The 56951-nt window shown below is 37.0% G+C and carries 69 protein-coding genes (1 of these 69 running past the window's edge); 3 read left to right on the top strand and 66 right to left on the bottom strand.

Annotated elements, in window-relative coordinates; genetic code table 11:
- The 9 genes from G631_RS0113750 to G631_RS21655 all read right to left on the bottom strand — a co-directional run.
- Window positions 1–940 carry the 5' portion of a hypothetical protein gene (locus G631_RS0113750; protein WP_026489943.1) on the bottom strand. Its footprint begins 326 nt before the window's first position, so only the first 940 of its 1266 coding nucleotides appear in the window; the start codon lies at window positions 938–940; its stop codon lies off the left edge, out of view.
- 115 nt (window positions 941–1055) lie between these two features.
- The gene (locus tag G631_RS0113745; protein WP_026489942.1) at window positions 1056–1319 is read right to left on the bottom strand and encodes a Mor transcription activator family protein; all 264 of its coding nucleotides are present in this window, start codon (window positions 1317–1319) and stop codon (window positions 1056–1058) included.
- A 345-nt stretch (window positions 1320–1664) separates the two neighbouring features.
- Window positions 1665–2033, bottom strand: coding sequence for a DUF2085 domain-containing protein (locus G631_RS0113740; RefSeq protein ID WP_026489941.1), 369 nt, complete (start codon window positions 2031–2033; stop codon window positions 1665–1667).
- Entirely contained in the window at window positions 2033–2242 is a 210-nt protein-coding gene (locus tag G631_RS0113735) for a hypothetical protein (protein ID WP_026489940.1), read from the bottom strand. Before G631_RS0113735 ends, G631_RS0113740 begins: the two co-directional genes overlap by 1 nt.
- 64 nt (window positions 2243–2306) lie before the next feature.
- Complete coding sequence (locus tag G631_RS0113730) at window positions 2307–2732, bottom strand: YkvA family protein (RefSeq protein ID WP_026489939.1); 426 nt, start codon at window positions 2730–2732, stop codon at window positions 2307–2309.
- Between the two features lie 744 nt (window positions 2733–3476).
- Window positions 3477–3776: a hypothetical protein gene (locus G631_RS0113720; protein WP_026489938.1), complete on the bottom strand. Its 300-nt coding sequence runs from the start codon at window positions 3774–3776 to the stop codon at window positions 3477–3479.
- A gap of 126 nt (window positions 3777–3902) precedes the next feature.
- On the bottom strand, window positions 3903–4211 hold the full coding sequence (locus G631_RS0113715) for a hypothetical protein (RefSeq protein WP_026489937.1): 309 nt from the start codon (window positions 4209–4211) through the stop codon (window positions 3903–3905).
- Window positions 4212–4227: 16 nt separating this feature from the next.
- Entirely contained in the window at window positions 4228–4617 is a 390-nt protein-coding gene (locus G631_RS19320) for a hypothetical protein (RefSeq protein ID WP_051197266.1), read from the bottom strand.
- A 118-nt stretch (window positions 4618–4735) separates the two neighbouring features.
- The gene (locus G631_RS21655; protein WP_442855811.1) at window positions 4736–4816 is read right to left on the bottom strand and encodes a hypothetical protein; all 81 of its coding nucleotides are present in this window, start codon (window positions 4814–4816) and stop codon (window positions 4736–4738) included.
- On the opposite strand from G631_RS21655, the gene G631_RS21650 reads away from it, so the two are divergent.
- A complete protein-coding gene (locus G631_RS21650; protein ID WP_196803878.1) occupies window positions 4786–5271 on the top strand; it encodes a TetR-like C-terminal domain-containing protein in 486 nt (161 codons plus the stop codon). The genes G631_RS21655 and G631_RS21650 overlap by 31 nt on opposite strands.
- A 458-nt stretch (window positions 5272–5729) precedes the next feature.
- On the opposite strand, the gene G631_RS0113700 is transcribed toward G631_RS21650, so the two are convergent.
- The 8 genes from G631_RS0113700 to G631_RS0113665 all read right to left on the bottom strand — a co-directional run bounded on the left by G631_RS0113700 (window position 5730) and on the right by G631_RS0113665 (window position 11603).
- Window positions 5730–6182: a hypothetical protein gene (locus G631_RS0113700; RefSeq protein WP_026489936.1), complete on the bottom strand. Its 453-nt coding sequence runs from the start codon at window positions 6180–6182 to the stop codon at window positions 5730–5732.
- 136 nt (window positions 6183–6318) lie between these two features.
- Window positions 6319–6885, bottom strand: a complete 567-nt coding sequence (locus tag G631_RS0113695; protein ID WP_026489935.1) for a DUF6985 domain-containing protein — start codon at window positions 6883–6885, stop codon at window positions 6319–6321.
- 41 nt (window positions 6886–6926) lie between these two features.
- Entirely contained in the window at window positions 6927–7208 is a 282-nt protein-coding gene (locus G631_RS0113690) for a hypothetical protein (RefSeq protein WP_026489934.1), read from the bottom strand.
- A 165-nt stretch (window positions 7209–7373) separates the two neighbouring features.
- Entirely contained in the window at window positions 7374–7769 is a 396-nt protein-coding gene (locus G631_RS19310; RefSeq protein ID WP_035789851.1) for a hypothetical protein, read from the bottom strand.
- Window positions 7770–8085: 316 nt separating this feature from the next.
- The gene (locus G631_RS0113680; protein WP_051197261.1) at window positions 8086–8871 is read right to left on the bottom strand and encodes an ADP-ribosylglycohydrolase family protein; all 786 of its coding nucleotides are present in this window, start codon (window positions 8869–8871) and stop codon (window positions 8086–8088) included.
- Between the two features lie 14 nt (window positions 8872–8885).
- On the bottom strand, window positions 8886–9263 hold the full coding sequence (locus G631_RS0113675) for a DNA-directed RNA polymerase subunit alpha C-terminal domain-containing protein (protein ID WP_026489932.1): 378 nt from the start codon (window positions 9261–9263) through the stop codon (window positions 8886–8888).
- Entirely contained in the window at window positions 9223–9702 is a 480-nt protein-coding gene (locus tag G631_RS0113670) for an Lrp/AsnC family transcriptional regulator (protein ID WP_026489931.1), read from the bottom strand. The genes G631_RS0113675 and G631_RS0113670 overlap by 41 nt, the downstream gene beginning before the upstream one ends.
- A 542-nt stretch (window positions 9703–10244) precedes the next feature.
- Window positions 10245–11603 (bottom strand): PASTA domain-containing protein, encoded by a 1359-nt coding sequence (locus G631_RS0113665; protein WP_026489930.1) that lies wholly within the window; start codon window positions 11601–11603, stop codon window positions 10245–10247.
- Between the two features lie 166 nt (window positions 11604–11769).
- On the opposite strand from G631_RS0113665, the gene G631_RS0113660 reads away from it, so the two are divergent.
- Window positions 11770–12468: a hypothetical protein gene (locus tag G631_RS0113660; protein WP_026489929.1), complete on the top strand. Its 699-nt coding sequence runs from the start codon at window positions 11770–11772 to the stop codon at window positions 12466–12468.
- A 235-nt stretch (window positions 12469–12703) separates the two neighbouring features.
- Window positions 12704–13762, top strand: a complete 1059-nt coding sequence (locus G631_RS0113655) for a hypothetical protein (RefSeq protein ID WP_026489928.1) — start codon at window positions 12704–12706, stop codon at window positions 13760–13762.
- A gap of 155 nt (window positions 13763–13917) precedes the next feature.
- On the opposite strand, the gene G631_RS19305 is transcribed toward G631_RS0113655, so the two are convergent.
- From G631_RS19305 to G631_RS19260, 49 genes are all read right to left on the bottom strand, one after another.
- Window positions 13918–14154: a hypothetical protein gene (locus G631_RS19305; protein ID WP_035789850.1), complete on the bottom strand. Its 237-nt coding sequence runs from the start codon at window positions 14152–14154 to the stop codon at window positions 13918–13920.
- On the bottom strand, window positions 14151–14279 hold the full coding sequence (locus tag G631_RS21470) for a hypothetical protein (RefSeq protein WP_255345428.1): 129 nt from the start codon (window positions 14277–14279) through the stop codon (window positions 14151–14153). The genes G631_RS19305 and G631_RS21470 overlap by 4 nt, the downstream gene beginning before the upstream one ends.
- A gap of 140 nt (window positions 14280–14419) precedes the next feature.
- On the bottom strand, window positions 14420–14764 hold the full coding sequence (locus tag G631_RS0113640) for a hypothetical protein (RefSeq protein WP_026489927.1): 345 nt from the start codon (window positions 14762–14764) through the stop codon (window positions 14420–14422).
- A 9-nt stretch (window positions 14765–14773) separates the two neighbouring features.
- On the bottom strand, window positions 14774–15415 hold the full coding sequence (locus G631_RS19300) for a hypothetical protein (protein WP_155833936.1): 642 nt from the start codon (window positions 15413–15415) through the stop codon (window positions 14774–14776).
- A 122-nt stretch (window positions 15416–15537) separates the two neighbouring features.
- Window positions 15538–16281 (bottom strand): peroxide stress protein YaaA, encoded by a 744-nt coding sequence (gene yaaA / locus G631_RS0113630; protein WP_026489926.1) that lies wholly within the window; start codon window positions 16279–16281, stop codon window positions 15538–15540.
- Entirely contained in the window at window positions 16278–16733 is a 456-nt protein-coding gene (gene bcp / locus G631_RS0113625) for a thioredoxin-dependent thiol peroxidase (RefSeq protein WP_026489925.1), read from the bottom strand. The genes yaaA and bcp overlap by 4 nt, the downstream gene beginning before the upstream one ends.
- Window positions 16734–16759: 26 nt before the next feature.
- Entirely contained in the window at window positions 16760–17113 is a 354-nt protein-coding gene (locus G631_RS19295) for a nucleotide pyrophosphohydrolase (protein ID WP_035789849.1), read from the bottom strand.
- Window positions 17114–17136: 23 nt separating this feature from the next.
- Window positions 17137–17307 (bottom strand): DNA/RNA helicase domain-containing protein, encoded by a 171-nt coding sequence (locus G631_RS21595; protein WP_242829107.1) that lies wholly within the window; start codon window positions 17305–17307, stop codon window positions 17137–17139.
- Between the two features lie 394 nt (window positions 17308–17701).
- Window positions 17702–17935, bottom strand: a complete 234-nt coding sequence (locus G631_RS0113610) for a hypothetical protein (RefSeq protein ID WP_155833935.1) — start codon at window positions 17933–17935, stop codon at window positions 17702–17704.
- A gap of 127 nt (window positions 17936–18062) precedes the next feature.
- The gene (locus G631_RS21265) at window positions 18063–18353 is read right to left on the bottom strand and encodes a hypothetical protein (RefSeq protein WP_026489922.1); all 291 of its coding nucleotides are present in this window, start codon (window positions 18351–18353) and stop codon (window positions 18063–18065) included.
- 36 nt (window positions 18354–18389) lie between these two features.
- Entirely contained in the window at window positions 18390–18665 is a 276-nt protein-coding gene (locus tag G631_RS19290) for a helix-turn-helix transcriptional regulator (RefSeq protein WP_035789848.1), read from the bottom strand.
- Window positions 18666–18765: 100 nt separating this feature from the next.
- Window positions 18766–19155, bottom strand: coding sequence for a hypothetical protein (locus G631_RS19285; protein ID WP_155833934.1), 390 nt, complete (start codon window positions 19153–19155; stop codon window positions 18766–18768).
- A 312-nt stretch (window positions 19156–19467) separates the two neighbouring features.
- Window positions 19468–19818: a hypothetical protein gene (locus G631_RS0113590; protein ID WP_026489921.1), complete on the bottom strand. Its 351-nt coding sequence runs from the start codon at window positions 19816–19818 to the stop codon at window positions 19468–19470.
- Window positions 19799–20620, bottom strand: a complete 822-nt coding sequence (locus G631_RS0113585) for a DUF6557 family protein (protein ID WP_026489920.1) — start codon at window positions 20618–20620, stop codon at window positions 19799–19801. Before G631_RS0113585 ends, G631_RS0113590 begins: the two co-directional genes overlap by 20 nt.
- Entirely contained in the window at window positions 20617–20862 is a 246-nt protein-coding gene (locus tag G631_RS0113580) for a hypothetical protein (RefSeq protein ID WP_155833933.1), read from the bottom strand. Before G631_RS0113580 ends, G631_RS0113585 begins: the two co-directional genes overlap by 4 nt.
- Window positions 20859–21518 (bottom strand): PIN domain-containing protein, encoded by a 660-nt coding sequence (locus tag G631_RS0113575; RefSeq protein WP_026489918.1) that lies wholly within the window; start codon window positions 21516–21518, stop codon window positions 20859–20861. Before G631_RS0113575 ends, G631_RS0113580 begins: the two co-directional genes overlap by 4 nt.
- Window positions 21499–22107 carry a hypothetical protein gene (locus G631_RS0113570; RefSeq protein ID WP_026489917.1) on the bottom strand — a complete coding sequence of 203 codons (609 nt, stop codon included), beginning with the start codon at window positions 22105–22107 and terminating at the stop codon, window positions 21499–21501. Before G631_RS0113570 ends, G631_RS0113575 begins: the two co-directional genes overlap by 20 nt.
- A 1-nt stretch (window position 22108) precedes the next feature.
- Window positions 22109–22774: a hypothetical protein gene (locus G631_RS0113565; protein WP_026489916.1), complete on the bottom strand. Its 666-nt coding sequence runs from the start codon at window positions 22772–22774 to the stop codon at window positions 22109–22111.
- 13 nt (window positions 22775–22787) lie between these two features.
- Window positions 22788–23453, bottom strand: coding sequence for a hypothetical protein (locus G631_RS20370; protein ID WP_051197256.1), 666 nt, complete (start codon window positions 23451–23453; stop codon window positions 22788–22790).
- A gap of 141 nt (window positions 23454–23594) precedes the next feature.
- Window positions 23595–23858 carry a helix-turn-helix domain-containing protein gene (locus G631_RS0113555; RefSeq protein ID WP_026489915.1) on the bottom strand — a complete coding sequence of 88 codons (264 nt, stop codon included), beginning with the start codon at window positions 23856–23858 and terminating at the stop codon, window positions 23595–23597.
- 251 nt (window positions 23859–24109) lie between these two features.
- The gene (locus G631_RS0113550; protein WP_026489914.1) at window positions 24110–24520 is read right to left on the bottom strand and encodes a hypothetical protein; all 411 of its coding nucleotides are present in this window, start codon (window positions 24518–24520) and stop codon (window positions 24110–24112) included.
- Window positions 24521–24793: 273 nt separating this feature from the next.
- Complete coding sequence (locus G631_RS0113540; protein ID WP_026489913.1) at window positions 24794–25174, bottom strand: DNA-directed RNA polymerase subunit alpha C-terminal domain-containing protein; 381 nt, start codon at window positions 25172–25174, stop codon at window positions 24794–24796.
- On the bottom strand, window positions 25107–25613 hold the full coding sequence (locus tag G631_RS20365; RefSeq protein WP_051197254.1) for an Lrp/AsnC family transcriptional regulator: 507 nt from the start codon (window positions 25611–25613) through the stop codon (window positions 25107–25109). The genes G631_RS0113540 and G631_RS20365 overlap by 68 nt, the downstream gene beginning before the upstream one ends.
- A gap of 264 nt (window positions 25614–25877) precedes the next feature.
- The gene (locus G631_RS0113530) at window positions 25878–27038 is read right to left on the bottom strand and encodes a class I SAM-dependent methyltransferase (RefSeq protein WP_026489912.1); all 1161 of its coding nucleotides are present in this window, start codon (window positions 27036–27038) and stop codon (window positions 25878–25880) included.
- A 178-nt stretch (window positions 27039–27216) separates the two neighbouring features.
- Window positions 27217–27429: a hypothetical protein gene (locus G631_RS0113525; protein ID WP_026489911.1), complete on the bottom strand. Its 213-nt coding sequence runs from the start codon at window positions 27427–27429 to the stop codon at window positions 27217–27219.
- A gap of 53 nt (window positions 27430–27482) precedes the next feature.
- A complete protein-coding gene (locus tag G631_RS0113520) occupies window positions 27483–29261 on the bottom strand; it encodes a DUF2357 domain-containing protein (protein ID WP_155833932.1) in 1779 nt (592 codons plus the stop codon).
- A gap of 3 nt (window positions 29262–29264) precedes the next feature.
- Window positions 29265–32525: an AAA family ATPase gene (locus G631_RS0113515; protein WP_196803876.1), complete on the bottom strand. Its 3261-nt coding sequence runs from the start codon at window positions 32523–32525 to the stop codon at window positions 29265–29267.
- A 291-nt stretch (window positions 32526–32816) separates the two neighbouring features.
- Window positions 32817–33935, bottom strand: a complete 1119-nt coding sequence (locus G631_RS20360; protein ID WP_026489908.1) for a restriction endonuclease subunit S — start codon at window positions 33933–33935, stop codon at window positions 32817–32819.
- 2 nt (window positions 33936–33937) lie between these two features.
- Entirely contained in the window at window positions 33938–36328 is a 2391-nt protein-coding gene (locus G631_RS0113505) for an HsdM family class I SAM-dependent methyltransferase (RefSeq protein WP_035789847.1), read from the bottom strand.
- Window positions 36315–36506, bottom strand: a complete 192-nt coding sequence (locus G631_RS0113500; protein WP_026489906.1) for a type II toxin -antitoxin system TacA 1-like antitoxin — start codon at window positions 36504–36506, stop codon at window positions 36315–36317. Before G631_RS0113500 ends, G631_RS0113505 begins: the two co-directional genes overlap by 14 nt.
- Window positions 36507–36759: 253 nt before the next feature.
- Window positions 36760–37992, bottom strand: coding sequence for a Wadjet anti-phage system protein JetD domain-containing protein (locus G631_RS0113495; RefSeq protein WP_026489905.1), 1233 nt, complete (start codon window positions 37990–37992; stop codon window positions 36760–36762).
- A 7-nt stretch (window positions 37993–37999) separates the two neighbouring features.
- Window positions 38000–41257, bottom strand: coding sequence for an ATP-binding protein (locus tag G631_RS0113490; protein ID WP_026489904.1), 3258 nt, complete (start codon window positions 41255–41257; stop codon window positions 38000–38002).
- The gene (locus G631_RS0113485) at window positions 41247–41912 is read right to left on the bottom strand and encodes a DUF4194 domain-containing protein (protein WP_026489903.1); all 666 of its coding nucleotides are present in this window, start codon (window positions 41910–41912) and stop codon (window positions 41247–41249) included. Before G631_RS0113485 ends, G631_RS0113490 begins: the two co-directional genes overlap by 11 nt.
- A complete protein-coding gene (locus G631_RS0113480; protein ID WP_035789846.1) occupies window positions 41902–43308 on the bottom strand; it encodes a Wadjet anti-phage system protein JetA family protein in 1407 nt (468 codons plus the stop codon). The genes G631_RS0113485 and G631_RS0113480 overlap by 11 nt, the downstream gene beginning before the upstream one ends.
- A gap of 97 nt (window positions 43309–43405) precedes the next feature.
- Window positions 43406–47116 carry a YobI family P-loop NTPase gene (locus G631_RS0113475; RefSeq protein WP_155833930.1) on the bottom strand — a complete coding sequence of 1237 codons (3711 nt, stop codon included), beginning with the start codon at window positions 47114–47116 and terminating at the stop codon, window positions 43406–43408.
- Between the two features lie 271 nt (window positions 47117–47387).
- The gene (locus G631_RS20990; protein WP_155833929.1) at window positions 47388–47540 is read right to left on the bottom strand and encodes a hypothetical protein; all 153 of its coding nucleotides are present in this window, start codon (window positions 47538–47540) and stop codon (window positions 47388–47390) included.
- 11 nt (window positions 47541–47551) lie between these two features.
- On the bottom strand, window positions 47552–47749 hold the full coding sequence (locus G631_RS0113465; protein WP_026489900.1) for a hypothetical protein: 198 nt from the start codon (window positions 47747–47749) through the stop codon (window positions 47552–47554).
- Window positions 47750–48008: 259 nt separating this feature from the next.
- A complete protein-coding gene (locus G631_RS0113460) occupies window positions 48009–48320 on the bottom strand; it encodes an aldo/keto reductase (protein ID WP_026489899.1) in 312 nt (103 codons plus the stop codon).
- Complete coding sequence (locus tag G631_RS0113455) at window positions 48293–48814, bottom strand: flavodoxin (protein WP_026489898.1); 522 nt, start codon at window positions 48812–48814, stop codon at window positions 48293–48295. The genes G631_RS0113460 and G631_RS0113455 overlap by 28 nt, the downstream gene beginning before the upstream one ends.
- An 88-nt stretch (window positions 48815–48902) precedes the next feature.
- Window positions 48903–49649, bottom strand: coding sequence for a hypothetical protein (locus G631_RS0113450; protein ID WP_155833928.1), 747 nt, complete (start codon window positions 49647–49649; stop codon window positions 48903–48905).
- A gap of 17 nt (window positions 49650–49666) precedes the next feature.
- A complete protein-coding gene (locus G631_RS0113445; RefSeq protein ID WP_026489896.1) occupies window positions 49667–49876 on the bottom strand; it encodes a PspC domain-containing protein in 210 nt (69 codons plus the stop codon).
- An 11-nt stretch (window positions 49877–49887) separates the two neighbouring features.
- Entirely contained in the window at window positions 49888–50091 is a 204-nt protein-coding gene (locus tag G631_RS0113440; RefSeq protein ID WP_026489895.1) for a hypothetical protein, read from the bottom strand.
- Between the two features lie 123 nt (window positions 50092–50214).
- A complete protein-coding gene (locus tag G631_RS0113435; RefSeq protein WP_026489894.1) occupies window positions 50215–50559 on the bottom strand; it encodes a phenylpyruvate tautomerase MIF-related protein in 345 nt (114 codons plus the stop codon).
- A 175-nt stretch (window positions 50560–50734) separates the two neighbouring features.
- Window positions 50735–51328: a hypothetical protein gene (locus tag G631_RS0113430; RefSeq protein WP_026489893.1), complete on the bottom strand. Its 594-nt coding sequence runs from the start codon at window positions 51326–51328 to the stop codon at window positions 50735–50737.
- Window positions 51329–51552: 224 nt separating this feature from the next.
- Complete coding sequence (locus tag G631_RS0113420; RefSeq protein ID WP_026489892.1) at window positions 51553–52029, bottom strand: MazG family protein; 477 nt, start codon at window positions 52027–52029, stop codon at window positions 51553–51555.
- A 492-nt stretch (window positions 52030–52521) separates the two neighbouring features.
- Window positions 52522–54660, bottom strand: a complete 2139-nt coding sequence (locus tag G631_RS19265) for a DEAD/DEAH box helicase (protein WP_051197252.1) — start codon at window positions 54658–54660, stop codon at window positions 52522–52524.
- A 1-nt stretch (window position 54661) separates the two neighbouring features.
- The gene (locus G631_RS0113410; RefSeq protein ID WP_035789845.1) at window positions 54662–55813 is read right to left on the bottom strand and encodes an ankyrin repeat domain-containing protein; all 1152 of its coding nucleotides are present in this window, start codon (window positions 55811–55813) and stop codon (window positions 54662–54664) included.
- Window positions 55814–55929: 116 nt separating this feature from the next.
- On the bottom strand, window positions 55930–56586 hold the full coding sequence (locus G631_RS0113405) for a C39 family peptidase (RefSeq protein WP_026489890.1): 657 nt from the start codon (window positions 56584–56586) through the stop codon (window positions 55930–55932).
- A 133-nt stretch (window positions 56587–56719) separates the two neighbouring features.
- Window positions 56720–56951: transposase (locus tag G631_RS19260; RefSeq protein ID WP_035789844.1), on the bottom strand; the 232-nt coding region annotated here is incomplete at its 5' end.

Below are 56951 nucleotides of genomic sequence, written 5' to 3'. Positions count from 1 at the left end.
TCTTTAAAGCTGATGCCGCCTCACTTGAAACCTCCCCTTCAGCTGTTAATATTGGGGTTGCTAAAACGTGATAATAAATCTGCGCCATAAGCCATGATAAATGTAAAGTCTTTTGCTCCACTAATGACAGACTATCAAAATCCACTTGTCCATTGGAATCTATCGGGTGGCTACTTTTTATTCTTTCAAGTTCCTTAATAAAAGGCTCAAATTTCTTCCCAAACCTCTTTATAAAGTCAGAGTAGTTATCTGACATTTTCTCAATTCCGTGCATTCCTGTCGAAATCATCTTCATCTGTGAAGCTGCATTTTCTGCCTCTGAATGGATTCTATTTGCCTCAGCAAGCTTTTCTTTTCCTTTTGCACTTGCAATTGCGGCTGCAACACCGAGAATCGGCGCTATAACAACTCCAGCTAAAACAAGCTTTCCAGCAGCCATTCCCAAGCCTCCTACTGCCTTAGCTCCACCGCCAAACCACGCTAGTGTTGCATTATTTTTTGCCGCCCCTTTCAATGCAGCTATTGCCGTTCCTGTTGATGCCGTACCAAACATCATTGCACCGCCATATGCTGCAACACCTACTAACGCTCCAGTTCCTATTGCTGCAAATCCTGCCTTGGCCACCTCATTTGCATTCATTGAAGCATTCTCGATGTTCATAAGCATCTCCTTGGGTTCTTCACCGCATCCAATAAAATTCATGTTTGAATCCTCAATACGTTTGATTTCAACATTCTTGAAAGACCCAAATGATTTCGCAAATGAATCCATCCCTTCCGACCATGCATTAACTTTTATTTTGCCAAGCTCTTTTAATGCCTTGGATGTTTCTTTCTTTTGATGCTCAAAATCTTTTTGCGCGTCATCATAGATTTTTTTCGCTTCATCCAGCAAATTTTGTATTTCTTCTTTATGCGTTATTGGTTCTAAAATACCCATTGACAGGCTCCTTAAGTATAATCTTTTACAATAAGTAATTCTGTAACCATCTCTTATTTTACATCATAACAATTAATACCAATATACCTAGCCAATAATCTATCTCCAGCTCTTTTTACTCATCTTCATTAGCTATTTCGGTAATAATCTGGCGAATCCTTCTCTCTGTAAGCCCAAGAACCTTAGCCATCTCTGATGGTTTCATTGTTTGCATATTTTCACTGATAAATTCCTTGCGAAATTCAATTGAATAAAGCTTCTGGGGGAATGTGATATTAAGACCAGAAAAGCGCTTCCAGATCTTCAATGTTGCAGCATCGCCCAGCAATTCTGCCAATTCTTTGTATACGCCACTATAGCGTTCCGGATTGCTGTTCATTGCTATTACCTCCTCGTCATTATTCAATTGTAAAGAATCCTTTTTGAAAATATCACTTGCTGTTTGTCCTGTAATTTTCATGTGAAATTTGCACTACCTTTTTTCCATAGTATTTTGCAGTGCATTCCTCCTTTCACTACAGGACATGATTTTTACGCGAATTATTCCTTTACAGTGATTGTCATTTTTTCTTTCTATTTTCATGCAATGGTGCCAGGGAATATACATAAGGAATGGACCTAGGAGGCTTAGTTTGTGGTCCATTTCCATGTCCTGCGCACCCGATCTAGGACAAAATAATAGACCAGACTGAGCATCGCAACAGAGTACTGGTCTATATAAGAGTTATATTATTGTCTTAGCAAATCTAATAACCCAAATTATCAAATAGAAGTATGCATATGTCATAGCCAATCCACAAACTGTACCGGTCACAATTCGTCGATAATTGTTTGACATAAGTAATTCAATATATTGGATAAACCAATCTATTCCCATAACGGCAATAAATATCAGTATCATAATCCAAGATATACGAAGTCCACCGATAATACATGCTATTCCAAGCAACTCACCTATCAGAACTCCAGTGCATCGAGCACATAATGGAAATTGATATCCGCCAATTGAAAAACTCCTACTTTCCATCTGATGGCAACCAAGCACATGACCTATATCCATTAGCTTGATCCATACTTTATCCTTCTTGTTCATTACACTTTCCACTTATAACCACAAGAATTGCAAACCCAATAATTTATATTCTTTGTCTGTTTTCCTTTACCACAAGCTCCACAAAGGATTCCTATAGGACCAAGTAATAATGCACCAAGACATCCTTTACCTGCGCTAAAATCCTTTCCAGAAGTCTGTGTTTCATTAATCACAGAGCAATTCTCATTTCCACACTTTGGACATTTCATTTTCTAATCCCTCCAATACTAAAGTTTTAATTATATTATCAAGCTTTTTTCAAGCAGATAACCACTATTCAATGTTCTTTCCGTTCTTTTCACGCCACTCCAAATACTCATCAATGTCGGATTGAACCATTTTCAAACATACTGTAATTACTGTCATATCATCAATATAACCAATCACAGGAACATTATCAGGTATCAAATCAATTGGTGAAACAAAATAAATCAGTGCACTTACTATTGCTATAACAGATCCTATTGGAATATCAGTATATTCCTTTTGTACATAGGATTTAACTAACGATATCATCGTTGGGATGATTGCTAAGGTCGTTCCAGCAATTGGAACAAGCTTCAGCTTCCTCTCAATTCGCTGGAGTAAACGCTCAAATTTATCCACATCATTAATTGTCTCTTCGGCTTTCTTCTTTCCTTTGTCTAAGAGCTTCTGTGCCTCTTCATCAGATATTTCAATCTTTTTTTCGTCTGCCATAAGAACACCTCTCCCTTCTCTATTTTAGTATTCTTTACACATATTCAATTATACACGTTTTCATAAGAAATATAATTTAGAATTGATTTTTCAGTGGTGTAATGTGACCGTAATGTGAAGAAAAGTTCGCACTGACTGGCACTTATATCAAGTTCCGGTGTGCACAAGGTTTTCATGCAAGGGCTATAGTTATAGTATTTTTAACTTGTTTATATGCAATTACGCCCACATGCTACTTTCATGTAAAGCCACTTCAGTCCTCTCTTACACACAACTATATATGTCTTCTATTTTCGTGTAAGAGCACCAGTTCTATGATACTTAACTTGATTATATGAATTCACACCTTTCAGCTATTTTCGTGTAAAGCCTCCACTTCAACTCTTTTATACTTGTTTATATGAAACTACACCTTACTACCACTTTCGTGTAAGCCGCCTAATTTTTTGGCTTACATGAAATCCTGCATCTTGATCACTTTCGTACAATGGGCCCAGAAATTCCATCTCTAAATACCATGCTGATTCTCTCATTTCACCATTTAGGAGAATTATTTTTTTACAAACAACAAAAATTATTTGCCACAACATCACCTTCATTCGTATATATAAGCAGATAAGAAAAACATCCATTTCACTTTACGTGGCTTACGCTTCACGAGCGGCAGGAATAGTTGTTAAGTAAAAAAATAGCATCCACAGCAAAGGTGACGACGTTTCACCAGAGCCCAGGGATGCTATTTTTTTATTCTGATATGCGGATGTTGACCCCGTTAGAGTTCTCATACTTTCTGTGTTCGTTGATCTCCATTTTTCTGACGATCTCTGCACCTAAATCGATGTTGAGAATCTCAGCCATACCTAAAAGATATATCGCAACATCGGCCATTTCCTCGCCGACAGTAGGCAGTTTCTTTCGATATGCATCATACAGTTCTGCCAATTCACCATGTATAAAGCAAAACTCTTTTTCGATATTTGTTGTGTTAAAGCCTTTGCTGACCTTGTTCTGATATATTCTTCTCTGGATATCCTTTGTATTCACTATTTTAATCCTCACTTGTATTTTTGTAAGTATGCTCAATTGAGCGACACCTGACTCATATTGTCTACGTTGTCTTTAGCAACAATTCTGCATTACCCTGATTAAGCACTGCCTCCCACTCCTCACTCATCTATACTCATTGAAATCATTTTCTATATAATCCACAGCTGCTTTCCCATCGATGAATTCCTGATATTTAGGCATTCCGCCAGAATATGTAAGGTGATATATACGATAAACTTTATCATCTAACAGGAAAAGAACATCATCATTAGAATAGCTTCTAGCTATTGCCTTAACATTTGAGTTTGATGCAAGAACCGCCTCTTTCTTAAGCTCATTCTCAAAGAATTCATTTTTCAGTTCTGTTCCCCAGTTAAACTCTTCACCGTACTGCTCTTCCAGTTTTCTGATCTCGCTTACCACATCATACATTCTTTATTCGCTATCCTCATACTCTCTTCAAATCCTCTGGTGTCTTATTTCCACAGCATCTATCCTTTACCACCACTACAACAGTTCCAACTGCAGCGACAGCAAAAGAAATAAATCCATACACTATCATAAGCGCCGCACCAAAAATCGGAGTCTCAGGATCAGCACTGACAAAATAGTAGTCATAATATGTGTAAAGAATCATTCCCACAACGGTAGATGCTACAAGCATCAGCGATGAAATCACATACTCTTTCATGCCTTTAGCATGGAACATATTTATAACTCCGAGGGCTACAATAATTATCAGTAAATACCTGCTGATCAGTGTTCCTCTCAGTTTATCAACTATGAAGAACATAATAAGCGGTATCAGATTAAGCCATTTTATATATTTCGTCTCCATCAAATTAATACTCCTGAAAAATGATCAATTTCATGCTGGATTACAGGAATTTTCATCTTGTAAACAGTCGGTAATGTCATAGACGCATAATTATTTAGCTTAACTATGTTTTCATTTATCAGATCAGTAGATGTCCACAGTCAATCACAAGCTCACTTCCGGTAACACATGCAGATTCATCACTTGCAAGATAAAGCACCCCGTAAGCCACATCCTCAGGACCTGATCAGTCTCTTTTACTACTTCTTCCCAGTCTGCGCGTTTGCCAACATCCTGGTGCATGGCTGTCATCTCAAAATTACCTTCTTTTGCAATCTCGTCCATAACTTTCTGGACATTGCCTTCCCTTCTTGCTGCTCCGACAACCTTTGCCCCTTCTTTAACAAAAGAGCTTTTGAAGATTCCTCCCAGAATGCTCTCTGGCAGTACATTATGGAATACTTTTCGGACAGATATGCCCAGGAAGCAAAAAGGATCCTTGGTACCGATACTCTGGAAAAACAAATCCAGTTCAGCATAAGGCTTTATTGCTATGGAACCGTTGGAATTACAAGAGAATGGCTCCTTACAGACAATATAACTCCGGCACAGACCATTGTTCAGATGATGTTTATGTCCACGCCGGAGCCGTTAAAAAGTATCTATTTTAAATAATGGAGCATACGGGACTTGACCCTTATGCTGTTATAACTCCAGGATGTTGTCGTAATCCTTTTTCTTGCCATTATATACCCCAAATCAAAGCAAAAAGCCCGGTTGGGTAATCCAATCGGACTTGATTTTGCTCTAGTTCTCTGATTTTATAGATGCCCGCCATCTTGCCTCGCGGCACGGATTAACCTATCCGTAAAAGGTTTTGATGGTCTCCTGATAACGACACGCGCCACATTAAGCCATCTCGGAGTTCGAGTTTTTACACTGTCAGAACCAGTGGGAGAAGCTCCTTATCTCCATAAAGATGAGCACGCTCATCTGGCAATTAAAATATAACATGTGAGGTGGCAAATATCAATATGATAAGCGACAATTTTATATTTCTTTCACATGTAGTTCCAATTCCAGATACCATGACGGTAATTACCATGTTCATTTGTAGTACTCGCGCATGTTTTTCAGTTATTATCCTGACTTACGGCCCACTTAAAGAACGATGTTCTATATCCTGAGTTTTTATTAACCCTGTATACTTTGCCACAGGTCTTACACTTTACAATAGCATACTTAGAAGAATCAGCATAATCACCCATACTATCATAATCAATAGGATCATCTCCTATAATTTCAACATAATCCCTAAGCAGCGGGCTATTTGGCCTGTCGTCAAAAAGCAAGGAGCATACGCATTCCTGCATTAAAAGTTGCCCGTTATCTAATCGAATTTTCATTCGTTCTTCTATTGGTATCTGCGAAAAGAAAACACAATAGTAGCCATCCGGGTAGTTCTCTATAATCTTAAAGCCGATAAAATCTGGTTTCCCATCCTTCATGTCAAACAGCAAGCATTTTGAATCAAAAAAGCCAGTAAGAATCGCTTTCCTATTGTTATAAATCACGTTATAATCCATTCTGTTTTACCGTTGCTTTCTATTTTTCACACAGTATTTTAGCCTGAAATCTTATATCTTACAATTAAGCTCCGGTCTATGCAAAAAAACCTTGACTGACTTTGTCAACAGGTGCATATCTGCTTATTTAAAAGTTTCAAGCATCCTTATCCACGTAGTTAGTGTTCATGTCTTTGTCTGGATCATAATATCCATACTTGTCGATTATATACGCCAATCTGCTTGTGTTAGGACCATAGTCTTCAAATGCACCTACATACAGTATCTTTCCATCAGATATGGTGATCTCAAGGCCATGCTCAACTTCCCATTTGCATCCACCTTCTATATGGAACTCAACTCTATCCCGGCGGCAATGATCATCAACTATCACAGACCTTATCCTGATAAGCTTTAGGACAGATCCTTCGTTTACTGTTCCCATGTCAGCCTTCTGTTCATCATCTAAAAACTGCTCAAAATCCTTATAATACCTTACAAGATATTTGCAGAGTCTTTTCTCTACTTCCAAAGGCATACTATCAAGATAATCCAGACATCCTAGCGCATAAGATATCTGCTCCTCTGATCTGCACACCAGCCTAAAGTCTTCACCCCATTTTTTTGATGTGGTAATAGCTGTTATTAGTCCTGAACCAGACTCTTTGATCTCCTTGATAATATAACCATCACTTTTTTTCTTTCCAAAAGAAAACAATCCCATCTATTCACCCCATTACCTTTGATGTGACTGGCACTTTTATCCTAGCCTTCAGCTACGATTGTATAAGTCCTGCCCTCTATCTCAACATCCGCAAAATGCGCTGCGTCCCATACTTCCCATTCTACGGTAAAAGAGCTATCGCTAGTCCACTCAATATCATAATCGGTATTGTACCTGCCATGTATATCCTTAACTTCTACTGCCTTTTTAGAGGGCTTATTTCCTTCTGCTGAATACTCCTTTCCATCTTCGGCAAATTCCAGGCATAGAAAACTCTCGCCTTGTATCGCCTTCCAAAAAAGCCAATAAACTAAAAAAGCCAATGATCAAAAATGGGAAAGCTACCACTCCAACTGCTAAAACTCCTATTACAAACAAAACTCCTTCAAGCGCGTTTTTACTTGTGTTGTTATCCATTTAATGCCTCTTTCTCTAGGGGAATAGCTATTTTTCATGCCATTCCCCAGTTGTCTTAATCTATCTTAGTTTTAGTCGTTGTAATCATTCCAGTAATCTACTGCAGCGTCGTAAGCCTCGTCTTCATCCTCGTAGTCATCTTCGTAATCGTAGAACTCTTCGTACTTATCATCTGCGAAATCCTGAGCTGATTTATAATTCTTAGCTCCATAATAGTCGCTGCTGTTCTTCTTGCCACTCTTCTTGGTAGTGTTCTTTGAAGAGCTGCTACTCTTCTTACTTGTACTCTTAGAGGATTTGCTCTTACTGGAAGAACTACTTGTTTTTTTCTTAGATTTACTTGAACTGCTCTTTGTTGTATATGAAGTTTTAGTTTTATTGGATGCCTCTACAGTTATAGGTGATACACCTACTGTCATGAACATCACTACCATCGCCATCAGTAAACCAATCAACATCTTCTTCATGGTTAAATCTCCTTGTAATAATGTATTGGCACGATTACTCCGTAATCCTGCCCTCTCGGTCGGAACTATTCCTAATCATGACTTCGTCATGATGTTTCCTCCCTCTTGGGTGGGTTTGTGTTATTGTATCTCAACCATAAAGCCTCAACCCATTTTCAAAAATATTTTCTTTTGTTATTTCAGATGAGTTATTTTTCTATTTCTATGAAATAACTTTCTGTCCTCACATTTACCTTACATTTACAGCCTACACGATCAGGTGGGTGATAAAAATCCCTCTATCCGCGAAGCCAGTCCTGGCCTACAAAGGTGGCCATCACATCACCAAAATTTCATAAAGATCCGGAGTCAAATATGTCTTGAGTAGCCCCTCCGCATCGATATTACCGAATCCCTTATAGAATTCCTCTGCCACACCTCCAGCAATTGCCCCGAAGGTATCAGAATCACATTCCAGGGAAAAGACATTTCTAAGGAATGACTCGTAGTCTCTGCTCTCGTAAAAACATCTCATAGCCGCAGGCACTGACCCTTGGCAACTCTCGGTCCACACATAGCGCGGCCTGATCTCTTCAAGGCTATAGCCAATGCTGTACTCGTAATCTTCCTTTGGATACTGCTCCAGCACATAATCGTAAATCTCTTGCTTACTCTTACCGTGCCCAGCCATCCAGACGCAGGTTGCAGTTACAACAGCTCCCTTGATTCCTTCAGGGTGATTATGGGAAACCACTGCTGTAGTCTCAGCCATCTTCTGCATTTCTTCATAGTCTTCGTAATACTCACCAACAAAAGACACTCTCATGGCAGAGCCATTTCCCCAGCTATTATAAGGCTCGTGACTCTCACCATTGATCCAGTTATAGAACCTTCCGCCATATCCACAGAAAGGATACTCTCGTCCAACACTCACCATGGTCTCAACTAGATCTTTACCCTCTACAATGGCCTTCTTGATTGCAAGACTCATTACAGAATCATCCGTAAAGCCAACTCCCTGATCAGACAAAAGAGCTACATGCTCCCAGTCCAGATCCTTTGGCCTGTCGAACTCATACTGCGCACCCAATATATCTCCAAGAACTGCTCCTTTAATTGCCATAGTTAAGCCCTCCCTTAGTTCTTTCTCTCTGCATTCATCTGCACTACTTCCAGGATGTACTTTGCTCTCTTTTCCTTGGGAAGTGCGCTGTACTGGTATAAAAAGAGCTTCTCCATTATTTCTCTGCAGCTCTTGGCGCCGCAGTTTCTAATCTTGCTGATTTCCGTTCCGGAAGCGATTGACTCTGCCAGTTCTCCAATAGTGCTGTAACCAGCTCTTTTCAAACTGTTATAGGCTCTCACCCCCAGCTCTAAAGATTCAATCGGTGTCTCACTCATCTGAGAATTAAGATATATCTTGAAAAAGAACCTGCTGCCTTTCTTCTCATATACGTGATCCCCGGTTATCTGCTCAATTATCTGTGACAGTGCCTGACTCTGATTTTCGCTCATATTCAATTCCTCCGTAGACGTCCTTGATAATCTCACGGACAGTGCGAGCATGATATTCTTCAATATCATTTATGCAAGCTTTCCTAATTATCTTGGCCATGTAATTGATCTTCTGGGATGAAGTAGATACAGCGACAATGTGAATATGATGTTCTTTTATAGTGGTAAAAATCTGCCTCACGTCCTCAGTTCTTGTTGCCACATAATCCAGTACTCGGTCAAAGCCATCAGGTGTTGTGATAATATCAATCAGCATCGTAATCTCATCATCACGCCTTATGTAGGTGTTGTACTGACGGATGATTCCCTCACTCTCAAGCTTTGTGACCCTCTTCTTGGCTGCCACTCTTGAAATGCCCAGGGCATCACCAATTTCTTGATAGCTCATACGAGCATTGCCTTTGATCAAATTCAAAATCTGCTTATCTTTTTCATCCATGTTGTTAGCTCTCCTTTAAGGAATCGGCACGATTACTTCGTAATCTTGCCATATCGGTCAGAACAATTAAATCATGACTTCCGACCTCTCAGTAGTCGACTCTGATGAGGTGATTATATTCAGGCACATAAATTTACGCAATAGAAAAGGTTACGATTCGTAACTTTTCAGTTTCGTTTCGTAACCTCGTTATACCATCAGCACCTTAAGTAAGCGCGTAATGTGAAATTTTAAATTCCGGTTTTTAAAGCAAATAACAAAAACGGAATTTACTCTTGCACATAGTTTTTGATACTATCTCATAGGTTATCTGTCTGTTAGGCGTAAGTAAGCCGTAATGTCATACAGAACACTTGATTATTTTTATTCTGCATATGAGACATCGAAGTACCCCCCATAAATTTCCCATGGTTGCTCTTAGTATTCGTTTTTACCAAAGCTCTGTTTTTCATTACCACATTGCCTGATTCCTTATCATAATTTCTGGGAGAGAAAGAACTGCTTCAAATTTAGTTGTTATTATTATACATTCTGCTTGATAATTATCTTAATTCAAAATGCTCTACTTTTACTCTAGGAACGTAGTATGAATCTACAGTTTTATTATATGAAAATCCTAGCAGCAGGCTTCCCTGATATTCTTTTTGTTTAATATCTATTGTAGCCTTTCCATCACCATATCCATATGCTGTTACCTTGTCTCCAACTTTTAATGTAGGTTCCTGAACCGACCTATCATCATATAAAATAACTGTCTCTCCTTCATATATTGCCCAATATGAAAGACTATACGTTACTCCCAGTATTCTAGAGTCCTCTATTTTCGTTATTTTTACGTTCATTTTCAAAGGTGTAGCTTCATATGTCTCTGGATATCTGTAAAGAGCCTCATATCCTATAGTTTGCGTCGAATCCTTAAATGCTTGTAAACTTCCTTTTGAAATCTCAACATCTACAGAATACTCACTAGATAAATCTGTTCCAGGCTCAAATTCTGCTGAAACAACTGTATTATTAGCACTATCGCTGAAAACTTCTGTAGCATACATATTTATACCCATGTCAGAGAGTAACTGCTCAGCACTTTCAGCATCCATCCCAACTATATTGGGCATTATTTTTTGCTTTCCTTTTGATGTATATAATGTTACTGCCTCACCTTCTTTGACCTTCACTCCAGCAGCTGGATTGGTTCGTATTACTACGCCCTTTTCATAGGAATCACTATATTCTGATTCTTCTTCAAACTTGACACCACTTCCGAGTGCGTCCCTAATATCACTTTTAGCATCATATTTTTCAAGTCCTAAAACATCAGGCATAATCATATTTGATTCTTGTGAATTATAATCATTGCTACCTTTTCGCTCATTAGCTATCTCTAGTCCAGAAACATATTCTGAATATGTTTCTGCATTATTTTGAGCTTCTGTTGTAGTTTCTGATACATCATTTTTTGTATCTGGCAAAAAAGCTGATACCCACCCCATGCATCCCAAAAAGCCTATAATCATTGCTGCAATAGATAATCCATGTTTATGTTCGTCATCTTTTTTTGCTATATCAATTATGCTAAGAATAACAGCTACTGGGCCAGTAATTAACAATAATGAGCATACTAATGCAGCAACGCTAATCCATGAATTCTTCTTTTTTACAGCTTTGGCTTGAGTTTGCTTTATTTGATTAGCATTTTTTGCAACATTGTTATTACCATTAGTCACAGTGCGATTAGCTGAAGACTTCTGCGGACTTACACCTTTACTCTGTGCTGTTCCCGCTGAAGTTGAAGTACTTTTTTTAAAACGGGTACCACACTTAGGACAACTGACTGACTGTGCAGGAATTATTGCACCACATTTTGGACATTTAGCCTTTGCAGTAGTTGTAGTAGTAGCCATATTGCATCTAACCCCTTTCATTCATCTCAGACTACAATCTTACAAGTACTATTCTATCATCGATATATAAATCAAATGTAAACTTAATATAATAATGCGATTAATTAAAAATCTTGTATAATAGTTGTATTGATTGTTTTTAAGATATTTCAGGAGGGAAAACATTATGAAAAAGCAGTTTTTAGCAATCCTATTAGCAGGAACACTAGCATCATCGATGCTGGCAGGATGTGGTTCAAGTCATGAACAAAATGAGCAGCAAGCAGAACAGGTTGAAGAAAAAGTTGAAGAAGCATCATCAGAGGCTACAGAAACTGTAAGTGAAACCTTGGAAGCAGCAAGTGAGGAATCATCAGATGTTCTGGAAGAATTGGAGGCCATTGGAGATGTCGATGTAGATAAGAACCTTTTTGATGTTACGATTACAATTCCCAAAGACTTTATAGGCGATACTACCCAGGAAGAATTGGACAAATCAGTAGCTGAAAAAGGATATCAATCAGCTATTCTCAATGATGATGGAAGCGTTACATATGTCATGACAAAAGCTCAGCATAAAGAGTTAGTTGACACTGTAGCCAAGCAGATAGACAATGCTACCGCTGAAATGATTGGTTCTGAACAGTACCCTAACATTACAAGTATTCAGGCCAACAGCGATTATACAAAATTCACGGTAACTACTAAAAGTAGTGAATTAAGTCTTTCAGAAAGCTTTTCAGTAATGGCTTTCTATACATTTGGTGGAATGTACGGAGTGTTCAGCGGAGAAAAAGCAGATAATATTCAGGTCGAGTTCGTCAACGCCGATACTGGAGAAGTTATGAATACAGCAAATTCAAAGGATCTGGGCGACGGTAATTAACTGAATTTTAGTAGATATATAAGTGTAGTGGTACCAGTGATGAAGAGAACGATATTGTTGGTTCTCGCTATTGATACTATCTTGTTTCAAAAGGACATGAGGAAAGAGCTATTGGTGTGGCCTTAAACCACATCAAGAGCTCTAATTTTTTCCACTTTCCTTTAGTTGGGCAAATAGGTAAAATAACAAGGGGTACAACTTTAGAGATAGGCATAAGGGTTGGAGGAGTATTAGCATGAATAATATTGGGAATATAGTTAATTGGTTCAGTAGTTCGCAAGGAGTTGCATTCAGTGGCTTTTTGGCAATATTTGGCGGAGTAGGGACTATTTTGACTATAAAGGGGTCAATAGATAACCTCATAGATAAGAAAAAGAACGAGCAGATTATAAAACTAATTAAAGATTCTATTACCGTGGATGAATTATCAGAAAAGCTAGCCAAGGCAAAGGATGAGCTTGAATTGTGTGAAAACAAAACGAATGAATATAAGAAGGAAATAAACGAGAAATTGCCAAATATTGCAAAAGCTTCAGCGCTTAAAGACAGGTATCATGAGCAATTAGAGGGGCTGCATAATCAGTATGCTCAAGTTCTTGAGACGAAATCAAAATTAAATGAAATAGATGAAGATCAGAAATTGAGTGCCATTGGGGACTTACTAAAGGAAGATCTTTTGTCAATTAGAGATAAAAAAGAAATTCAGACTCAGAAGATCGAGCACATAATTATATTATTAGCTGTAATTATTCCGATGTATTTCATTTTACCCTTCCCATTTAACAATCTATGCTATTTCCTGGCATTACCAATATTTGCAAAGGAAATAAAAGCATATTTTGAATTCGATAATTGGTATAATGAGGCAATCACGACATATTTACATCAGGGATGTTTTGTTGTAAGTGTTATTTCAGTTTTTATAACACTTTTAAGCGGTCTTTTGTGGGAGGGAAAAAGTAGATTCATAAATTTAAATGGCAATCTGATTTCGTTACAGCTAGCAATATTGATTTTGTGTGTGATTCCATTTGCAATTGTTGTCGCTGAGAGTTTCTATTTATCTGTTAAACATAAAACATTACCCGCTTTTGATATTGCTATTTTTAGTTTATTAATGATATACATATTAGCTATTCTTTTAGCATCTGATAAAGCTACTATTCATAAGTTTGGAGACAATACACATATCAGTAGTACAATATATATGTTTATCATGATCATTTTTGTGATATATCTTCTTGCATTTGGGATTGTTAGGATAAAAAAACATAGACATCGCATAAATAATTGAGTCATTACTTCTAGAATAGATAAACGAATGCTACTGATGAAAAGAAAATAGGTATACATTCAATTTAATACTATAATATCTAAAATAAGCATCAGATTTAGAATGCGTAAAAAAAATGGAATACTGACCTTATAAAATAAATACAGTGTGTAAGCTTATCCTACACACTGTATTTTCCATAGTTCTAATATCCAATCAAAAAGAGAATCAGCGCCAAATCCATCTCGGAACTCTTTGCTGATTCTCTCTTTTTCTTTCTTGCGGTTGTAGGCCTTTCCGTTCGGAACGCTCCTTGTTACTGGATTAAGTTCTCCCCAGGTGCGTCTCTGTTTGGAATGGTACTCTTTTTGCTGTTTCTTACTTCTTTTGTCCAACGAAACATATTTGTTCATTTTATTTCCTCCGTTTCTTCCTTCGCAGCCTCTTTGTTATATTTTGATGCAGGAATACCGAACAGAAAACATACCGGCATTATCGTTGCACCCAAAACAAGAATCAATAAAATCTTAGCACTCATATTATAATCCCTCCAACAATTTTGATGTTGAAGTCATTATATCTAAAGACAATGTGCTTATATACGGTCATCTTGGCGGTTATCCTGCGTCTAATACACTAACTATGCAAATCAAACATAATTATAGCAACTTAAATAATTCACACTCCGCTATAACTATCATAACTAAGACTGATTGCTTCGCTTAAATGACTTAACATAACCTTCTTCCAATTCTGCGGAGTAACTTCTTCATTATTTGTCAGCGGATAGCAATCATCGTTGAGCGTAGTTATTGGTCTTCCATTTCCTTCAGCTGTACATTCCTTCTTGTATACTCGAAGATATCGCTTACCTTTATCATCTTTGACGATGGTCACCTCTGTATCTAAGTATTCAAAAGAGAATCCGCCAGGATTGTTATGCGTCTGTTCAATAGTCGTTATGGTCTTGTAGCCATTTACCCTTGGAGCTACTTTCTTTCTAAAAACATCAAATATACTCATGTTCCCATGTCACGATTGCTGTAATATGCTATTGCTGTCTTTCCCATTCAAAAATCTCCCTAATATTTCTTTCTCTTTGTTTCCATACATAGCTGGTGCTGGGTTCCACAGTAATGCCTTATTGTCATAAGCATACTTAACCTCAGCGTAATTAACACAATTATAGCCACCTATATCCAATGCCTCAACGTAGTTTTCAACATGAATTTCGACCCAAATGAACTCTTGAAAAAGTTCATTACATTTCCGATACTTGCAACTGTTTTTGTCAGAATATGTATAAAAACTATAGAGATTAACCCCTTTATGAAACGCCCCTGTTTTTCCAACCTCAAAAGGAACAGAAGCCATCAGTCTTATTATTTCACATATCTCATTTATGATATTGTTGCTACTCCCTACCTCTACACATATCCATTTTTCCTTATCCACCTTCCCCCAAAGACTCCATAGTTGCTTATGCTCTTTTTCATATTTGAATGTAGAATGCCTTCTAACATCACCTATAATCTTTAGAATCCCAGGTTGCTCAATTTTCCCTCTATGTCTAGCAATTTCACAATATCTCTCGGGATTATGTTCTATTTCCTTTAAAATATCTTTATCTATGTTCATGGCGATAATCTTATTAAGATCAGCAATCTCCACCATCAGTTTCATCCACCTTCACATCTAATATTACTTCCTCAACGACTTTTACGCATTCTTCAGCATGTTTCTTAATATCGGTTCCCCAAAATCTAATAACTATCCATGTCTAAACAAAAGGAAATCTAGCTATGTTCAAACACTATCTGTGTGGCATTGGAAAGATTTTCTCTGTAAACATAGCCTAGTCTGTCAAAAGATCTGATGTCGTCTGGGTCCTCTATCTGATGCTCTGCCATATACCTGACCATTTCACCTCTAGCCATTTTTGCATACGTTCCTTTGGTAACAAATTTACCCTTTTCCATCTCACCAAAAACAACTGTTACATAGTGGTCTTCGGGTGTTAGATACTTCTCTATACATTTAGAGTATTCCTTGGAAGCAAGATTTACTATTACTCCAGAGTCGTCCCTTACCTCTTTGTACAGTGAAGAGCCCCAAAATTCATATAAGTCCTTGGCCCCATTTATTACCGCTTTTGCCTGCATTTCAAGCCTATAGGGCGTAACCCCGTCCATAGGTTTTAATACTCCGTAAAATCCCGACAGAATTCTCAGATGTTCCTGAACATAGTCAAAAGAACTGTTCTCAAAAACAGACGGAGCCATATACTGAAATGCAATTCCCTCGTAGGAAATGATTGCCGGAGTCAGCCTTTTATAAATGTCCATTTCTTTAACGCGCTTAAAATTCTGCTCCGCAATCTTGTCATTACAATTCCATAGCCTCTGCAAATCCGCATATGACTGCATTCTAAGCCAATCAAGGATTTCTTTGGTTTGATCCAAAAAAACCGGTAATCCTTGGTGCTCAAGAGTATCAGTATCGATGTTCATTTTCTTTGCAGGAGACAAAATGATCCTCATGACAATTCACCCAGCATCTTCTCGGCATCATCTGCGGCTTTGACCTTATCATTTGCTCTGATGATTATGCCCTCTTCATCAATCAGGTATGTCGTTCTGACTACGCCCATGGATGTTTTTCCATAGTTTTTCTTCTCTTTCCAAACATCGTAGGCTTCTATCACCTTGCGCTCAGGATCAGCAAGCAGAGTGAAAGCAAGTCCGTAGTTTTTTTCAAACTTTTTGTGTGATGCCACTGTGTCCTTGCTTACTCCAAGAACAACTGCACCTTTTTCGGTAAATTGAGGGTATCTCTCTGAAAAGCCGCATGCCTGCTTGGTACAGCCGGAAGTATTATCCTTGGGATAAAAATACAGAATAACCTTCCTGCCTCTGTAGTCCTTAAGTGAATGCATTTCCCCATTCTGATCAGGAAGTTCAAAATCTGGTGCCTTTGTTCCTACTTCTAACATAGTAAATCCTCCTAAAAAATGGACCCTTAACTCCGTCCCCTAGTCACCTTTGAGTGAAAAAGTAATTTATCGTACTTTGTACTTACTCCCTTGCTTTTCTCTACAGGATACTTCTTTTCATTTTTATCTATCTTTTCATTTAGAATCTCGCAGATATCAAATCCCATCTTCTGTGACATCTGAATGCAATAATTCATGACATCAGCAAGTTCTTCCTTCAGAGCTGTTTCATCTGCTTCAGAGCTCCACTGAAAGCATTCCAGAAGTTCACCTGCCTCTATTGAAATAGATTTTGCCAGATTCTCAGGACTATGGAATTGATCCCAATCACGTTCCTCTGTAAATCTAGCTATTCGCTCACATGTTTCTTCAAAAGTCATTTCTGTCTTCCTCATTTTGATTACTAAAAATATTTCTTTAAATATTCTCTCAGCCCCGGATCGCATGCATAAATGTATGTTCCCTTGATTCCCCTAGTCATCAGTGTGACATATATATTCTGAATATATCCCTTTAATTCGTCTACATTTCCAGTCTTGCCGAGATGATCATGATAATTTGATTTATCAATCATTATAGTTTTAAGCTGTCTGACCCTTTTATCCATTCTATTGTATCAAAAAAGTGCGCTGTTGATTATTTAATATTCGCTTAATAGAAATTTCAATGAAACAATGCTACGATTATTTCACCTTCATGTAGGAGGTGCCGTGTCTCCTGCATTCATAAGAAAACGGAGAGCTGTCATATTCTTGACTTTGCTCTCCGTACTACGTTATACAAAAAGAATTTATAACGTTCTATTAGTACAACAGTATCATTTATTGTGTCCTATAAACCCTACATTCCAATTGCGCTTGTACCCTGGAATTATGAAACATGTTCCTTTCAACCCCAGTATTTTCAGATGTTTGCCGTTCAAAAAATCAGCTCGAATCCATCTGAATTCTTTGCTGATTTTCTCGCATCTAGCCTTGTATCTGCTTCTTTATCTTATTAAGTTCAACTCCCCTACTGTACCTATTGTACTCAATACCTGCTTTTTGGTAAGCATCAAGCTTTTCTTCATCCTCGGGAGTAGTTTGCTCTATAGGAATACCCAATTCTTCATATACCTCCTCAAGAGATTTTGTTATCAGATTTTCCGGATGCTCTTTAATGTCTCTAAACGCATCATCAAGAACTTGTCTTTCTTCTTCCAAATCCTCCTGCTCATAGCCAAAGAATGAGACCTCATACAAATAACTAACAGCAACCTCTAACCTCTTCTATATCCAATTCTTTCAAAACCTGCTGAATAGTTTTCAAAACATGTACCTCTCATCTTACTTAAAACTGATTTATATACTTCTTGAATTCTTCAAAATCTTCCCTGGACATCACAGTATCCGAGTAGCAATAATCCCATCCCATGATAACAGACCAAATCTTTTTCATTTTGATGCAAAACGCTCTCCAAGGATGTAGATTGCTTTCAGTTTCAAAATTTCCTTTCATAAAGCAAAGAAAACCATAGTAGTCCTCATCTTCTTTATCTACACAAATATGGAATCCTTGCTCGCAATGGCACTTGCACGTAACTATCAATTCTTTTTTATCTTTTGTCATTAACACCGACATTTCTCATAACCTCCCTCATCTGTTCTTCTTCACAATTTATGCACATAAAGGAAGAAGAGGACTTTCGTCCTCTCCAGCTGTCATGTTATGAACAAGAATGTCATCTATATGGCATCCGAATAATATACTAAGTCTTACAAGGTTATCTACAGTAGGTAAGCACTGTCCGCGCTGCCACTTGTAAATTGCCTGCTCAGATTCAAGCCCCAGCGCATTTGCAAGATCAAATACCTTGTAGTGGTTCTGTTTGCGAAGCTGCTTTATTTTGTTACCTGTAGCCTGCATATCAACAAATACTTCGAAAATGTCCATGGTTGCCTCCTCTATTAACAAAAAAGAATCTACGCCACCATCCCGTTCCAATATAATACCATAAACATATTCATGAAAAAATATACCTGCAGTTTAGTTTTTAGTCCCATAAGTCCCAGAACCATTTTGAAAACAGCTCAAGTGCCTTATTTTTGCAATCATCTCTATAGTCATCGAGAGCTCTTGATTCATTGAAGTATAGTTCTGATATCTCTTTGTATTCCGGAACATCTCCCAGCATATATACTCGTTGTGTACCGTTTTTCTTCTCCTCAGCTTTTTCCGCCTTGGTCAAGAGTTTTTCTCCAAACACACCATATTTGTTCTCAAATTCTTCATTGGCCTTTTCATATTCTTTTTGGTATTTATTCTTTCTAGTGCTTTTGTCCTTATTTGCCTCATTTAACAGGAAAATCATCTCTGAAAGAATAGCCTCCCACCGTTTCGCTCCTTCATCGTCATTGGCCTCTCCAATGCCATGCTCACACATAGCATGAGACGAACCTTCCAGACTGCTCGGATAACCATGCGAGGTCTCTTTCAGCTGTTGAAGCATCGCTGGCATTACATTTAAAAACCAATAATCAATAGACCAGACATCTGAATCGCAATAGCCATACTTTATGCGCTGGTAAACCTCAAACTTTCCTGAGATGAAAAAACTGCTTTTGGAAATATGGAAATATAATGGAGCCAAGTCAAGTGCGGCTCTTTATTATGATGGCAAAGTGCGAGAAGCCCTTCCTCATCAGATATCTTCAAGTGTTTTTCTGATAATTTAACTCATCTCTTGAAATCTGAATCATCTATTATCCCTTGTTACTTTCTCAACTATTTCATCTCCGCCTACTGGATAAGCGTCTGGAACACGTTTTAGTACCGCCAGATATTTTTCTCTATCCGCACGTGCAGCGCGTTCAGCAATTATGCCTTCCGCATTTACAATTGACTTTACTATGATTCTGTCTGAAGCAATCTCCCATCTGACAACCATATCCCCTATCTGGCTTATTTTCTCTCCTAAATCACGCTGAATAGAATCGTCTTTTCTATATTTTTCTATGATACAAATAACATATTGGCTTATAACGCCATCATTCTCTGCATCGGTCGAAAACACTTTCCACGCCTGATCATAAAACTCTATCATCATCTCGCATCTCCCTTACATACTCAACAGGATCAAGTGCTCTATGAGACTCGTTGAAATTAGTATATTTGTCCCAATCAATATCGCAGTTTTCTTTAAAACTCTCACTCGAAAGGATACTCTTCTTAATTCTCTCTAACTCAACGGCTTTACAATACCTATCATATTCTATTATCGCTTTATGATATGCATTACGTTTTTCTTCTTCCTCGGGATAAACCTCCTCTGGAGTAATTCCTAAATCCTCATATAATTCCTCAATCGTGTTAAAGCTACGTGATTTGGAAGGATCTTCACATTGCTCAAAAGCTTCGTCAAGCAGTTGCTTCTCTTCCTCTATATGTTCCTGATCAATACCAAAAAACGAGACTTCATATAGATAACTAACAACAATTTCCAAAAGATTATTCTGCGTCAAAGCAGTATCGGCAACATAGTATCCCAATGTATCTTCTTGCCATTCAAACTCATAGCCATATGATTCAACTTCAGATACGTCTTCTGCTTTTAGCAATTCTTCCACATCAACAAGGCCTTCTATCACATAATGTGAAATACCTTCTGAAACACATTTAGAAGCATATAAAATACTCTTCTTACCAACATTTGGATTAGGTTCCATGTTTATAAGTCTCTCAATCAACCTTCTGATTTCACTACGGCCGTGCTCCTTGCATTCAGCCACAGTTTTGTTGTCCCACTTCTGATTTAAATCTTTAAACAACTCTATGGGATAAGTAGCAAAATAATAATCAATTACTTCCTCTATATCTAATTCCTTAAGCGTTTGCTGGATTGTTTTCATTGCAATCTCCCATATAATAATTCTTCAACTCTTTTTTGCGCCTGCTCTTCTGTTTGTGCATTATCATCGTTAGGAACCAAAAATAATGCCTTTCCTTTTTGTATTATCCATAACGACTCACAATCAAACTCGTATTCATCTGGAATATTTATAATAAGACCTTCCTCATCTCTAATTGCTTTCACGACATGCATAATATAATCCCTTAAAAGTATCAAACATTTCCTGTTGTTTACACTCACACTACATCCTTTATCAGTCTGTATATGGTTTCTCCGTCCTTTAATCCAAATATACGCAGCGCGTCTAAATGAATCTTACCAGCCGCCTTTGATCTGGAAGATTTATAAAACTCAACCACTTTTTCAGAAACACTGTTAAACTCAGAATTTTCTAATGCAGTTATTATTCTATTTCTTATATCTTCCTGCTCCTTCATGCGTTTATATTCCATTTCAAAGTTCACAGACTTAAGCCTCTGGCGAATAAGATTAGCTCGTATATCTTCATTGGAAATCGCCAATTGTTCCAAGCCATGCTCGATATCTTCGCTTATCACCAGCCTCGACTTCACTAATTCTTCATTCGTATCAAAATAGTCTTTTATAGAGCAAAGTCCCTTATCTCTTGTGATGATTGCAATCTGAGTTTGTCCTTCTTCTGCAAGCCTTCCTGCTTCAGTCGCAATATAAAAATCCAAAGCATTTTTCCTGGAATCTTTTAGCTTATGAATAGAAAATTTACAGCCACTTTCTTTTATGTAGTCCATATATTGAGCCGCCATCCCGGCACTATTTCCATAAAATATTTCCAGATAATCACCTTCATTCAGGTACTCAACCCCTTTTAATCCCCGCATCCCTGAAACATTCTCATAATCAACTAATATCGCTGCCATTTAAATCCTCACAAATTGTTCTCTCAGTGGTTGCTCTTTCTATTTCTTCCATCTCAGGTATAATTTTCCACACCTTTTCCGCCAGTTTAACAATATCTTTATCTGCCATCTCAAACACAAAAGGCTTATCACAAGTTGCCACCCACTCTTCGCAACTCGGCTTATACCTAAACACGATATTATCTATTGTTTTCTTATTCTTATCTTCCTCCGCTGCAGTATCTCTAGCATTGACAATGAATCCTAACGCAAGCACTCTAAAAGCAGCGTAAGCTTCTTCTATAGTGTCATACTGTCTTTCTATAGAGATTCCATTACTAAAGGTCTCAAAATAATTAAGCCTGTATGTCACATCATAACTATTCTCTATCATCCATCGAGTAACGGCGCCCAAAGCATTTTTTACTAATCTTATAGACTCATGTGTATTGGCAAACACCAGATTATTTTCTAATCCAAAAGTATATTTTCTAGTCTTGCGATTCTGATACAACCATATATCTGGAAACTCACTAGGAAATTCAAAAACCAATTCGTCTCCGTTTTCCATGTAATCTTCCAACTCTTTTTTCAAAGACTTATCGTTCATGCTAAATAGCCACCTCTTTATCGCTAACTCTCAACAAAACATCCTCTTCTGCCAGCTGTCTCAGCGCCTTATATAAGTATCCCCAAGAAAGATCTATCTCTACCAGATTTTTATTTTTCTCTAATACTCTATATCCGACTGTTGAACAAAACTCATCTGAGACAACGACATACTCAACCATTTCTTTGCGCACATATTCTTTAGCTTTTTCAGTTGCAACATCAAAACCATAAAAGCCACCCAAATACCTCATTTTCATAGTTTCTTCTCGGAAAAAGAGATATGTATGATAGACATTGATCCCATTAAAGAACTGAAGCATCGATTTCAGATCAGTATTTATGGCAGAACTGCTAACCTTCAATAGCTTTCCAGTGGCCTTCTTAATTCCTGTTCCTCTTTTATCCGTGTACCATTTAATCAACTTATCCCTTTTCTTGGCCGCAGAAAGAGATTCTTTTCTGGCCCAATATTTGTTTTCCAGATTCTTCTCAAAATACTTGCAGTTCTTTTGTAAGCACTCATGTTGCTTAACCATAGTTTCTGATAGAGCCCCACTGTGAATGTAATAATGGCAGAACGCAATCGTATTATCCTTATTCGGTTGTCCCTTCATATAATTGCGACCGACAAAAGCCGGTGCAATAGCGCCCCAATTTGTTGACATACCCCCGCAAATCCTAACTGAATACTAAAATATAACTCTTTTCCGGAGCTTGTCTGACAACATCTTTCAAAAGAGTTGCCAGCTTCTGATCATGTCCGTTGCCTCGCCTCTCAAGTTCATCAGCAATCTCCACTATTGCTACTTTAGTAAAGAAATTTGGCTCCAGAACATCACTTTCATATCCTGTCAAATAACGTCCGCCATCAAGGAAAGCCCTAGTATATCTATTCTTGTTTATCACAAATTCAGGATCAAAATGCCTCAGGAAAATATCTTTAAACTCGGTATCAAATACGTCTTTATCGATAGATATTTCCATGCCTACCTCGTGAATATCACTAAGCTCTATCTTCTCCGAAAAATCCACCAAGACTGCGCGTATCCATGTAGCCCCACCGTAGTTATGCCCCACAAATATTTCCTCTTGTGGTTGCATTTCTATCATTTCTATACACTGCTTTAGTTCCTTTGGACATGGAACACAAGGTGATTTACCTACTTTCTTACATGTATCAAGATAGTCATCGGCAGCTCTATGGAATTCTTCCTCAAAGCCATCCTTGGAATCACTTTGAAATGTCACCAAATCATCTATATCCTCTAGCTTGCCATATAAAATGGCACCAGATTGTTTTATTATCGTTCCATATCCCTTATACATCAGCATGGTAACAACCACTTTGTTTTTCCTCCTATAAGCTCAATCATTCCCTGATTAAATAAATAATAAATCAGTTCAGCCTTCGTCGCATTCAACGCTTCGTTGAAAATTTTTCTACGCAAAAGGCCAGAGATTTTATCTCCGGCCTAGCATTTGTCTTCATTGCAATTGTCTGTCAGTTTTAATCACAAAAAAGTCATCGACTTGAATTCCAAGTATTCTGCTCAACATAAATAGATTTTCAACATCTGGAAATCCATTCCCATGGCGCCATTTATTTATAGTCTGCGCCTTGAGTCCCATAGCTTCTGCAATTTCCTTGTCAGAAAGCCCACTTTCTGAGATAAACTTGCTTACCATTTTTGTAGTAGCATTCATATCAGCCGCCACAGTTCTTCTACTTTTTGTAATTTCTTTTTTCATAAGCATACATTTCCTTTCTAGGAAACATCAATATTGGAGATGTTCCGTCGTTGTATGCCCATCCTTTCTACAGAATTATTTTTGCTTAATCTATCAAATCTAATCATAGGTAAATCCTTTCTTTATCACATTTTTTTGCATTTAGTTTTTCATTTTAATTCCCAAGTCCCAAGGATTTCGGACACTATATTTATATCAAATGTGGTGTCCAATAATTGCCACGCCTAAAACCTGCATAAACACCTATATTTTCATCCATCCATGTCAGAATTGTCAGTAGTTACGCTATGCCAACGATGTTCATAACTATAATCATCTAGCGAATCCTTCCCATCTACTGCATCTGTATATCCTTGCTCATATGCAGCCACAAAAGCGTCAAGTAGCTGTTTATTGTCATGCTCAATTTCAGAAAGCCTGTTATTGCCAACAATTCCATCGTGATAGCCTGTCAGATATCCATATTTGTCTGCATAAACTACAGTTTTCCCTGACTTAGCCGCAATACAATCGTAGTCAAATATGCCTTCGGTATATCCGGTCTCAAAGCCTTCCTTTAATCCGTCAGCATATGTTTTCTTCTCTGTGCCACATCCCATGAGCAAAAATGCCATTGTTCCAATAAGTACAATTTTAAAATATTCAATTATTCTTTTGTCCACATTATCCCCTACTTGTTGATTATTTTTAAAATCCGGATTTGTTTTTGAATATAACATATACCACCTATCAAAACAACCCTCATCCCAGTATACATGCGCCTTTCGAGTGTTCTAGCAAGCAGAATAATTTAACATTTTGACTGATTTACCTATTATATTAATATATATAGTGATTTTTAACATTTCTTCTGGTGAAAAAAAATTAAAAAAATGATAATTAATAGTGACAGGTACCGCGAAAATATCCCAGTGCCTGCCACCTATATCTTCCATTTAACCCCGATTTTTAACTACATTCATTTCCACAATTTCCAGAATATACCTAGCTCTCTTCTCCTGTGGAATGCAACTGTACTGGTATAAAAACAGCTTTTCCATTATCTCCCTGCAGCTCTTGGTTCCACAGTTCCTGATTTTGCTGATTTCCGCTCCAGAAGCAATATCCTCTGCTAATTCTCCAATGGTACTGTAGCCCGCTCTTTTCAGGCTATTATAAGCTCTTACCCCAAGATCTAATGTCTCAATTGGTGTTTCACTCATTTTGGAATTAAGATAAAACTTAAAAAAGAACTTGCCCCCCTTCTTCTCATGAATCCTGTCCCCAGTTATCTGCTCGATTATTTGGGAAAGAGTCTGACTCTGATCTACACTCATATTTAATTCCTCCATATACATCCTTAAGAACCTCCTGGATCTGACGGCAATGAAATTCCTTTAATTTGCCCCTGCAATCCTCGTCGATCCTCGTCATCAAATACTTGAGGTTTTGGGCTGAATCAGATACTGCCACAAAAAGAATCTGATTCTCTTTATGGGTAGTGAAGATTTGTCTAATATAAGCAGTTTGGGTCCCAATGTAATCAAGAACTCTGTTAAAATATCCAGGTTCGGTTATGATATCTGCAAACATAGTTATCTCGTTACCGCACATTACATATGTGTTATATCCACGGATGACACCTTCTCTTTCGAGCTTGTCCATCCTCTTTTTTGCAGCAACTCTTGACATACCAATTGCATCACCAATTTCCTGGTAACTCATTCGAGCATTGTTTCTTATAAGCTTAATAATCTTCTCATCTTTCTTGTCCATTACCTCTGCTCCTTATCAGTGTCGACTCTGATGTAGCAAATTATATGAATCACTAGTCATTTATGCAACTGCATCGGTTTCGAAACGTAACTAGTCAGTTTCATTTCGAAACCTGCCATAACGCCATACCCATAATGCCCGTAACGTAATGTCCAAAACGTCCAAAAAAAATATAGATTCTTATTATCTACAACAAAAAGAGGAACCCAAAATTGGATTCCTCATTGAAAGACAGAAAATAATTATCCATACTGCATATACTTTTTACTCGCCAAGCCTTGTAATCTTAATATAATTAAGCTTTTTAGCCTCTTCTATCGTGTTCTTAATCTGTTCTATACACTCATCCTTTTGCTCTATATCATGATATTCAAGATGTACATTCCCGTTATTATTGCTATACCATAAGATACAAGTATCGTCTTGTTTATGTAAACAACAAATTGCTCTACTTTTGGCACCCGTTATTGTATCAAGCAACTCTATACCATCAATCATCTTTCCTCTGGTGAATTCGTACATAATTTTTGCATCCCAACCTTCAAACATCGGAAGAGTAATATCAATACAATCTGCCACACAGCTCATAAAACTCATAAATACATTAACGTCAGAACAATCTGTTTTTGAAAACACCATAGTTTCAAATGTAGGTGTATCTCCAACTTCCATGCAACTTAATTCTGAATATGATTCCAAATCCACTTTTAAGCCAGCATCTGTTAATGCTTGTAACCAAGCCAAAAAAAGAGCATTTCTTCCCAATCTTTCTATTGATACAAACGTGCCACTGTCTTTTACCAATGAGCTCAAACTATTTGCATAGTCTTGCTTATCTTCTGTATAAATAGAAGCCTGAGTAATCAATTCATTTGATAAATCTTCAATTTCACCTGATTGACCATTTTCCTGCATTGTTCGCATAGAAAAAACTGTATCATAAGTTTTTCCTTTTAATTCGGTTACATCTGCGCATATAAACTCTACATTTGTTAATCCATATTTTTCAACATTTCTTTTAGCTATATCTATCCCAAACTGGTTCCTATCAATGGCGGTTATATGTTTATCCTGGAACAATGAGCCCAAAAATGTAGTCATAAAACCACAATCACAGCCAATTTCCAAGATTTCATCTCCAAATGCATTCTGATGATCATAAATCCAATTACATGCTTTTCTAACAATATCCGCATCATAACAGCCAGAAAAAATCATAGCAATGTCATAATCTGCGTCTTTTCTTTCGTAAAACGATTTATATCCTACCTTTCTAACGGTGCCATATAAATCGTCCATTATCTCTCGAGCTTTATTTTGGCCATATTTTTTAGAAAGCTCATTATATATTCCTTTAGGTTCACGCACTGCGCGAATATTTAACTTCATTATATGCTGTAACCCGGGGTCTTTTTCTTTTGCCATAGAATATAAGGTCTCCTTCATTCTTCCTACTGCTCATACGTTAGTTATGCAGAACAATAATATCATAAATATACTTTAAGAACATTACTCCATAAACAGAGCTAGTTACTGTAATCTACTCCAGCAACTAGCCCCCATTTCTCTTTATTATTCCCGCCAACTAACCTTTCAGTTTTTCTCACATCATCAATAATAAAACAATCTCATTATTTACTTTTTCATCTTTAACTACTTTAAAAGAAATTACATACTTATCTGCATAATCATCATACCATGCTTGTTTGCGTATATCTTCGTAAGCTATTCCATGGCATAGATATCCTTTACTGTTAAGAGTAACCGAAATCAAAGCTTCCCCTTCATAGGCTGATAAATAATCTTTTAGTTTCATAATGTATTCCCTCCTTATTGAATAATAGTTTTAGATACTACTATAAACACCATTTATTTCATAAGTCTCTGTATTAATTCATATGTATTGTTATCCTGATATGCATAAGGAACTTCTTCAGAAAATGGAATCATCATTATCTCTTGTCCTTTATCACTCACACCATCTATTTTGACATCGAAAAAAGATTCACCATCTATAAAGGTATCAGTAATTCCATAGAACAAATACATTCCTTTAATCACTGCATCATGCCTTATTGCACTAATAGATGTCAAATACTTGAATGCCAAATCCGGAATATGCTTGAACTTTAGCCTACTTTGATATGTGTATTTAGCATCACAAATAATATAGTTCTCTTTATCTGAATCCTCATACTTTATTACATAGTCGGGAATATAATAATCTCCCCTCAACTCATCTTCAGAGTCTTTATTTAGTGAGACCGTGTTGTTCCTATAAAGGAAAATACCATTTATATCACTTAGATCATCTTTGTAAATAACTGGCTCATAATAAACAGTAACTTTTTGATTTCCTTGTTCAAAAGAAAATGTATTATTTATCTTTTTGCTATTATCACGCCATTCTTTGTGCCCAGGATATTTTACATGCTTGACTTCGCTAAGATTAAATCCCATATCTTGAAGTTGTAGAATAAGCTTGGTCAACATATATATTTCAAAAATTTCAGGTGCATTGAAAAAGCTCATCATCATACGTTCTTTTTCTAAACTATAAATTCCCCTGTTATTCCAATTCGATATGCAATTATATATTCTGTTATATTGCGGAACATTTGCAAAAACAGCTGTAAGTCGAGGATTCAAACATTCTTTGTTTTCAGATACCCTCATAACGCCTTTGTAAGATCTTAGAAGCTGTCCAAATCTTATATAAAGTAGCTCCATACGATCACTAAATTCTTTTATCTGTTTTTTTGCATTTTCATATATTATGAAAGAAGAAATCAAATAGCCATTTTCAACACTTTCTTCAATCTGAAAATATTTTAGATATTCTTCCAATTCCTTTTTAAAGCCACTAATCGAATTCAACATATATTCCAAAAATCCCAAAACAATTTGATTCTCATATATGTCATAAGTTTTACTATTTTGCGACATCATGGTTTTTCTAGGCAAATAGCGCTTTGTTCCATATCCTATTCCAACTGCACTTCTTTCCATATACTCTGGATGCTGGACCATGTATTGAATTGTTTTCGAGTCAACAAACTGTAATTTTTCTATACTATCAAGAACATCAATTCTCTTTAATGTATATCTACTGTTCGCCATGAAATAACCATAGCAATCTTCATAGACATTAGCTATCTCCTCAATCAAAAGAACCTGCGCCCAAAAGTCATCTTTTGCTTTATTCCCTCCCAATTCTGGTCTTAATGATTCATGAAATAAGAAATCACCTTGATTTTCATAAATGAACTTAATCATTGCACTTACTGAACGATTATTTCTGCTCGGCCGAATCAGTACTGACAAATACTCAGAATAGAACCAATCATTTTGCTCTCCTCGAATGACAAGTAATGAAATCTGGGCGAACCCAAGAATATTATCAAAAATCTTGTTATCAAAAAAAACAAACTCCGAACCATTAGTATAGCCTAATCTTGGTTCACCATTTACATAAACATTAATCTTATCAACGTTTGTCAAATCAGGAATCTGAATAGTATACTCTACATCTTCATACACATTCTTGCGTACCTTTAAGACCTCCTCAACATTATGAAGTGGCCTTGTCGTGTTTGTCTGTATTACTAATGATTTGCCTATTGATGATCGCAGAATTATCTCTTCCATATATCATTCAAAAAAACCATAATATTTCATCTTTCTATTACCACGTTTCAACATTTCATCGATAAGATTCGCGGAAATATCAAGATTATTTGTGCTACAGAAGTCTTTTAGCTCATCAAGCCAATCTCTAAACTCTTCTCCGTTTCCAGTTAATTGTGGGAGAATCTTTTGTGCTACAGCGTAATCCAACGCTATTGTGTCCGGCTGATTTCCATATTCATCAGCTTCCATCAGTTCAGATGCAATCTCCCAATAATTGCCTATAGCAATGTTTACTCTTGGACTAATATATATTCTCTGTTTGCCTAATTTTGTTTTTATCCCCTCGAAAGTATTGGCTGTTTCTCTATCAAACTCTTTCTTATTTCCAATTGAACCAAAAACATTTTGCAAACTTTCCCATGTAATGTGTTTAATGATATCCTCTGAAATATCTTTTCCTCTATCACTGGAATTACTCTTTGGCAGAATAATAATCCAAGCCCTATCAATTAGTCTTGGTGAAAGCGCCTCTGTTGTATGATCATTATTTATTGTAGCTAAAAAGCGTAGTGTTTCTGGAATATAGAACACATTATCATTCCCTAAGTTCACAGTATTATTAATTTTTCTATCATCACAAACATTCATAAAATCAGCCCAATAATATTCCATTGAGCTTAAATTTGCTTCATCTAGAAGAATAATAAACGGATATTTCTTACTACCTTCTATGAATTCTTGGTTCAACAACTTTAGTCCCTTGAACACATCACGGTTACTCTCTTCAAATGACTTTGTAAGTGGATTAAAATAACCTATAAAATCTCTTTTTGAAGTCCATCCTCTTTCTACTGAAACAGGAATATATCTTGAAATTCCCTTTAATTCGGCATCAATATCAGAATAATCCGTAATCCCTAATGCTTTTGCTACAATATTGCAAATTGACGTTTTTCCGCAACCTGGCATTCCAGAAAAAACAGTTAAAAATCCCTGCATGGTACATATTAAGATATTTAGAATAACGTTCTTATCATAATTTGGACGAGCAATCTTAATTGTATTAACTAAATAATCAATTAGTTCGTCCTTGCCAAAATCAAAAACTTCTGCTGAATCTAGTTCTTGTACTACTTTCTCTAAGGATGACCGTTCTTCTCCTCGTTCCCATTCAGAAGCTGCTTGTAACATTTTATTTGAAACATACCCATCAAAGGTAATATCTGCCATCTTATCAGAGTATTCTTCCATTAGCCCCACAAATTTCTTCTCCAACGTACGAGAATCTTCCTTAAGCCTGCGATTGTGCTCTTCCAGATATTTTTCCTCATCTTTGAGAGTCTCAACATGCTTACTGTAAGCATCTGCATTTTCAAGCTCTTTAATCTTTTCAGATAATTTTTTTAACTCATCTTTCTTATTTTCAATCTGTTCACTTAATTCTTTAGACTCTTGATTTCCCTTTTGCGCAATGATATCACGCTTCTTTTGCTCAATCTCATTAAGTTCCTGCTTTGCAGCTTCCAATTTTGATTGAATTATCCTTATTCCCTGGATGCCTTCTAAAAAATCTGGTCTATTCTCTATAATAGCCGAAAGAAGTTCTTCGGTTTTTTGGCTATCTTTGTTCTTTAGTATCAGATTACATACCACATCATAAGCCTTCGAAGTAATCTCATCCATTTCATGAGCAGAATCAAAGTACGCCTGTATCTTTTGAACTCTTTGTCTCTTAATATCCTCGGGAATAGCTTTACCTGTAAGTATCGACAACCTTTGCTGTTCAACATAATCAGCCATATCTGAGCTGCTCATATCAGAAATATTCTTACCTTTTATTGCTTCAGCAAAAGCATTAAAAAGTTCGTCATCTGTTATAAGATCTTTATTAATTTGCTCTGCATTATCTTTTATTCGATAATATTTTTCAAACCCTCTTGCAATATACCTTCTGTCATCTGCAGTTGAAATAAGAACATCTCTACAGTCAGCTTCATTATAACCACTAATAAATCCTGTTCTTGTGTTTTCCTGCGTTATTATCACGTAACGTCTACTTGTAGGCTGATACTTTATCTTATATGGTCCAGCAAAAAATCCGTCCCCTATATCAATTAGTACAGACTCACCTTCAACTAACGTTTGCTCTTCTAATCTAAGAATTCTTTGGGTTAGTATATCATCATCCAATTCATCTTTTGAGATAAGTCTATATAGACCTACATCACTAAGAAACTGTATTTTCCCACTGGTACATCCTTCTTCTGCTCTCATTTTGTATCCTGTAGGCAAAAGAACTCCATCACTATTTCGATTCTCTTCTAAAGAATCAATCCCACAAGCCATAACAATTAGACCGTTATCTTTAAAGCGATCACTCATAACATCAGAATAATTATAGGCATATGAAAAATTTATGTTACGTTTTTCAGATTTCGGCAAGAGATTTGCAATCTCATCCTCTGTAATCGCATGATACTCACCATCTAGATACGTCCCTATAGGTGTAAAATTGTAATGATTATTAAAAAATTGAATCAAACAAATGTAAACCATACTATCTGTCTCTCCAATAATATCTGCCTCGTTATCAGCTTCTTCAAAATCATTATTATCTACACTGTTATCATTTTCTGATCCTTCTCCTGCCACATTTTCATCATCAGAACTTTTCTCTAATTCTTCTAGTACAGATTGATATTCGTCAATATTATCTTCTAATCCCAGAACACTATCAGTATTTTCTTGATTAGAAATTGCTTTCCCAAGCAGCTCCTTAGCTTTTGGAACATCATCTGAACAAAGATTTAATATATGTTCTTTCCTATCATCGCTTATTTCAACTCCATGAAGCTTAAATTGTACCCATAACAGCTCAAAATCTATTCTATTTTTCCTGCCCGTATCAGGATCAACACCTTTATCAAATTGAATAATAAAATCTGCTATTTCTTCATCAGATAAATGAGCAATTCTGTCTTCGGTAATATCTTCCCCAAAAACTTCCGAAGCGGTCTTAGCAAGGTCATTTGCCATATCCCTTGCTACTTTTTCAAGATTAAGCACAAAATTTCTATCCTGAGATCTAAATACCTCTACAACTATACCTGGCAAATTTTTATTTACCATAGGAGAATTAGTTTTCAAATTACCAAGCCTTGGCATATATTTGGCGAAATGCCTACTATTACGCTTAAACGGTTCTAGCCAATTCCTAATTCCAGAAGCTCTAACAATGGTTTTTAATTCTTCATCAGTAAATGTATCAATGAAATATTTCATATCGTACACCTGCGCTAATGTCATTATATTAAAAGGGAGAGCAATAAGCCCCCCAAGAAATATTATACCATTACATGAACACATTTATACATTATATCGATACTCAATTATAAAATGATAATAAATTGAAAAACGCCTTTGCTCTGTGAAAAATATATCTAGTCATATCCTAATAAAAACAAACAAATAGAGCGGATAGTTAATCATTTCTGATTTGCTATCCGCTCTATGAACATTTTGATGCTTGCTTCTAGTTATCTATGCATATTCAAACTGTTTTGAGTAACCATATTAAATTCCAACACTAAAGCTTAGTGATTTTATATATTCTTCCATAAATTTATAATCTGGCTCTTGTTCTGATGTTATAGGAAGCATGATTTCCTCATTCGAGTAGTTGTCTTCTGTCACTTTCCTTGCATATAAATATCTGTATTTATTTGCCATTAAAATAGTTTTTAAAAACAACAAAACATATGGGTTATTATTTGTAGATCTCAATTCTAATATTTTAGCTGAATCTCCAACACAGCATCCATTTTTTTGAAAAGAAATGTAACCAGAGGAGCCAGAACGAGCCACTGTTAAGCATGCCTTTTCTATTAATGTATATCCCTTTTCTTTGCAGTATTCTTTATCTATATATCCCATTATTCCATTATTAGATTCACCACTTTGCACTGCTGGAAAATCGCCCTCATTATCAGCAATTTCTTGTTGTGTTATACCCTTTCCATTATGTATGTAAAATAGGTCAGATACTTTGAATTTGCCCCATGTAGATACATCAAGTTTTATTTTTTTATTACTCAACGAACCAGCATATTCCTTTTCAAAAGCATGTTGATTAATATTATCCATATACCAACATGCTTTTTTATATCCTTCATCTAAAAAATAATCCGGAATAGTTGTGACGTCCGTTTTCATATTTGTAATAAAAGCATCAATATACTTTGTATCAAGATTTCCTTTCGAATCAACAGGTAATTTGATAACAAAATTCTTTTTTATATGAGCATTCAGTTCTCGAGCAAAAGCCTTATAATTACTGGCACTTTCAAAACGTACTAAGTGTGATATAAAAAGTTTAGTTGTATCTGACATATCTTCACATAACGGTATCAATACATTCACATTTTGGCTGGTGTAAAATGGCTGGTCTTGTAAAAAACAAGACCCCAAATAACTTCCCCCCAACGCAACAGTTAATGATCCAGCCGCATAAGGCTCAACATTATCTATAGCATCAACCTGTGCTGTAATTCCATTATTAGTACGCGCTCTTCCAACAAAATTCACAGTAGGATTATAGAATGTCATCTTGCTTTTATCAAATTTATTACCTGAATCAATTTTAAACAAATCATATAAATGAAAGTCTTTCCATTCATGATTCCACAGCTGCATTATTATTCCTCCAACATTCCTTGATCTTCCATATATCTGTATAAAGCGTATTTTTTTAATGTCATTTCAAAATCATCTTCTGTCAGCTGGCTATAATCAGTTTCTATATAGGCTTCTGCTAAAGCTTCATCTCCATTATCAATTTTCACTTTTAGAAATTTCTTAGGATTGGGCGATGCAACTCCATCCATCTCATCAATCCATTCCGCACGAATAGCATCCCATTTTCCTGTATCTTTACGACCATTATGAGGGATCACCTTAAATCCATCATCTAACCAACGCGCAAAAAATACAGCTTTTGTTTTATCATGTGGCACATGTGCTTTAAACACCATAATGCACGTATTCGTTCCAACATGACTATCAAAAAAAAGTTGTCCTGGCATTGAAGAACATGCTAGCAATGTATGATACTTTAAAATCTCTTTTCTAAGTTTTGTGCCACTATTACCTGCGCAAGACATTGGCACTATAGCTATACCAATTCCACCTTTTTTTAAGTAATGAAGCATGGAAGCCACAAAATCCAGCTCAGACTGCCCTTTTTGTATAGCTACTTCTCTTAATCCACTTTTATCAAATGCTAATTCTTTAGACTTAATTATATCTTTATTACTCTGAATCTGTTTATTAAGATCCTCTACCTCTTTCTCAAATCCCTTTTTTGCTTTTTTCGTTATATCTTTTATCTGCTTAGCTAATTTTTTATTTTTGTCTTTAAGCTCATTTATTTCTTTTACGATTTCATATTCTTGTTCAGTATTATTTTCCTTTTTATCTAAGGAATACGGTGGATTAATCATACCTATATCAATGTCGCCAAACTCTGCCAAAGCCTCATTCAATGGTATTTTTTTATTTCCTACAAAAGTCTTTCCACTATCATCAGCTGGTGCATAAGAATCTATTAATAATGACGAACAGTTAAATAAATTGGATTTTCCATCACCATGAAAACGCATATTAGCGTATGCAAGTGCATACATTGATGCATCTTTCTCAACGCCAATCAAACTATTCCTTTGAGCGACTCCGTATCTCTCTAGCTTTTTATCTTCACTCTGCTTATCAGCCTGAATATTTTTCTTAATCCTGTTAAGAGCAGCTATAAGAAACGCCCCAGTGCCACAACATATATCTACTATCTTTGTATTTTCGTCAAATTTAGTATCAGAATAATACTCAGCAATATCACAGAAAAAGTCCGTGATATGCTTAGGTGTTAACACAATTCCCTTTTCTTTAGCGTTGCCTTTTGTAAATCTAAGAAAAGTAGTATAAAACTCTCCCATAACATCTATTCCGGAATACTTTTCTACTACCTCTACAACATTTTCATATAGTGAGAAAATACAACTCGATAATACTGTTTCTCCATCAGGAAAATATTTTCCCTTTCCCTTTGGCGCCATGATTAATTCATCTTTCGCCAATAGTGCATCATAGAATTTTTTTAAAGAGACTCGCTTTCCCTTCGGAATTTCATCTATATCCCAAATCCCTTTTACATAATCATCAGCATATTCATCATTACCTTCACCGTAAAGAGAATACTTAAGCATTTTTACTGAATCTTTGCTTATAGAATCTCCAATCATTTTTTTTGCCTTAGACGAACGTTTTTTATCTATTGCTGCTTTAGTATCTTTATACAATCTTGATTCATGGTTAGTAAGCCCCAAAATAACTGCAGAAACAAATCCCGCCTTTGAATTATCTTCTATTCCATTTGCTCTAAGGAAGTTTGCACATGCCAATGTATACCGTCTTAGTTCCTTTCTTATATCTTCTTCTGTTTCTGCAAACCTTCCCAAAACTGTATCGGCATCTTTTTTATACTGATGTATTGAAACTAACGAATCATCCAAATGGCCATCTTCGAGTAGGGCTATTTCACCTATTTCTCTTCCTTTTGGCCAAACAAACGATGTAACCTTTGCCTCAGCCTCGCTTTGTCCTGAAATGCCCACAGCTATAACATCATAGTCATCCTTCAAAAATGACGCATACCATAGAGCACCGTTAATAGCATATTTTTCAGTTTCATCCGCATTACCATAGCCATAAGCTAGGTATCGTGTTACATCATCAAACATACTATGATCATCCATAGAACCTTTGCACTCGATAATGACTATTACATCTGAATTATCTAAAGTAACGATATAATCGGGCGTTCCCTTTGATTTCATAGTTTGCTTTTTGGATGCATATCGAAATACTCTTTTCAGCCAATCATATGAAGTACCTTTGTAACTATCTTCTTTAAACCAAGTTATACCATCAACCGTTACATTTTGAGCGGTTGGATATCCTTCTATTTCTTTAAGCCTATCAGAAGTTAAACCTTTTGTAGTTTCTTCACTTGCATCACTTTTACCTGTTGCCATTTGCATTCTCCTTTACGCTGTTTTCATTTATTACTTTAGTTGCTTCTAGTAATGCTGTTCTTCTTACAAATTCACTGTAAGATGCGTATGCCTCCAAGCGAGCCGCAAGTTTTAATTTGTCTAGCTCGTCCTGACTTACTCGAATACTCATTGTATAGGTTTTAATACTCTTATCCATACATATGTTCCTCCATATATAATTATAGTTTTCGTGTGTGACATTTTCAATACATTTACACACGATTGCTAATGTACTAATGTACTTCATTTACGTTTCCATCTTACCTCTGCCGAAATTCTTCTCGGCTTAGGAAAACTAACGTAATATCAAGGTATGGAATAAGTCTAATAATACTTTAATACACAAATAACAGTACTTAACATAAAATCACAGTAAAGGAAGTCCTATTATTCAGTCAGAACATTTTTTACTACACTTTTTGTTTCCAGCTTATAACTTCTTGTTCCAATTTAATATTATTCTTAAGCATATATCGCATAACTTCTTCATATAATCCTTTTTCAATCAGCGATTTTGCCTTTTTTTCATCGTTACTTTCAAGCGGCTTGCAGTATTCCTTGTAACTTTTCAGTTCGTCAACGCCCATGCAAAGCTGTAAAAATGCAATACCAGTCTTTTTCTTTAAATGCTCAAGAATATAAAATCCATCCGGATCTATGTCTCCAAAATGGAACCATTCTTTATCAAGATTTGACTCAGCTATCCTACGTATAAAATTTTGCTTAGCCGTGTTGTGATATCCTGCCAGATAAACAAAGAATGTATCTTCATCCTGTACTCGATTGAAACTTGTAAGATTTTCGACAGTTACTATCCTTGAGGAGTTTACTATAACAGTATCAATTTCGCCCAATGTTCCGGAATCAATAGCAATTGCCAAAGAATGACTTAACTCTATCTTTTTTCCTCCCTTTAAGCAAAGAATGCCATCTCCTTTAAAGTTAACATAGGTCGGATTAGGGAAAATATTATACTCTGCCAGTATTGCATGACCCTGTTCTCTATCATCAGGCACATCTTCAATGAGATCTCTAAAATTCCCATTTTTTTTCAAGACTGTCAGGACTTTATTGCGGTAATCTCGCTCAAATCTCTTGGAATCACCAAATAATTCAATGGATAACTCTCTTTCAAGAATCTCTTCTGTATTGCCGCCGATATATTCAAGAATCCTTATTATCTCACTAGCTACAGGCATCTCATATTCAGCTTTTTTTCGCTCTTCAAGACGCTTGATCTGCGTTTTGCAAAACAGATCCAATACCTCATTTTCACCAAGATGAGATTTATACATAGATATCTGACTATCTTCCAATTGTTTTAGCTCTGTCCTGCCTAGTATACTATAGAAAGAATCCTGCGCTGTAATAACCATATCTATGGACTTGATAACTCCATTCGATTTTGACAGATAAATCAGCCCGGCATCTTCAAGTCCACATAGTTCTCTCTCGAAATCTCCTTGTTCATCAAGATTAGCAAAATCAGAATCATAATCCCTAAAAAAATCTGAAGGTTTAACCTTAAAACTCTGATTAACTGTATTCTCTCCACGATAAGTCTTGCTCTTCTCGAACTTATCGAGAAGAGCTTTAAGGACCTCTTTCTGCCGCTTATTCAACTTAATTGACTTATCTGTCATATTAAAATCACTCCTCAAGATTTTTAATAAGGCCTTCTACCGCAAAGCTTTGGCGACCCTTAGGAACTAGGGTAATTGTTGTCTGTATATGCGAACCTATACTGTTTATCTTATCCGGAGGTGCTGCATAAACCACCTGAAAATCATTTGTTTCAAGGTAATCCACCATCTGCTCAATTCTCTCTCTGGACAGTGCTGAAAATGCTTCATCTATGAATGCCAGACGAGCACTGCTACGATCCTTAGGATATAGCTGTAGAAGGCTTGCTGCCAAAATGATAAAGTACGGTGTCTGCTTCTCACCATTACTTGCAGATCCCTGCTTCTTTGACAATGTAGCCTGAACCTCATCTTCACCCTGCTTACTTATAATTCGCATATCGTAGGTAAAGTACTTTCGATAATCTGTATATTCTGTCTCATCTTCTTCGTTAAGCACTATATCGATGAATTCCTTAATATCATGTTCACTATCTTCATCATCTTTAATGACATTAAGATAGTATTCAGCATTATCAAAATATTCATGCATCTGCTTACATATCTTAAAAAACAGTGCTTTTCCTTCAGAATCCAGCCTTTCCTTCATCTCAAACTGATAAACATCATTTCCAAAAGGACGACCTTTCAACTCCTTATTGATCTTATCAATTTCTTCTTTAGCACCACGAATTGTTTCGTTTATCTCGGCAACAAAATCTCCCACAAACGCACTCTGAAGCTTTTCGCCCTGCTTTTCCAGTTTTTGTTTTGCTTCCTCAATCTGAACATTAGCAAGATTACGATACTGCTCCCTGTAATAACCAATAAATGACACTCCACGCATCTGGTTATCTGTGCCGTTTATTCTGCAATACTGCAGGTGAGCATTCTCCAGATCTTTCTTGGCTTTATCCAGCTCACGTTCCCATTCACGTACAGTCTTTTCAGTAATTACCGTATCCTTTTTCTGAATCTGTTGGTTGTACATATCAATAGCTGGTTGCCTTAACTCTGGCATCTCTCGACATTCCTGTTCAAACTCTTTTTGAGCAGATTCCTGTAGTTGTTCCTTTGAAGAGATGTCCTTTTGTATTCTTTCTATTTCCTTTTCTGAACCGCCTATATTTTTGTATAGAGCACGGATTTCCTCTTCAATTTGCTGATGGGTTGCCTTTGCCTTACTAAATGCCTCAAGCATCGCAGTCAGACTCGGATCCTTCTCATAATTTTCCTTCTCGCTCTTTGCAGCTCTCAGACTTTCCTTTACGGCATCATACTCATTTACAGCTTCAAAATCATAGTCATCCTGGTTTAAGGATTTTTTCTGTAATCCGATAATCTCTGCCTTCAGCGAATCATTGAGCGCAGAACGCTCTTTTATACCTTCCTCAAGTGCATGGATTTCTTCTCCCAAATCCTCTATTTGCAGTTTAATTGCATCCTGACCAATAAAGAGCTTGGTACCATTAATCTGCATCTTACCAACAGCATAGCTCTTGGCAAGCATACCATTAGGCATAATCGCACCCTTAGGATACTCATGAAGCTCATCTACTGTCTCACAGAGATGGATTCCATTAAGCAAATAATTAGCATACATGCGGGCCGTGGGATTAATTATCTCTAGTTGCTCAGCTGCAGAGCCAGCTACTATCTCTGTAGCTTCAAGCTTATCTGCTATTACAACTTTTCCCTTAGTTGCAGGATTATCATTAACAATTTTCAAAACCTGAGCTGTGTATTTTGGATCAACTATTATATTAAAGCGTTTTCCGCCCAGGAATGTCTCTATAGCTCGTCTCCACTTTTTATCTTTGACTTCCGTAATAAGTTCAACAAAGAACTTAACATCTGTCGAGATATTCTGCTTCTTAAGCTCCTCAGAAATCAAACTCCTGGTCTTCTCATATCCAGGCTCAAATACAAGTTTATTTCCTTCGAGCTGCTTTTTCTCATCAAGTTTCTGAGCAAGAGAATCGTTATCCTTCTCTATTTGATCCCTGTTCCTAAGCTGCGCCAACTTCTTAAGCTCACAAATACACTTTATCTCTTCAGAAAAAGTATAAAAAGCAGCAACCTTCTTAGTAGTATCGCCTTTAGATGAGATGGTAGTCAGTTCGTCCTTAACATCAAGATCTAACTGCAGTTCTTCTGAATAGTCCTGCATTGTTCTATCGATCCACCCTTGAAGGGCTTCAACTTCTTTAACAGACTTTGAAAGAAGATCGCGCTCCTTAGAAAGCTTTTCTATCTGATTTTCAAAGCGTTTAAGAGTACTGCTTATATCCTGGTAATCACGGCTACTATTTAATTCTTCAAGCTTCTGTCTTGCCTCTTCGAGCTCTTTATCTTTCTTTTCCTTCTTATCTACCAGGAAAGCAAGTCCAGCTTCTTCTTGTCCCTTTGCACTCTTCAGCTTCTCTATAGCCTGTACCGCACTCTGCCACTTCTGATATCCAAGCACTAATCGGCGCTTGTTATAATCAGAGTACTTCTGCTCATATTCTCTCGTACAGTCCTCAATATGCTCCAAAACCTTTTTGCTTTCGAGCATGTCATCATATGTCTGCCTGATTTCTTCATAATTGGCTCTCTGTTCTTTAAGATCCGCCAAAGAAGACATCTCTCCCTCTTCAAGAACACATTCCTGAATAAACTTGTCTATGTTCTTCTGAGGATCAAATGACATCATTTTTATTATCTTGGATTTATACTTTGAAACTTCGCATCGAAGTCCCATAGCCTGAAGAACCTGCTTAGTTCCTCTCTCCATTCCCATGAATTCTTTACTGCTGATGTGTTGTCCTTTTACAGTAATCTGACTCTTGGGATAAACAGATAACTTGCCATCCCTCTCTTCGCAGAAAACAATATCAGAAAGTGACGCATCTTTAGCAACATACCAATAGGAATTTGCCTTAGATTCGTCCTTCTTAAGCTCAATGGTAACAAACACAACCATCTTCGCCTTATCCATTGGGGAATAAAACTCCATGGCGATATAGCTCACCACATCCATATTTCCGCGCAAGTATCTACCAGCGCCTTCGCTATGAGTATCGCCACGCACATACGCTGCAACACTTCTGTCACGGTCTTTGGCTGCTATATTAAAATGAGTGTTTCCCGTTAAGAGATAAGTGATTGCATCAAGAACAGTAGACTTTCCGGTTCCATTATTACCTGTGATTAACGTCGATCCTTCGAACTTCATCTTCACGCTAGTAAATCGCGACCAGTTAATGAGCTGAAGGCCGGTAGCTACTTTTCGATTACTCGTCATAATCCGGTTCCTCCACTTCTTCCTCATCATCGTCTACGGATGCATTTATGGATTTTATCTTCTTACCATTTTCCTCAACTAAATTCTGAAACTCTACACTATCAAGTGCAAACTGGATAGACGGATAGATCTTTATGCTGCAATCCGGATCGCCAAGCTTTCCTGACACCTCAACCAAATTATATTTTGCGAAAAGCTTAAGGATATCAGCCATCAGAGTCTTTCCGTCAAAATCTTCTCTGAAACCGTATTTCTCCAGTTCCTGCTTTAAATCCAAGATTGAAATGACAATTCCTTTTGAAAGGTTACCACGTCGTATACGATCAAGATAAACTGTCCACAGGCAACACAAAACAACAGTGTCTGCTTTGCGAAGTCTTAATCTGTTTGCCTGTATCTTACCCGAATCAGAAGAATCTCCGGAATTCACAAGCATAGTGACACCGTTGTCTCTGTCAACTTTGATATCAAAACCCATATGGCTTAAATATGAACTTACAGTTTCTTCATTCTTAGCCACAAAGGTATAAAGCTTCTTGCTGTCATCATCTTTTTCTTTAACTATGAATGTAGATTTTAATAATCTCCTACACACACGCTGAAACAGTTCCTTCTCACTGGAAGTATACATATCCCAATCTGCTTCAAACCCCATTTGCTTTTCTCCTTATTTTGAACCGGCGCAAAATCATATCATTTGCTTCCATATACCCATCTTCAACTGTTATCTCAAATCCATTTTCCTCACAATAAGCCACTGCAGAAATATCAGAAAGGAGCTCTTTCTTGTTAGAAAGTGGAAGTTGCGAGCTATCGAGTTCGTCCTTTCCTTTCATTTGCTCGTCCAAATATATCTTCATACGCTTCTTGGAATATGGATTATAGGCTTCTTTTTCTAATGCAGAAATTGCATCATCCTTGTCTTGCTGAGTAAGAGTCTCTGTATCTGTCGTTACCGCCTTTTTAATGGTCTTACTCTTGCGAGGATTCCATAGAGATGCTGTATCTATATACTCATTCTTGTCAAACTTGTATAGCTTAGTCATCTCATCAGAAAGATCGTCCAGAAGGTTCCCTTCGTCTATGCTTGTCCTAAGCATCTTCAATACCTGCTCAACATTGCCCTGAGCATCTTTTCCGCTGTTGCGGATAAAACGAATCCTTCCAACCGCAATATGAATATGCATGTTGATCTTATGCTTTATATCACGCATGATGCGGTCATAATCTTCATTAAGGAATTTCTTAGTGTTCTCCACCATATCAAGAACAAGTTCCGCCGCCTCATCTTCTGATACATTTTCTTCAATAGCACAACCATACATTATCAGTTCACGCATTTCCGGATTGCTTACTATCTCATCCAGTTTTGAACGGATATGGCTTCGATACATATGTATATTCTGCTGCTTAGTGAGACGAGCATATTCCCTGATAAACTCACCATCACAATATTCCAACAGATGGTCAGTAAGAGTTTCAAGCGACGTCTCACGAGTTAATTCTTCTATTTTTTTACGAATGAATGTTGATAATCTCTTTAATGATTTAGATAACGCCTTAGCGTTGTTATAAACGGCCTTTATAGCATTTACATAAGGATCTGACTTCCATTGATCAGAATTCATCAGAGTATTGTAAATGTTGTAGATATACGAAGAATACTCAACCTTCTCAGGCTGTTCTAATGCAAGCAAAAACTCTGAAAGAGCAATGCCTGCTTCCGTCATAATGATATATTTCTCATAGGATGCATCATCTGTTTCCTCAGTTAACCATCCACAATCTTCATCCGTAAACTTACGAATTATGCTGTTAGCTACATCTGAGCATTTCTCATCAGCCTCTTCTTCAGAAAAGCTAAGATTATTCTCGTAAATGTAACTAGCAAGTGCATCGCGTAGCTGTTTACGACTAATTCGATATGAAACTTCCATATCATACTGTGAATATATTTCAAGGAGGCAACCGGCATTGTTCATATAATCACTTCCACTCGAGAGCAGGTTAAAAAAACCTGATGGTATCCGGTTAAATACATTTGGTGCCATAGTCTTGCCTCCTTTCCAATTCATCTCTACTCAAATACCGAAAACCATTTTCTTATTAGGTTTTTTCGATATTATATCAACCTTTTTATCATTCTTTTCAGCTTCCCACTTTATTGACCTTAGCTGCTCTTACTCTACAAAAGAGCATTGTTTTTGTCTCCTTGTGATTTTCATATTCAGAAAATTCACCAAAAACCTCTTCCTCCCCTACACTTGTCAAATATCCTTTTTTCTTAAGTTTATTAAGCAACTTCTCATTGTAGCCAGTCTTGTCTAAACTAACTTTATGATTCGTTCTCAGTGCCAACGAATGGTATACAGAAGCAAGTTGATTGAACAAAGCTGGCAATTCTTTATTGTCTAACACTTCAATATGATTTACCAAAAGTTCATACTTCTTTTCATCTGGCAAAATATTCCATGCTGCAAGAACACGTTTTTTATCCACACCGCCTTCATGATGCATAATAAATAGAGCGATCTCTTCTGTGATATCACTTATATCACATTTTTTCACAAGCAAAAGGCATTCGTCATTAGAGAACTCTTTTGACTCAAAAATTAGGCCATATGGAATACATTCAACAGGAATCTCATCTAAAGCTTTAATAATTTCCTCTTTATACCTTTCAAATAGTACAATGCTCAAAGAAGGAAAACTCTCCTTTACTCTCTTCACTAGTTCCAAAGAGAAAGGGATATAACGTAGATCCAACAACACCTTAAGATTAGGCTCTGGAATTTCAGCTAAATCCATATTACATTCTTGGTCTTCAAAGCATTCTACAAACTTTCTATACTTGTCATCTTGAGACCACTCGCAAAGAATGAGAGTATTTACCAACTTTTCATCAACCTCAAAATCTTCGCCAAGGAGCTCATCCAGGAATATTTCAATCTTATCAAAAATGATTTCTGTAATCCCAAACAGGTTATAGTATGTCTCGATAACATTCCAATTAATCTGAAGCTTATCTTGTTCCATCATGGAATCGATTATTTTATGTATTCCAATCTGACCCACATTGTCTTTTGCATTCATAGCTTCTTTCAGCCTATCTAAAGACTTAAACACAGTATTTTGCTTTGAAACAATATCTATACATATTCGAGGATTAAAGCCTATTCGTTCAAATATCTCTTCGATTGCTTCCTGAGTTTCTTCACAGTTTTCTTCGGAAACCACTATATTTTTTACATAGTCATCAATGTTCTCGTTGATATAATTCTGGATACAACCACTTTCCAGAGACCTTATCACCGTGTAATTTTGTAACTTGGATCGTTCATATGATTCGGGAGATATATATTTTATAATTTCTCCAACCATAATCGGATTAATTTCGTATGCATTGTTTTGATAAATGTAATCAAATAGCTCTGGATTAACCCCCTCGAGTAACGTATTTCTTAACTTAATATTAAGAGTCTTCAATATCTCTACTAGCTTACTATCTGTACACTCTTTAAGCTCATTAAATATATCCACCCTCTCAATCATATATGTAGAAACACTACTATCTACATCCTCCATACTAACAATCGCCTCAGTAGAAGCATTCTGCATCACCAGATCGAAATATTTCACTTTTTCTTCATCAGGAATAGTTTCATCGCATTCGATATCTTTCCACATATAGCAATTGAACTCTGCTACTTTGTTTATAAACGCTGATGAATTTGATGGCTCCGCTTGAATATATCGCTGTATGAACTCTTTGGTTTCCGGCGTTCTCATCGAGAGTAATCCAAATAACTCTGTTGCCTTAAAAGAATCTCTTTTCTTAGTAACCAAATACGTTGTCAAAGAAAAATTCAATATTTCTATCTGTCTAAATTCATGAGGAACCAGCTTATCTACTACTCGATCCGGATGCATCAAACATTGTGCATAGTTCTTTATTCCACCATAGTTTCGAAGATTTAAAATAAATTCATGTTCATCTGGAGTTATGCTATCTGGATGATAATAATTTATATAATTAACATATGTCTCATCAATGTAGCCATTTCTAAGCAAAAATACCAAGAGTTGATTATTTAATATAAGATTATGATCTTCAAAAACAGCTTCAGAGCTATAATCTTCGATTAGTTTCTGTAACCTGGTTGCTTTCAATTTATATACTTCATTTTTCTTTTTCTCTATTTCTTTCCTTAACTCATTAATTCTTTCATCCGCACAATCCGATGCAACTTTCCAACGTTTGATATATCCAATATGATTCTTTGTATATTCTTTTTCTATGTCAGCTATGTTTTTATTAAAGCCAGTTCCAGAAGGTGTTGCGGCATAAACGACAAGATTCTCGTTTTCAAATAAACTTAAGTCAAAAGAAGCATCCATTATCTGATCATATGTGTATCTTGCATTTGTCTTAGTAAGCATTACTGCATTTATGCTATTATTAGGCGCAATGGCTTGAAACATGGCCTGCTTTATTTCTTGTACGTCTTTCAATATATCAGTTTCTCGGATTGACAATATTTCTTCTGCACTTCGAATGTCCTCTTCAAGCCTTTTATTCTTATCTGAAATAAAACTTTCTTTACAACTAAACGCCTCTTTTATTATGCCTTTTTCAGACTCAATATCTGCAAACTCCTTAGGATATAGGTTTTTGAATACCATAAGCGAAAACAGTTCTTCGTCCTTAAGGCTTAACGAATCGTCTTTTTTAACAGTCCTTTTATATGTAATAAACTCATTAACAATACTAGTAAGGACACGCATATCTCCGATATACGATGCAATCTTCGTAATATATTCATCCCCGATATCAATCCTTATACCCTTTTTTTCAATTTCGTCGATTCTACGCCTAAGTAAATCATCTGAGTTCGTTGCATTTATATAAGGGATAATAGGAATTATATAGTCAAAAAACTTTGTCCTATCTGTCCCAGTAGGGAAATAATCATCTCGTATTGCATACACAAATGTAATATGCCTTTTTATAGACTCATATCTATTAAGCAAAACATTTAATTCTCTAAGCTTTGTAAATAAATCTATAGCCTTAAAGCGATCTAAATCCTCTATAAAGACCACTTCGTAATCCGTTTCTTCAAAAAAATAGATTATTTCATCTAGATACTTATCAAAAATAGATTTATCAGAATCATCCTCCGTTTTTACTTTTGCCTTATCACTTACACTAATTTCCCAATTCTTCCATTTTGAAAATGTTCTTTTCAAGATATAGCTCACTATTCCTATAGAAGATGCTATCCAAGCAATAATCAATCCCCATCCAATTACATTTGGCAACTTAAGCTCTACTATAGAATTTTTTAAAACAGTGAATGTCTCTTTTACCTTTGTTAAATCAAGTGCAACACAAAAAGCAAAAACCAAAAATGCTATAGCTGTCACAAATGCATATATCTGCCAAAAAGAAATCTTATGCAATTTTCTATACCGACTTTGAGGAATTTTTTTGTAATCAACCTTATAAAACAGCTTTTTTAGAAATTCTTTTTCCACTTCTGTTGAATTATTGTTACCAGAATTAACATCATTATTCTTTTTATCGTCAAAATTAGCTAGCGATAACTGAAGAGCCTTCAGTTTTCTTGCCTTAATGTATGATTCGATTACGCTACTCTTTCCAGCGCCATATGGTGCAGATAAAGCAATGTTAGATATCCTTTTATTCTGTAATGCCCAATCCAATGCAGAAAAATATTCCGACTCTTCCCCAATATAATCCACTGGTGCAAAGTCACGATATAAGTTTTCGTTATCTTCAGTATTTTTACAGTTCCGCTTAATTATACTTTTCAACTTAACCCCGTCCTTTTTCATACACATATCTTTTCCCCATTTTTAATCAAGCACAAAAGTAAAAATCATCCTGTGCAGTTATGTATTCTATGATAATCTCAAATCACCATGTATTCTATAGTTTTATGAAAAACATAGCTAATTTCATTTTAGTTAGTACAACTCCCCATCCCTCTGGCAGATGTCATAGTACTCGTATGTCACGCAGAAGTACCGACAAAACTTGTCATGTCCCATGAGGCATTTCTTTACCCAATACAGTAATCTCTTCATCCGCGCTTCCCCTCATGTCTCAAAAAATGTTCATCAATAACACAGCAAAAGCAATGATCAAGAACAATGTGAACTTCACTGCAAAGAGTGCGATCTTTGCAATAGCCACATCAAATTTATCTATTGGTCTGCAGCATCTATTGCAAAAGAAAATGTAATGTTTGTTATCCATAACGTGCCTCCTTACCAGCCCATATCATCCATGTCATCTTCAAAATCGAGCCAAGCTTCCAGGCGATCATCTTCACTGTCACGCCTAAACTCTTTCTGTTTCCGCTCAAAATCCTTGCGCTCTTTCTTAGACATTCCGCCTACAAGGCTCTTATATTGCGATTCTGAAATTCTTACGTCTTTATCCTTTTCTCTTTTTCCAAAAAACATATTTTGTACCGCCTTTCTATGAATCAATTTGCAGTTCCACCCACAAATTACTTTTTCCATCTCTCCTGATGATGTTTCTGACAATAGTATCATCTCACACAACATGGTCTATAAAGCGGACACCTAAGAAGCTATCAAAGACTATCAAAGAAAAATAGAGGATCCTAAGATCCTCTACACTAAATCAAACTTTATTACAATCTTCTCCGGCAAATGAAAACGTCTACACGTATCATTATTTAGCTTAATACTACAAAGCCTATTTTTCAAAATCCGGTTTCCACCCTGCAAACTGAACGAGCTGAGCATCCGTTCTATGATAATATCTCTCATTCTTATCAAGCTTGGCAATTTCTGCCATTTCTTCATATGTGAGCATAAAATCAAGAATGTCCAATTTGTCCTTGATGTGATCTACATTTTTGCTTCCGGGAATTATTACAAATCCCATCTGAGTATGCCAGCGAAGTATAATCTGTGCTGATGACTTGTCATATTTCTTACCAAGCTCTGCAAATACAGGCTCGTTGATAAGAGATTTCTTTACATCAATCCATTTGCAGCAAACCACTTTTCTACTGCAGCCTTCGCATTTGCAGCCTGACTTCCAGTAATTGCAAGACCACTTCTCACCTCTGCGCCCTTAGCATACTTTTTTACATCACGTTCACTTAAGCCCATGCCGCTTCCCTCATTTGTGCAAAGAGGAAGAATGTTTTTCCCTGTAAAATCATATCTTTCAAGGAAAGTTGCAACTGCCATAGGAAATGTTCCCCAATAATTTGGATAAGCAAGCACAATGGTGTCGTATTCATCTATGCTATCTAAATAATTTGTAAGCTCAGGACGAGCATTTTCTTTTAAATCTTTCTTGGCTTCATCAATGCAGGTCATGTACACAGGTGAATAAGGATTTACCATCTCAATCTTAAATGTGTCTGCATCGATCAGTTCCTTCATCTGGTTAACAACGATTTCTGTGTTACCCACCTTTACATATCTCATTGCTCCACCAAAATAATTTTCATCCGCTCTTGAAAAGAAAGCGATTAAAGTTTTTGCCATGGTCACTACCTCCTTTGTTGTTTACATTACACCACGATTCCAGTACGGAAATAGTATGGATAGCTTTCTTAAATCTTGAATTTTCTGGCTAACGTACCGCTGTCATATACCTGCTATAAAGATCCGAGCAATGTTTGACTAATTGCAAGTATAAGCCTTTAATCTGTTCATTCTTAGAGCATAATAAGTAGTCTTCATCCTTCACAATCTTAATCCATGGAGTGGCAGCAAAATAATCCCATACAGAATCATTAGTTCTCTGCGATAAATGTTCCAAAATACTCTGCATGACGCTTAAATAATTACCACCATCTTCTCTTGCTTCACACAGTTTATCTATTTCACTTTTAAAAGTAATTAGAGATTTAGCTATGGATGATCCTGCATTATCATCATCACTAATATACCCTCCAAACGGAGTATGCCATCTTCTATCTGCGCAATTCCCCATCACACACTCCCTATAGATAGATTTCTTAAATAAACAATGTAATTCATGATAGTATTTGCTTTTAGAATAATATTCATCAAATGAATCACATAAAATATGTTTGCATATCTGAGCGTTTAGCGAAGTATCTGCAATATCTGTCTTTGACAACCAAAATGTGCAGTAATTGTCAGCCAAACCTTCTATAAAAACTTTGTCTTCATCATAGTAAAAATCTATTTTTCTATTGAACGGATTCGGCTTATATTTAACCTTATTAACAGGTTCAGAAGTTAGCATGTTTAACTTTCCAATATCAATAGCATCTGTATTATTGTTAAGTGTCTTGCCTTTAAATAACTTCATGGTTTTTGTTTCGTAACCTCTTTTTATCATCTTATTCAAAAGAGCTCGCTTTACACTTACTGATCTTCATACCTGCTAACGTAATCAGGCCTATTGTCCATCAAAAGTGCAGCAATCAAGTAAAATACTGCGCCTGAACCGCCTGATAATGTAAACACTACCCAGAGGATTCTTATTACTGTTGGATCCCAGCCAAAATACTCTGCGATGCCGCCGCATACGCCAAAGACTTTTCTATCATTGCTTCTATACAGTTTCTTTTCCATAACATTTGCCCTCACTTGCTTTCTTTACAATCAGAGTCAACTACTTCAATACGCTTATCTTTGTCATGTTCCTCTGTATGTGATTTCCTTCTGCACGCCACAAACAAAAGAAACATCAGCAGGATGTCATCAACAGGCCCCGGAACAAAATCCCTCGGCAAGATAACATAAACAACAATCAAAGCTACAATAAAACCTTTCCAAAAGCTGTTCATTGGCATCCTCCTTTCAATCAGCGCATTTCTATCTATTGACTATATTTTAGATTCGCAACGATAGGCGATAAATATCCAAATATGCATATTAAAGACGTTTAATAGGAAAAATGAGAAGTTACTTCAGAAATTACTTCCATTCCATCCCCAGTCATCAGATCCAAAGTACCTGATATACATGTGATCAGGAGCTATACCCAGGATATCACCATATATTCCTGTCAGTTCCTGCGTCATCTTGTTATAAGCATCAGACGGCGCACTTCCATAAACCTTAACTTCAATAAATGCTGTAGGTTGAGAATCATCTCCCCTGAAATACATAGGCACATCGCCTTCAATAGCCAGCATAAGCCAGCTCTCACTCTTACCTGGCAAAATAGATATTGCCTGCCCCAAGCGCTGCTTCAGCTGTGTTTCTTTTTCCTTTGATACTGTCACATTTGTTTTTGTTGAAATAAATGGCATGTCTTTTCCTCCTAAATAGCTTCTTTTCGCTTTTCTATCTGTTCCTTTACTTTTGCCTTTACAGCCTCCATAAAATGTTTGCAGCTCTATTGATCACTCTTTTCCGACAAGATGAACTATCTGAATTTGACTCTTACTTCCTCCCTATACTCAAAAGCTATTTAGGAAAGTGACATCATATATTAAGCAACAGATACAAGAAAACACAGATTACTGCTGTGCCAAGGTGCATCAAAACATATGACACTCTCCATTTACCGCCTCGATTAAAACCATAAAAATCTTCCCAGCGCTTTCCTTCTGGCGCAAATAGTATTTTATACATATATAGCGGACCATACAATGCAACTGGGATTATTCCAATAAATGACTTGGCAAAAGATATTCCTCTTCTCTCAAATACGCACAGCGACACCAGCGCCATAAGTGGCGTCAGCAGATGCATGAACAAATCCGATCCCTTAAACATGTACTGATATCCAAAAACAGGCCCAAGAAAAAGCAAAACTGTCATCATAGTCACAGCTACAGCAGAGGTCCCAATAATCTTTAAATAATACGTCCACTCAGCTGCAGGGAAAAGCAGCATAAAAAGAGCTGATACAGCGCACAAAGCATTACTCTGAACCGTAAAGAACCTGAAGGCTTCTCTTGCCCTTTGCAGGAACCACTTTCTGTCTTTAAAAAATAGCTGCACAGTAGATATCAGAGTTACCAAAAATATTATTAAATTAATTACAAAAGAAATGGCAGAATTATAGTTATTCATACTATTATTCTACCATCTACCTTGTTTTATATTCTATATTCAGTTTGAAAATATCCCCAACTACTCTACATCAATCATCACAATTTCCGGATGGTTGAAGAATCTGGGATAGGGCATTCTCTCTCGGCAAAGCCCGCGTAGCAGCCACTTCCATAGCTTTCCTTTATGATGATTATTCTCTTTTTCATTGCAATACTCCAACAATAGTATTTACCTATAATACATTAGTTTTTCTTCTTTTTTCTCTCTTCTGCCTTCCTGATCAGCTGGGTAGCCTCTTGGAATGCTGCAGGGAGGTATTCTTCATGCCACTCTTTACCTGCTTTTTCTTCTTTCTTAATTTTGTTCCAGGCTTCATGCATCTCTTCCTCAGATGCATACGTAACGCCGCCAAACACATGCGGATGCCTTCTCACCATCTTTTCCGATATGCCTTTTACCACGTCGTCAAATGTAAAAAGGCCTTCTTCCTCAGCAATAACGGCGTGAAACATTACCTGCAGAAGGAGATCTCCCAGTTCTTCCTTGAGATTTTCCGGATCTTTTGTCTCCTCCAGAATGTTTATTCCGCATACCACTTCAGCAGCTTCCTCAATAACTGGCGCTTTTAGACTTTCATGAGTCTGCGCTCTGTCCCAAGGGCATCCGTTCTCGCTTCGCAGTTTTTCAACTATCTCTTTTAACCTATCTATCTCAGCCATCCTTAAACTCCCCATAGCAGCTAATCTCCTGCAATCATGCGATAATATCAATTGTCATTATTATATTAAATACATCTGGATATCATCAAGTTCATCCTGGACTTGTTTATATGAAACTACGCCTGCATGCTGTTTTCGTATAAAGCCATTACAGTCTTCTCTTACACGCAACTATGCTTATCTACTATTTTCGTGTAAGAGTAGCAGTTCTACCAAACTTTGCTTACTTATATGAATTTACGTCTTTCAGCTACTTTCGTGTAAAGCCTCCACTTCTTCTCTTTTATACTTGCTTATATGAATTTACGCCTACATGTTACTTTCGTGTAAGTCGCCTAATTTTCTGGCTTATATGAAATTCTACTTTTTAATTTCTTTCGTACAATGGGCCCAGGGATTCCATCTCTAGGAATAATATTCCGCAAGATATCGACCTCTGGGAATAATATTCCGCAAGATATCAACTTGAATATGATATCTTGCGGAATATTATCAAATTACCACAGGTAAATATTTCTGCCGTTCTTTTTCTAATGCCTTACTGATCCATTCCTTGTCCATTATGTTATCAAAAGCGCCAGCCACAACAGATTCATCAGCATAGTTATCAAACTCTAACTGCTTTTCTTCCAGAATCAGCATCATATCATCATCAATGGTATCCGGGCACAAAAGCCTGTATACGAGTACATTTCGAATCTGCCCCATTCTGTATACTCTTGAAAGAGCCTGGCTTTCAAGAGATGGCTTGATCTGTGGTTCACAGAACACCACTATACTGGCTGCCTGAATATTCAGGCCAACGCCACCAGCTATTATCTGACTCACAAGCACACTTCCTCCAGGGGCATCTGCGAGCTTATCCACTAAAAGTTGTCTTGTACTCATCGCAGTATCCCCACTGATCACGCCTATGCACCTACTTCCCAGAAAAGCGCTGACTTTCGAGATTGTCTCTCTAAAAAATGAGTATATGATAACTTTCCTTCCCTCGCGCTCGGCCTGCTCGAGCAGTTCTAAAAGTCGCATGCATTTAGAAGATGTCGCCATGTCATCCTGCAAGAACGATACTCTTCTCATATCAGAAAAGCTTCCTCGTAAAACTGCCTCTCTGTATCTGTCCTTATCTACTTCCGTAAGGTCGCACCACTCTTGCTCCTGAGCAATCTCCGGAAGTTCCTTGAGAACCTGCTGCCTTGTTCTTCTGATATAAACCGGAGCAAGGCTTTCCTTAAACTGTGGCAGATGACTGATATTTGCCAGATTTTTCACTTCTTTTGTCATATCCGGACGAACAAAATCAATCAAATTGCACATTTCATCAACCCGGTTTTCCAGAGGCGTCCCGGTCATCAGAAGAATCCTTTCAGACTCATTATCAAGTCTTCTGATGTACATAGTTCTTTTGGCATCGGGATTCTTCATGTAATGAGCTTCATCTATTACCAGCATTGAAAGAGACATATGCCTGTCTATCCGATCAACTATTTTGCCCATAGATTCATAGTTGGTTATAGCAGCTCCGCCATTTTCCTGCCATCTGTCAAAAGAGTCATCAATTGTCTGTCCATGTAAAATAAAGGCCTCTATGTTACTGAACTTTTTAATTTCTCTTGCCCAGTTGATAAGTACACTTGCCGGGCAGACAATCAGAAAATAACATTTTTCATTTTCAGTTGCATGTATGTGGGACATAACGGCAATTGCCTGGATTGTCTTCCCAAGCCCCATCTCGTCGCCAAGAAGTACTTTCTTTTGATTCAAAATATATTTCGCCCCAAAGGCCTGATATGCTCTGAGTGTTCCCCTAAACTCATTGAGATTCAAATCTATTACATTTATCTCTTCCGCAAGCTGAGCTGGAATACTGTCATATACAAAAGGTCGGTTGCCAGTGGAGTTACCCAATTTTTCCAGGATTGCATAAAAATCAGCACCGCTCTTGCGAAATGATTCTTGCGCCTTAGCCCAAGGAGTATTGGAAGCTTCCTGGTACAGCTCAAGAATATGCAAAAGCCTTTCGAAGAAAGCACTGTTACAAAACTCATATATATCCTCAGCCATGGCAACTGTATTCTGCTTGGACACAGAACCAGAAAAAAGCCAGCGAAAACTGTTTCTGATCATTCCGCTATCTTTTATCTTTTGAGCATATGCATCCAGATTTGATGCGGCCTCCAAAGCATCTTTTCTAACTTTTTCACTATTAATATAATTTGCAAGCTCTGTGATAAGTGCAGCGTTATCATCAATATCAAGTCGTATCGTGACTTTAGCCGCAAGACTATTGGCGAAATCTGTAATAATACCTCTTATTGCCTCTGTCTGTTTTTCCCCAATACCATTAACAGTCTGAATCTCAAAATCAGTTGCCTGAGCTATCTGTCCCAGATTACGGTACCCTGCATCTATAAGAGCCTGAACACGGATTCCTGCCTTTGCATTTTTTAACTCGTCCACAGAAACCTCAAAAAGATCCTTCTGAGCTTGGTCTCCTGCAATCTTGTTGCATAGCTTCTTGATACTGTCCTCCTGAAGTAAACGTTCATTATAGATATTTTTATAGGCTTCATTTGTATCGTCTATTGCCTTTATTAAATTTTTCAAGTCTTTAAAATTTGGTCTATTCATATCATCTCTTATAATCCGCGTTTTCAAGCTTTATCGGCAGCGGATTCAGTGTAACCCACTTCACGGCAAGTTCAGTAAGTCTCCCTAGTTCTTTATCGCCTTTATCCTTAATGCCTTTTACAAGCTCTGCTATTTCCGCAGATTCTGCATCTGAAAGCTGCTGCCCCATTTTAAGATATCGCACAAACGCTTTTACCAGTTCTCCAAAATCCGAATCCCAATTTATACTGCCATTGTCCAGAATTTCATAAGATAGCCGGCCAGCAATCCTGATAACTTCTCCCTGCACAGTTGATGCGTGTCCACTGCCCGGAACCAGAAGATTCCACAGCTCTTGGTACTGTTTCTGCCATGTATCTGCCTTTGGCCTTATTTCGCTAACGCCGTCATATTGCTGTCTCCTGGGAACCCTTTGAACATCCAAAAGCTCGTACAGCTTATCCATCGCTTCATCCACCTGCTTCATGAAATCTGCATTAGCATCACTTCTTCTGAACTCTATATCTTTTGCCACACGCAGGAACTCATTCCTAACAGTGTCGCTGGCAACAACTCCCCTTCTCAAGAGCATCTCCGTTACTGGAGATAGCTTTATCAGATCTATCGGCAGAGCTCTGGCAAAAGCAGCCTCAAGCGGGGTGTGATGATGGAAATTCTCTGCATTTAAATCGGCACCTGCAGCCAGAAGCGCCTCTACTGCCTCCATGTGCCCGCTACTTATAGCTCTGGCCAGGGCGCAATCCCTTGTAGTACCTCCAACATAATTCACATCAGCTCCATTTTTGATCAGCAAAAGAGCCTGTTTCTCGCTTTCTTTACTGGCAATTCCCAGATGCTCCATCAAAGCCGTGCTATGGAACTGATCCTGATAGTTAATGTCTGCTCCTTGTTCCAGGCACCACTTGATCATATTCTCAGAAATCTTGTAAAAGAAAATGTTTCCTTTCCTATAGCCTCCATAGGCATTTATATCACACTTCTCAAAAACAGCTTTCACAGCCTCATCGTCACTAATGTAATTCTCGATATCTTTTGGCAGAGTCTTTCTTTTTTGCTTACCACTCTTCATATTTTGTATTTTAGGTGTATCAACAGTTTCTTCCGCTATCTCTTCTTTATCTTCTGCCTTCTTAAAAAAATCAAATATACTCATCTGTCTTTACGCTATCCTCATATTTTCTTTTTTGTCTTTTAAAAAGCAGCTACCTCGATTGAGATAACTGCTTTTTAATGGCCCTCGGGGACGGGGTTTGCGGTCCATTTTTCTTTTTACTCCACAGAATAAAGTGTGTTTTTCTCAAACAAACCGATGGCAAATCCCATTTTCAAAAACATTGGCATATGCTCATACGCCCGGAAGCTGGTGCGTTCCAAAAGTTCATCCAGCGTCAATACTTCGTAGTATCCGTAAGGGTTAGCAACTGTAACTGTATCGTTTGGAATATCTGCCCCTACAATCAGTGAATAGTGCAATGTCCATTCATTCCCATACAATGCCGCCCACTCAAAAGGAACAGGTTTACCGGATTCCAAGGTGTCGTACATGATATCGATAAATTCTGAATTTTTCACATACTTGTGCATCGTTGTGGTATATTCCGGGAACTGCTTGTTCATCTCCTTGCAAAAATTCTTGCCGCTTGAAGTCACGACCGTTCCATATTCATCGTACAGGCTATCCTCCGTGACGTTTCCACCATTCCAAGCAGAGAACATCTCAATGACCGCATATCCACAAGAAATATGCTGCTGGATTACTTCAACATTAGCAATTTTTACCGGATTCTGGTACTTGGGATCTGTATATACCGCAGAATAATCATCCTGAGTATAGTGTGTGCGAACACCCACAATCAGAAGCAGTATAAGAGGTATCGCCACCAATACACCTAGTATTATTCCTATGATCTTAGCTACTTTTTTCATCTTTTCCCCTACTGATATTCATGCTCTAATAAATATACTACATTAGAACATAATAGTGAACTTGTTTATATGACCATTATAACAACGTGCGAGAAAACCCCTTCCGATGAAATCGGTTGTGGGATGAATCGCACTAGCTTTTCTTTTTGTATTTCCCCGTCTTAATGTATTTGCGTTTGTGTTCTTCTGTTCGTTGCTCTTCAATGTATTTCTTAACAGTTTCAAGTGAAACACTTCCAGTAGTGGCACAAAAATAACTTGCGCTCCAGAATGGTGAATCTCCCCAAAGGTATTTCTCCACGTGTGATCTATATGTATTCCTTACTTCCTTGGATAATTGTGATTTTAACGAGTTGATGAGCTTC

This window comes from Butyrivibrio sp. XBB1001, assembly GCF_000424505.1.
Classification (GTDB): domain Bacteria; phylum Bacillota; class Clostridia; order Lachnospirales; family Lachnospiraceae; genus Butyrivibrio.
This window is presented reverse-complemented; position numbering and strand designations above follow the sequence as displayed.

What these genes read in the sequence shown, in the direction of transcription:
- G631_RS0113465 (WP_026489900.1), bottom strand. Translation starts at nt 47,749, where the DNA reads ATGTTTTTTGGAAAAAGAGAAAAGGATAAAGACGTAAGAATTTCAGAA.
- G631_RS0113520 (WP_155833932.1), bottom strand. Translation starts at nt 29,261, where the DNA reads ATGGAAGAGATAATTCTGCGATCATCAATAGGCAAATCATTAGTAATA.
- G631_RS19265 (WP_051197252.1), bottom strand. Translation starts at nt 54,660, where the DNA reads ATGAATAGACCAAATTTTAAAGACTTGAAAAATTTAATAAAGGCAATA.
- G631_RS0113405 (WP_026489890.1), bottom strand. Translation starts at nt 56,586, where the DNA reads ATGAAAAAAGTAGCTAAGATCATAGGAATAATACTAGGTGTATTGGTG.
- G631_RS0113420 (WP_026489892.1), bottom strand. Translation starts at nt 52,029, where the DNA reads ATGGCTGAGATAGATAGGTTAAAAGAGATAGTTGAAAAACTGCGAAGC.
- G631_RS0113530 (WP_026489912.1), bottom strand. Translation starts at nt 27,038, where the DNA reads ATGGCAAAAGAAAAAGACCCCGGGTTACAGCATATAATGAAGTTAAAT.
- G631_RS0113670 (WP_026489931.1), bottom strand. Translation starts at nt 9,702, where the DNA reads ATGGATGAAAAAGATAAGCAGATTTTGAATTTGATCAAAGGCAATGCT.
- G631_RS0113660 (WP_026489929.1), top strand. Translation starts at nt 11,770, where the DNA reads ATGAAAAAGCAGTTTTTAGCAATCCTATTAGCAGGAACACTAGCATCA.
- G631_RS0113500 (WP_026489906.1), bottom strand. Translation starts at nt 36,506, where the DNA reads ATGGATAAGAGTATTAAAACCTATACAATGAGTATTCGAGTAAGTCAG.
- G631_RS0113515 (WP_196803876.1), bottom strand. Translation starts at nt 32,525, where the DNA reads ATGAAATATTTCATTGATACATTTACTGATGAAGAATTAAAAACCATT.
- G631_RS19320 (WP_051197266.1), bottom strand. Translation starts at nt 4,617, where the DNA reads ATGGAGACGAAATATATAAAATGGCTTAATCTGATACCGCTTATTATG.
- G631_RS0113570 (WP_026489917.1), bottom strand. Translation starts at nt 22,107, where the DNA reads ATGAACGATAAGTCTTTGAAAAAAGAGTTGGAAGATTACATGGAAAAC.
- G631_RS0113585 (WP_026489920.1), bottom strand. Translation starts at nt 20,620, where the DNA reads ATGAAAACAATCCAGCAAACGCTTAAGGAATTAGATATAGAGGAAGTA.
- G631_RS21470 (WP_255345428.1), bottom strand. Translation starts at nt 14,279, where the DNA reads ATGAGTGCTAAGATTTTATTGATTCTTGTTTTGGGTGCAACGATAATG.
- G631_RS0113665 (WP_026489930.1), bottom strand. Translation starts at nt 11,603, where the DNA reads ATGGCTACTACTACAACTACTGCAAAGGCTAAATGTCCAAAATGTGGT.
- G631_RS0113565 (WP_026489916.1), bottom strand. Translation starts at nt 22,774, where the DNA reads ATGTCAACAAATTGGGGCGCTATTGCACCGGCTTTTGTCGGTCGCAAT.
- G631_RS19300 (WP_155833936.1), bottom strand. Translation starts at nt 15,415, where the DNA reads ATGGTGGAGATTGCTGATCTTAATAAGATTATCGCCATGAACATAGAT.
- G631_RS0113525 (WP_026489911.1), bottom strand. Translation starts at nt 27,429, where the DNA reads ATGAAACTAAAAGATTATTTATCAGCCTATGAAGGGGAAGCTTTGATT.
- G631_RS0113490 (WP_026489904.1), bottom strand. Translation starts at nt 41,257, where the DNA reads ATGACGAGTAATCGAAAAGTAGCTACCGGCCTTCAGCTCATTAACTGG.
- G631_RS0113410 (WP_035789845.1), bottom strand. Translation starts at nt 55,813, where the DNA reads ATGAGTATATTTGATTTTTTTAAGAAGGCAGAAGATAAAGAAGAGATA.
- G631_RS0113435 (WP_026489894.1), bottom strand. Translation starts at nt 50,559, where the DNA reads ATGCCATTTATTTCAACAAAAACAAATGTGACAGTATCAAAGGAAAAA.
- G631_RS0113655 (WP_026489928.1), top strand. Translation starts at nt 12,704, where the DNA reads ATGAATAATATTGGGAATATAGTTAATTGGTTCAGTAGTTCGCAAGGA.
- G631_RS0113735 (WP_026489940.1), bottom strand. Translation starts at nt 2,242, where the DNA reads ATGAAATGTCCAAAGTGTGGAAATGAGAATTGCTCTGTGATTAATGAA.
- G631_RS20990 (WP_155833929.1), bottom strand. Translation starts at nt 47,540, where the DNA reads ATGGATAACAAACATTACATTTTCTTTTGCAATAGATGCTGCAGACCA.
- yaaA (WP_026489926.1), bottom strand. Translation starts at nt 16,281, where the DNA reads ATGAGGATCATTTTGTCTCCTGCAAAGAAAATGAACATCGATACTGAT.
- G631_RS21595 (WP_242829107.1), bottom strand. Translation starts at nt 17,307, where the DNA reads ATGATTGATAAATCAAATTATCATGATCATCTCGGCAAGACTGGAAAT.
- G631_RS0113440 (WP_026489895.1), bottom strand. Translation starts at nt 50,091, where the DNA reads ATGAACAGCTTTTGGAAAGGTTTTATTGTAGCTTTGATTGTTGTTTAT.
- G631_RS0113695 (WP_026489935.1), bottom strand. Translation starts at nt 6,885, where the DNA reads ATGGGATTGTTTTCTTTTGGAAAGAAAAAAAGTGATGGTTATATTATC.
- G631_RS0113555 (WP_026489915.1), bottom strand. Translation starts at nt 23,858, where the DNA reads ATGAAAAAAGAAATTACAAAAAGTAGAAGAACTGTGGCGGCTGATATG.
- G631_RS0113680 (WP_051197261.1), bottom strand. Translation starts at nt 8,871, where the DNA reads ATGGCAATTAAAGGAGCAGTTCTTGGAGATATATTGGGTGCGCAGTAT.
- G631_RS19285 (WP_155833934.1), bottom strand. Translation starts at nt 19,155, where the DNA reads ATGTGTGAGCATGGCATTGGAGAGGCCAATGACGATGAAGGAGCGAAA.
- G631_RS0113700 (WP_026489936.1), bottom strand. Translation starts at nt 6,182, where the DNA reads ATGGATTATAACGTGATTTATAACAATAGGAAAGCGATTCTTACTGGC.
- G631_RS20365 (WP_051197254.1), bottom strand. Translation starts at nt 25,613, where the DNA reads ATGGACAAGAAAGATGAGAAGATTATTAAGCTTATAAGAAACAATGCT.
- G631_RS0113640 (WP_026489927.1), bottom strand. Translation starts at nt 14,764, where the DNA reads ATGAGTATATTTGATGTTTTTAGAAAGAAAGTAGCTCCAAGGGTAAAT.
- G631_RS0113590 (WP_026489921.1), bottom strand. Translation starts at nt 19,818, where the DNA reads ATGATGATAGAGTTTTATGATCAGGCGTGGAAAGTGTTTTCGACCGAT.
- G631_RS19290 (WP_035789848.1), bottom strand. Translation starts at nt 18,665, where the DNA reads ATGGACATTTTCGAAGTATTTGTTGATATGCAGGCTACAGGTAACAAA.
- G631_RS0113455 (WP_026489898.1), bottom strand. Translation starts at nt 48,814, where the DNA reads ATGGCAAAAACTTTAATCGCTTTCTTTTCAAGAGCGGATGAAAATTAT.
- G631_RS0113575 (WP_026489918.1), bottom strand. Translation starts at nt 21,518, where the DNA reads ATGGCAGCGATATTAGTTGATTATGAGAATGTTTCAGGGATGCGGGGA.
- G631_RS0113485 (WP_026489903.1), bottom strand. Translation starts at nt 41,912, where the DNA reads ATGGGGTTTGAAGCAGATTGGGATATGTATACTTCCAGTGAGAAGGAA.
- G631_RS21265 (WP_026489922.1), bottom strand. Translation starts at nt 18,353, where the DNA reads ATGTCGGTGTTAATGACAAAAGATAAAAAAGAATTGATAGTTACGTGC.
- G631_RS21650 (WP_196803878.1), top strand. Translation starts at nt 4,786, where the DNA reads ATGCAGATTCATCACTTGCAAGATAAAGCACCCCGTAAGCCACATCCT.
- G631_RS0113730 (WP_026489939.1), bottom strand. Translation starts at nt 2,732, where the DNA reads ATGGCAGACGAAAAAAAGATTGAAATATCTGATGAAGAGGCACAGAAG.
- bcp (WP_026489925.1), bottom strand. Translation starts at nt 16,733, where the DNA reads ATGTTAGAAGTAGGAACAAAGGCACCAGATTTTGAACTTCCTGATCAG.
- G631_RS19295 (WP_035789849.1), bottom strand. Translation starts at nt 17,113, where the DNA reads ATGACTTTTGAAGAAACATGTGAGCGAATAGCTAGATTTACAGAGGAA.
- G631_RS0113480 (WP_035789846.1), bottom strand. Translation starts at nt 43,308, where the DNA reads ATGGCACCAAATGTATTTAACCGGATACCATCAGGTTTTTTTAACCTG.
- G631_RS0113540 (WP_026489913.1), bottom strand. Translation starts at nt 25,174, where the DNA reads ATGAGTGTAGATCAGAGTCAGACTCTTTCCCAAATAATCGAGCAGATA.
- G631_RS0113475 (WP_155833930.1), bottom strand. Translation starts at nt 47,116, where the DNA reads ATGAAAAAGGACGGGGTTAAGTTGAAAAGTATAATTAAGCGGAACTGT.
- G631_RS0113675 (WP_026489932.1), bottom strand. Translation starts at nt 9,263, where the DNA reads ATGAGCGAAAATCAGAGTCAGGCACTGTCACAGATAATTGAGCAGATA.
- G631_RS19305 (WP_035789850.1), bottom strand. Translation starts at nt 14,154, where the DNA reads ATGAACAAATATGTTTCGTTGGACAAAAGAAGTAAGAAACAGCAAAAA.
- G631_RS0113495 (WP_026489905.1), bottom strand. Translation starts at nt 37,992, where the DNA reads ATGACAGATAAGTCAATTAAGTTGAATAAGCGGCAGAAAGAGGTCCTT.
- G631_RS0113745 (WP_026489942.1), bottom strand. Translation starts at nt 1,319, where the DNA reads ATGAACAGCAATCCGGAACGCTATAGTGGCGTATACAAAGAATTGGCA.
- G631_RS20360 (WP_026489908.1), bottom strand. Translation starts at nt 33,935, where the DNA reads ATGCAGCTGTGGAATCATGAATGGAAAGACTTTCATTTATATGATTTG.
- G631_RS0113740 (WP_026489941.1), bottom strand. Translation starts at nt 2,033, where the DNA reads ATGAACAAGAAGGATAAAGTATGGATCAAGCTAATGGATATAGGTCAT.
- G631_RS0113430 (WP_026489893.1), bottom strand. Translation starts at nt 51,328, where the DNA reads ATGAATAACTATAATTCTGCCATTTCTTTTGTAATTAATTTAATAATA.
- G631_RS19310 (WP_035789851.1), bottom strand. Translation starts at nt 7,769, where the DNA reads ATGAAGAAGATGTTGATTGGTTTACTGATGGCGATGGTAGTGATGTTC.
- G631_RS0113715 (WP_026489937.1), bottom strand. Translation starts at nt 4,211, where the DNA reads ATGTATGATGTGGTAAGCGAGATCAGAAAACTGGAAGAGCAGTACGGT.
- G631_RS0113505 (WP_035789847.1), bottom strand. Translation starts at nt 36,328, where the DNA reads ATGGCAACAGGTAAAAGTGATGCAAGTGAAGAAACTACAAAAGGTTTA.
- G631_RS0113445 (WP_026489896.1), bottom strand. Translation starts at nt 49,876, where the DNA reads ATGGAAAAGAAACTGTATAGAAGCAATGATAGAAAAGTCTTTGGCGTA.